The organism is Paracoccus sp. MC1854, assembly GCF_014164635.1.
In the GTDB taxonomy this organism is placed as follows: Bacteria; Pseudomonadota; Alphaproteobacteria; order Rhodobacterales; family Rhodobacteraceae; genus Paracoccus.
Window position 1 is genome coordinate 1 of sequence record NZ_JACJFU010000020.1, and the last position, 41,228, is coordinate 41,228.

A 41,228-nucleotide genomic window follows, 5' to 3' on the forward strand; every position below is an offset into this window, starting at 1 on the left:
AGCTCGCCGCTCTTCGCGTGCAGCGTGCTCACGTCCACCGCCGATGCCGGATCCACCGCGGCCGCCCCCCCGCGCCCCGGACACCCCGGAGGCGCCGTCCAGGCGCTGCCTGCGCTACTGCGTGGCCTGGGTCCGGATGCACGTCGAACTGCCCGGCCAGTCCGGCCAGCGTCTTCCTGCCCCTGATGGCGGCCAGCGCTGCCTGCGCCTTGAAAGCCGGGCGGTGGTTCCGGCCCGGTCGTCTGCTCATGGCCTCTGCCCGCCCCCGGCATCATGCCGAGGTCGCCCGGATGATCCACTCAACCCCCCTGTACAGATTGCCCGAGCCGGATCTCCTGACAGCATCAACCCGGCGTATTTCTTGCGCTAGGTAGAAAAGGTCGCCTGGCTGCTTCCCGTCTGTGCAATGCGCGGACTGCGGCAAACCTCGTCGACGGCCGTGCAGCCCTCCGCGTGCTTCAGCACAAAGGCGATCTGGGCCTCGCGAGCGTCCGCACGCAGGGCCGCAACGAACGCGGCGGCGTGCTATCCCTTGCCTGCCCCCAAGGTCAGCTTCGGGTCTGTCCACTTAACCTTCTTCCCTACTTTTTTGGGAAGGGGGAAGGGTCATGGATCAGCCGACAAAGGCTCTGTTGCCGCGGAAGCAGGATGCTGACACGAAGCTGGCGCAGCACCGTCTGAGTGTGCTGGAACTGGCGAAGCAGTGGGGAACGTCGCCGAGGGCTGTCGGCAGCAGGTCTTGATCGGACCAGCTCCTACGAATGGAAATGGCGGTTCCCGACGCAGGGCGTCGAGGGCCTGAAGGACCTGCCGCCGTTCCACAAGAACCACCCGCAGACCACACCACCGGAGACGATGGAGCGTATCCGGACGCTGGCACTGGCGCATCCGGCTCATGGCTGCAACCGGTTCGAGGTATGAGGAGGATCAGAAAACAGTCCGGTGGACTGTTTTCCCGATAATCGGCTGGCGCTGGTGGGCATCCGGGTCTCGGCAATCACTATCCAGAAGATCCTCAACAAGAATTGGCTGGGCAAAACCTCCGATCGCTGGCTGGCCTTGGAGCAGGCCAATGCCGAGAAGGCAGTCGGCCTGACCCCGGAGCAAGCCGCCTTTATCGAGAAGCTCAATCCTTGGTTCCGCGAGCGCCATGTCGAAAGTTCCGCGCGCCGGGCGAGTTGCTGTCAGCCGGGACATTTTTTCTCGGCAACATCAGAGGGATCGGCCGCATCTATCTGCACGCAGTCGTTGACGACCATGGCTCTTGCGCCTTCGGCTTCCTTCATGTCTCCAAGCAGCCTGAGGCCGCCGTGGCGGTGCTGCACGATGACATGCTGCCATTCTGTCGCAATCTGGATCTGCCGGTCGGGGAGGTGCTCACCGACAATCGCCGCGAGTTCTGCAGGACCGAGCGGCATCCTTACGAGTTCCATCTCGACATCAACAGCATCGAGCATCGCAGTACCAAGCTCCGGACACCCCGCACCAACTGCTTCGTCGAGCGATTCAACAGCCATCCTCGACGAGTTCTTCCGCGCAGCCATGCGCGACAACTTCTACGATAGGGTCGAAGCACTCCAGGCCGATCTCGATGCCTGGCTTGTCCACTGCAGCATCGGACGACCGTATCTTGGCTACCGCAACATGGGCCGCCGACCGATCGAGACCGTCATGTCATTCGCAAGCCAAGAAGGTTACGTGGACAGGCCGGACTTGAGCTTTCCGCCACACACAAGTGCGGGATGAATGGCGGCATGCCATAGGCCCTCGGTTCGGAAAAGAATCCCCCCGATCACGGTTGCCTCAGGCAGGGTCACCCCCGCCTTCGGCATCTTTTCATCCGCGCGTTCCTGTGGTGCACTGCTGCAGGAAAGCTGTCAGGGCCATTCGCCCGAACCCGCAACATCCAGGTGGGACCGGGCCGCCCGCGATCACTCCGCCGAGTTGAGCCGCATCCGGGCGCGGCGCTCGCGGCGTTGCGCTTTCCGGCCAAGGCGGATCGACTGCCCGACGAAGTCCAGGTGATCGCGGGCGGCTTTGTCGGCTAGGACTGCATCGCCCGCCTCGATCGCCGAGATGATCCCGAGGTGCTGGTCCAGCAGCTTGCGTCCGGTGCCGTCGATGCTGCGCAGCAGGTCGCGGTTGTAGAAGATACCCCGCCGGGTCAGGTCGAAGACCGAGGCCATCATGTGGATCAGCGTGGTGTTGTGGCTGGCGTCCACGACCGCGCCGTGCAGCCGGAAATCGGCTTCCCGCTCGGCCTCGCAATCCTGGGCGTCCCAGGCGGCCCGAAGCTCGTCCCGGATCGCGGACAGGCGTTCCTTGTCGGCCGCCGTTGCGCGCCGGGCGGCAAGACGGGCGGCGAAGGCCTCCTGCTCGCGACGATATTCCAGGTAGTCGTGGAACGCCTCGCCGTGGCGCGCATAAAGCGCCAGCATCGCGGGCGACATCGCCCGCCCGGTAAGCTCGGCGATATAGGTGCCGTCGCCGTGGCGCACCGTCACGAGGTTTCGGCTTTCGAGAACCTGCAGGGCCTCGCGCAGCTTCGGACGCGAGACATGGAAGGCCTCGGCCATCTCGCGCTCGGACGGCAGGCGGGCGCCGCCCTTCAGCACCCCGTCCACGATCATCGTCTCGATCTTTCCCACGACCACCTGGACCACCGATTCGTGGTCGATGGGTTCGAAAACATCCACTGCGATCATCGGTCTGCCCTCTCAGGCTGTTCCGAGGGTAATGCCTGGCAATAATATTAACCTCAGGAATGTCAGGTTCAAGCGGCAGAAAAATTTTAACAACCATCTGTTATGGAATGATTTTGGAATGATGATCTTTGTATCAAGGCTCCAGAGCAGCTTCAGCACACTCAAAAGCTCGCTCATTGATGCGGGAGAGCGGACAAAAACATTTGACCGGACCGAGAGGACAATAATATGGACCTCTCATGACAAGTTCACTGTTGCACGCCGGGAGGGGCGGTCAAAGGGAGCGGGGGGATGCCGATCATACCCAGCAGGATACCTGTGCCTTGCAAGCGCGGCTTCAGGGGGTTCGCTTGCAAAGAAGCCCTGAGGCTGGCCGCGCACGGCCCCCGACCGCACTGCCCGCTCCGTTGAGCAGGAGGGATCGCCGCCTCTGCGTTTCATGGTTGAGCAAAGGGCAGATCAAGAGGACAGACTATCACGAAATCGTTTGCGCGCGGAAAGGCTCCGCGTAGGCTCAGGTCATGTCTCGGCAAAAGGACGGCGCAGAATGACCACGACCGTCACTGCCCCGGCGGCCCCGCCACCTGGCGGGGGCCTTTGGGAAGCCGCCACCGCTGCGCCTCCGCACGGCAGGCCCTGTCCCCTCCTGCGCCATCCCCTGCATCCGCCTGACAATCCTTCAGCCACGGGAAACATGATGGAGGACCGGACTTCTGACCCCAAAGCCGCCCGGGTCGGCGCGATCGAAACCCCGTCCGGGGCCGGGGGCCGCAGGATCGGCAGGGGCGTGCTCCCCCTGGCCGCCTTGGGCCGCTCGACGTCGCCGGGCCGGTCGGAAGGGATCGCCAGGGTCATCTTCGACGAAGCCGATGACCGGGCGATCGGCGCCTCGATGGTGGGGCCGAGCGCGGGCGACCTGATCGCCGCGGCGGCGCGAGCGATCGGGACCGGCGCGCACGCGGTGGACCCCGGCTGCAGCATCCACCCTCGCCCGACGCCGAGCGAGACGGTCAACCTCGTCGCCGGAACCACCGGGGACGCGGCCGCCGACCTGAACCTGCCGAAGAGACGGTCGTGACCCGCCGCGCCCATCAGCCCCCTACCCTCAACCCCAAGCGAAGGAACGCTTCATGGTCTGGTCGCAAGTCTACGACCCACTCGGAAACATCTGGCTGTCCAGCCTGTTCGCCGCCCTGCCGGTGCTGGTCCTGCTCGGCGCCATCGGCATCTTCGAGGTCAAGGCGCATATCGCGGCCCTGCTGGGCCTCGTGACGGCGCTGCTGGTCGCCATCATCGGCTTCGGCATGCCGGCGGACCTCGCGGCGATGTCCGCCGTCTACGGCGCGGGCTTCGGCCTGATGCCGATCGGCTGGATCATCCTCAACGTCATCTTCCTTTACCAGCTCACCAACGAGAAGGGCGAGTTCGACGTCCTGCGGCGCTCGATCCGCAGCATCTCGGACGACCGGCGGATGCAGGTGCTGTTCATCGCCTTCTGCTTCGGCGCCTTCTTCGAGGGCGCGGCAGGCTTCGGCACGCCGGTGGCGGTGACCGCCGCCATGCTGATGGGCCTCGGCTTCTCGCCGCTCTCCGCCGCGGGCCTGTGCCTGATCGCCAACACTGCCCCCGTCGCCTTCGGCGCGCTCGGCACGCCCGTGATCGCGCTGTCGGCCGTGACCGGGCTGGACCTTTATGAACTGTCGGGGATGATCGGCCGCCAGCTTCCCTTCTTCTCGCTCATCGTGCCCTTCTGGCTGATCTGGGCCATGGTCGGCTTCCGCCGCATGGCCGAGGTCTGGCCCCCGATCCTGGTCGCCGGCGTCTCCTTCGCGGTGCCGCAGTATCTGGTCTCGAACTTCCACGGGCCCTGGCTGGTGGACATCGTCGCCGCCATCATCTCGATGCTCGCCCTCGCGGGGTTCCTGCGGGTCTGGCATCCCAAGAGGCCAATGACCGAGGCGCCGCGCGACTGGTCCTCGGCGCATGTGGAAGAGGCGGCCGAGCGCCCGGAAAGCGCGATCTCGCGCAACGCGGTGCTGCGGGCCTGGATGCCCTGGGCGATCCTGTCGGTCTTCGTCTTCATCTGGGGGATGCCGCAGGCCAAGGCCTTCATCGACTCGATCTGGAGCCTGCGGGTTCCCGTCGCCGGCCTGCATGAGCTGGTGATGAAGGTGCCCCCGGTATCGCCCGAGCCCCATCCCGAGGCGGCGATCTTCAACTTCAGCATCCTGTCGATGACCGGCACCGGCATCCTGCTTTCCGGCATCGTCTCGGGCTTCCTGCTGGGCTATTCGCCCGCGGGCCTGGTACGGATGTACGGGCGCACGATCTACATGATCCGCTTCTCGCTGCTGACCATCGCCTGCATGCTGGCGCTCGGCTATGTCACCCGCTACTCGGGCACGGATGCGACGATGGGCCTCGCCTTCGCCCATACCGGATGGTTCTATCCGCTGTTCGGGACGCTGCTGGGCTGGCTGGGGGTCGCCGTCACCGGCTCGGACACCGCCTCGAACGTGCTGTTCGGCGGGCTTCAGAAGGTCACCGCGCAGCAGCTCGGGCTGAACCCCGTGCTGATGGCCGCGGCCAACTCGTCGGGAGGCGTGATGGGCAAGATGATCGACGCCCAGTCGATCGTCGTCGCCTCGACCGCGACCAAGTGGTACGGACACGAAGGCTCGATCCTGCGCTACGTCTTCTTCCACTCGATTGCCCTTGCCGTCCTTGTCGGCCTGCTGGTCATGGCTCAGGCCTATATGTGGCCCTTCACCGCGATGGTGCCAGACATGGCCACGGTTGCCCCGGCTGCCGCCGGCCACTGACAGCCAAGGGTCCGGCGGTGCGCTGCCGGACCCCCCAGCCATTGGGGAGAGCGCCATGACCACGACGAAGCAGCGACCGCCGGCGCGGACAGGCCCGGCGGACAGGGGCACCGCCCCCATGCCGGCAAGGCCCGGGGGCCCGCGCGTCGGCCTGTTCGTGACCTGCCTTGTCGATGCCATCCGGCCGGGGATCGGCTTTGCGGCCATCCAGCTGCTGGAGGAAGCGGGCTGCCGGGTCGAGGTGCCGCAGGCCCAGACCTGCTGCGGCCAGCCGGCGCTGAACAGCGGCGACGACAGGAATGCGGCGGACCTGGCGCGGCGGACCATCGCCGCCTTCGAGGGTCATGACTACATCGTGCTGCCCTCGGGGTCCTGCGCCGGGACGATGGTGCACGCCTATCCCGAACTGCTGGCGGGCGACCCGGAATGGGCGGCCCGCGCCCGCGACTTTGCCGGGAAGACCCACGAGATCACCAGCTTCCTGGTCGATGTCATGCGCTACCGCCCCGAAGGCCGCCGCCTTGACGCGACGGCCACCTATCACGACAGCTGCGCGGGCCTGCGCGAGTTGGGCATCGCCGCGCAGCCGCGCGCGCTTCTCGCCTCGGTCGAGGGGCTTGAAATGCGGGGGCTTGAGGGCAACGACATCTGCTGCGGCTTCGGCGGCACCTTCTGCGTGAAATATTCCTCCATCTCGAACGCCATCGTCACCGAAAAAGCCGAGGCGATCGAGCGCACCGGGGCCGACCTGCTGCTTTCGGGCGACCTGGGCTGCCTGATGAACATGGCAGGCAAGCTGCACCGGCGCGGCGCGAAGACCCGCTGCTTCCACACCATCGAGGTTGTTGCGGGCCGCGCCGACGGTCCCGCCATTGGCGAGGAGGGTTGACCATGAACGCAGCGCAGGCAGGCTTCAAGGAACGCGTGAACGCCGAGTTGGAGAACGCCGCACTGAAGATCGCCATCGACCGCACCACCGGCAACGCCGTGCGCAAGCGCGCCGCCGCCGTCGCGGCTTTCCCCGAATTCGAGGCCGCCCGCGCCCGCGGCAAGGAGATCAAGGACCACGTCATCGCCCATCTCGACCATTACCTCGAGGTGTTCGAGCGCAACGCCACCGCCGCCGGGGCGAAGGTCCATTGGGCCGCCGACGACGCCGAGGCCCGCGCCATCGTCACCCGCATCTGCCTTGAGGCGGACGCGAAGCTCGTCACCCGCGCGAAATCCATGCTGGGCGAAGAGATCGGCCTGCCCCATGCGCTGGCCGACGCCGGGATCGAGCGGGTCGAGACGGACCTGGCCGAGCACATCATCCAGCTTGCGGGGGAACGGCCCTCGCATATCGTCTGGCCCGCGATGCACCGCACCCGCGAGCAGGTGGCCATCCTGTTCAAGGAAGCCCATCATCCGCCGCCCGCCGCCGACGACCCTGCGACCATGGTGCAAAGCGCGCGGCGCGAGTTGCGCGCCAAGTTCCTGGGCGCCGACATCGGGATCTCGGGGGCGAACTTCCTGGTCGCGGACACCGGCGCCACCTGCACCGTCACCAACGAGGGCAACGCCGAACTGACCACCACGCCGCCGCGTATCCATATCGTGACGGCGGGGATCGAGAAGCTGGTGCCGTCCACCGCCCACGCCTTCGCGCTGCTGCGGCTTCTGGTCCGGTCGGCCACGGGCGGCGAGATGACGCAATACACCACCTTCCACTGCGGACCCAAACGCCCCGGCGACGCCGACGGCCCCGAGGAGATGCACATCGTCCTGGTGGACAACGGCCGCACGCGGATGCTGGCGGACGAGTTCCGCCCCATGCTGCGCTGCATCCGCTGCGGCGCCTGCATGAACCATTGCGTGGTCTATCGCCAGATCGGCGGCCACGCCTATGGCGGGACCTATCCCGGACCCATGGGCGCGGTGCTGACGCCGGTGCTGGACGGGCTGGCGCAATCCCGCGACCTGCCCCATGCCTGCACCATGAACGGCCGCTGCGCCGAGGTCTGCCCGGTCGAGATCCCGCTGCCCACGCTGCTGCGGGCCTGGCGCACCCGAAGCTGGCGCGAGCGGCTGGAGCCCCGGACGGTCCGCGCGGCCCTCGGCCTCTGGGCGATGGCAGCGCGGCGGCCGGCGCTTTACCGCCTGGGCAGCCGCATCGGCGTGCGGGCGCTGCGGCTGTTCGGACGTCGCGGCTGGATCGCCAGCCTGCCGCTGGCCGGCGGCTGGACCGCCTATCGCGACCTGCCGCGCCCTTCGGGGCGGACCTTCATGGAACAGTACCGCGCCGAACAGGCCCGGAAGGAAGGCCGCAGATGACCGCCCGCGACCGCATCCTTGCCGCCATCCGCGCCGCCCGCCCGGCGCCCCTGCCCCCCGTCGAGGCCATCGCCGCCGAGGCCGCCGCCCTGCTGGAGGCGCCCGAGAGCGTCCGCCCCCGGCCTGCCGAACCGGTGCTGGCGGCCGAGTTCGTGCGGAAGGCCTCGGCCCTCGGCACGAGTTTCGACCATCTGCCCGACAGGGCGGCGATCCCGCTGGCGGTCCGCCGCTATCTGGACGGGCATGGCCTGCCGCCGGCGCTGGCGCTGCAGCCGGTCCCGGCGCTCGCCGCGCTCGACTGGACGGGCGTCGATGCCCATGACGCCGTCGCGCCGGATCAGGCGGCAGCCCTGGGGCTTGCCCTCTGGGGCATTGCCGAAACCGGGTCGCTGGTCATCCATTCCGGGGCGGAGGCGCCGGTCCTGCTGTCCTTCCTGCCCTTGCACCACATCGTCGTGCTCGAGGAACGCAGCCTGCTGCCCCATCTCGAAGACTATGCGACGCGCATGGCGGGGCAGCCGCAGCCCCGCAACGCCATCCTCATCACCGGCCCCAGCGGCACAACCGACATCGAGGGCAGCTATGTCCGGGGGGCGCACGGCCCCGGATTCCTGCATGTCCTCATGATCGGCGGCTGAGGCCGGCACCGCCTTTCATCTGCATCCCGGCCCCCTTGCGTCCGGGCTGCCCTGTCATCGCCGATCCGACCGGAGGTCACGATCATGACGCAGCGTTCCCCGACAGACTTCAGGCCAGACCCCCCTTCCCTCGAACCCGGCCCGGCCTTCCTCGACGCGCTGCGCGCGGTCGTGGGGCCGCGCCACGTCCTGACCCGGCCGCAGGATACCGAGCGCTTCCGCATGGGATACCGCTCTGGCGGCGGCGAGGCCGAGGCGGTGGTCCGCCCCGGCACGCTGCTGGAACTGTGGCAGGTGCTGCAGCTTTGCGTGAAGGCGGGACGGATCGTGATCGCGCAGGCGGCCAACACCGGACTGACCGAGGGCTCGACGCCCAAGGGCACCTATGACCGGCCCGTGGTCATCGTGAACACGCTGCGGCTGTCGCGGATCGACACGATCCTCGACGGCGCGCAGGTCGTCTGCCACGCGGGGGCGACGCTTTACGACCTTGAACGCAGGCTCGATCCCCTGGGGCGCGATCCCCATTCGGTGATCGGATCAAGCTGCATCGGCGCCTCGGTCGTGGGCGGGGTCTGCAACAACTCGGGTGGCGCGCTGGTGCGGCGCGGACCGGCCTACACGGAACTGGCGCTGTTCGCCCGGCTGGAGGCGGACGGCAAGCTGCGGCTGATCAACAACCTCGGGCTGCGGCTCGGCAACGATCCCGAGGCAATCCTGCGCCGCCTGGATGCGGGCGAGATCCGGCCCGGGGACGTGGACCCTCGGGCGGGCGCGGCATCCGATCACGGTTATGCCGAACGCATCCGCGACGTGGATGCAGAAACGCCCGGCCGCTTCAACGCCGATCCGGGGCGACTCTACGAGGCCTCGGGCTGCGCCGGGCGGCTGGCCGTCTTCGCGGTGCGGCTGGACAGCTTCCCGCGCCCTGCCGCGGCCGAGGTCCTTTATGTCGGCACCAACGACGCGGCGGCGCTTGCCACCCTGCGCCGGCGGCTGCTGACCGAACTCGACCCGCTGCCGATCGTGGGCGAGTATATCCACCGCGAGGCCTGGGACATGGCGGCCCGCTTCGGCCGGGACACGCGGCTCTTCATCGAGTGGTTCGGCACCGCCCGGATGCCGGTGATGTTCGCGCTGAAGGGCTGGGCGGATGCGCGCCTGCGGAAGATCCCCCTGACCTCGGACCTCAGCGACCGCTTGCTTCAGTTCGCGGGCCAGCTTGCGCCGGGCCGCCTGCCCCGCCGGATGCGCGACTTCCGCAACCGTTTCGAGCATCACCTGATCCTCAGGGTGGAAGCCCCGTCCGACCGGGCCGAGCGCATCCTGACCGAAACAGTGGGGACAGACGGCTGGTTCCGCTGCACGCCCGCCGAAGGGTCAAAGGCGATGCTGCACCGCTTTGCGGTGGCAGGCGCCGCTGTCCGCTACGAGGCGATGAACCGCCGCCGCACCGGGGGACTGGTGGCGCTGGACGTGGCGCTGCGCCGCAACGACCGCGACTGGATCAAGCCGGTGCCGCCGGAATGGGCGGACAAGGTCGCGGCGACCCTCTCTTATGGCCACTTTCTGTGCCACGTCTTCCATCTGGACTATGTGCTGAAGAAGGGCGCCGATCCGACCGCCTTCAAGAAGGCCATGCTGGCGATGCTGGACGCCGAGGGGGCCGAATATCCTGCCGAGCATAACGTGGGGCATCTTTACCACGCCAAGCCTCAGCTTGCCGCCTTCTACGAAGGCCTTGATCCGCTGGCGCGCTTCAACCCGGGGATCGGCGGCACGCGCCGCTCCTGAAGGCTGCCGCCGGTCCCGAAGGGCTCGCTCCGGTGCCCTCATACCTTCGGCGGGACGGCTGTTCCGTCCGGTCTGTTCCCGCGCCGGCCTGCGGCGAGGCGGCAGCGACGACCGGGCGCGGGCCTATCCGGCCGGCCGGGCGCATCGGGCCACCTGTCTGCGGCCCCGGCCTGTCCTGCCCCTCTACATCAACGCCTGCTGTCCCCGGGATGCCGGTCGCCGCTGCCATCCGGCCCGGATCGGCGGACCGGAGCGAGGCGCGGCCCGGCATGTCACGCCTTCATGGCCGTGTCCCGACACGCGGGCTTCATCATTGCCTTTCTTCCGGGTATCTGGCGGAGCAATGTTCTGAACCTGCCTGCAAGCTCAGGTCTCTGCCCATGGGCCTGCCGGCCCCCGCCCTGCATCGGCGGGCCTGGCAGGCTTGCATCAGCAAGGGATGCGGGGGTTCCGATCCGGCCTTGCGCGCTGCCGGATAGCGCGCCGATGCGGACTGAAGGAAATGCCGATGCAGACCCCTGCGCCCCTGACGGTTCTTGGTCTTGTCGCCCTTGCCACCACGGCGATCGTCTGCGGCGACACCGCCGGCAAGCTGCTGACCGAGGCGGGGGTGCAGCCGCTGTTCGTGGCCTGGTCGCGTTTCGCGCTCGCGGCCCTGCTGCTGGCTTGGGTGCTGGGTCTGCGGCCGTCCGGCTTGGGGCGCCTGCTGGACTGGCGGCTGATCCTGCGGGCGGGTCTGATCGTCGGCGCCATCGCCTCGATCCTGACCGCGCTTCGGACCGAGCCCATCGCGAACGTCTTCGGCGCCTTCTTCATCGGCCCGATCGTGGCCTATGTGCTGTCGGCCCTGCTGCTGGGCGAGCGCGTGTCCTGGGCGCGCACGGTGATGCTGGCGCTGGGATTTGCCGGCGTGCTGCTGGTCGTCCGGCCCGGCGGCGAGATGGGGACCGGCATGATCTTCGCGGTGATGGCGGGCACGCTCTACGGCTCGTATCTTGCCGCGACGCGCTGGATGACCGCCTTCTATCCGCCGCCCTTCCTGCTGGGATCGCAACTGGTGATCGGGGCGGTGCTGCTGCTGCCTGCGGGCCTTGCCGACATTCCGGCAAGCGCCGACCTGCGGATCTGGGTGCTGGTGATCGTCAGTTCGCTCGCCTCTGCCTTCGGCAACTATCTGCTGGTGGTCGTGAACCGGACGACGCCGGCGACGGTCTCGGCGCCCCTCATCTATTTCCAGCTGATCGTCGCCACCGTGATCGGGTTCCTCGTCTTCGGCGACTGGCCGGAACCCCTGGCGCTGCTCGGCCTCGCCGTGATCTTCGCCTCGGGTGTCGGCGGCCTGGCGCTGGCGCCCAGGCGCTAGGGGCAGAGGGACATCAGGCCGGGGACCTTTTCGTTGTGCCCGGCGCTTCCGTGCAGTCGGTGGCCAGATCAGTTGCAGGCGAGCCAGCTTCGGCCAGTCCCGGCGCGAGAGGCGGGGGCGTCCCTGAAGGGCATCGCGCCTCAGTCCGGTGCCTTGATCCCGAGCCCGGCCGCCTTCTGCGCGTCGATTTCGCAGACCGCGGCCTTGGACAGCGCGGTGCCCTCGGTCGGGGCGGCGCTATCGTCCAGGGCCTTCTGGGGGTTCTCGGCCGCGCTGGCATCGGGCGAGGCGGCGGCGACGACCGGGGCCAAATCGCCGGTGCCTGCCGCCTCTGCACCGCTGCCTGCCGGGGCGGCGGCGGTCGACTCCGACCCGGCGCCGGCTGTGCCGGCATCCCCGGCGCTGGTCGCGTCTGTGGGGCCCACGCCCGAGGCCTTCTGGGTATCCTCGGGCGATGCCACCGGCGCGAGGTCGGTGGCATCGGCCGCAACCGAGGTCTCCGCCATGGTGGCGATCTGGGTGTCGAGCTGCTTCCACTGGTCGAGCAGCGTCTCGGCGCTGACCCCGCAGGCCTGCGCCGCGAGATCGACAGGCACCTCGACCACGGCGCCCTCGACGCTGACCCCCACCTTCTGGGGCGCGTCCTGGGCCCGGGCGGTCCCGGTCAGCAGCGGCAGGGCAAGACAGGCGGCGATGGTCAGGCGATATGACATGGCTGGAACTCCTCCCGGATGGATCTGCGCGAGACTGCAGGCAGGGGCGCGACGGGGCGATCCCTGCCCGCGGGCGGCGGGGCTGCAGGCGAGGGCGTCCCCGCCCCCGGCCTTCGTCCCGGGTTCCGCCCCTTGCGGGCGCGCAGCGGGACGGACGGCTGTCACAGGTTGTTCCCGAAGGCCGCCCGCAGCGCGTTCAGCGCCAGCGCATCCGGGCCGCCCTCGCAGGAGGTGCGCATTGCGATCAGCCTGCGGTCGCCGCCCTCGTCCGTGACGGAAGCCTCGGTGCCGTCGGGGGCAACCTTGCCGCTTTCGTTCTCTCCGGCGACGACCTCGGGCGCGCCGGTGCCGCCACCGGGGGCCGCCGGTTCCGCCGGGGCCTCGGTCCTGTCGGCGCCCGTCCGGTCCTCGACGACCCCGGCCGCGCCTTCCGCGGATGCGGCGGGGTCAGGCAGGGGGGCGTCGGGCAAGGGCTCGCCCGAGGCATGGGCCTGCATCGCCGCCCTGACGGTGGCCTGTCCCTCGGCATCGAGCGCCAGGAACTCGCGGCAGGTCATGGATTCAAGCCGCGCCACGACCTCAGGCGCGGCATCCTGCCCGAAGGACGGAGCCGCCGCGATGCAGGCGGCGGCGATGGCCGGAAACGGGAACCTCATCCTTGATCCTCCCTGATGCGCGCTTGGCAGGCCGTTGAAAGGCGAAAGAGCGGTCGCCCGCTCTGCGCCCCGTGCGTCACAGATTGCCCGCGCCCATCTCGCGGGCGATGTGGTCGGCTTGGCGGATCGCAAGCGCCACGATGGTCAGCGTCGGGTTCTCGGCCGCCCCGGTGGTGAACTGCGAGCCGTCCGACACGAACAGGTTGGGAATGTCGTGGCTCTGTCCCCAGCGGTTCACCACCCCGTCGCGCGGATTGTCCGACATCCGGTTCGTGCCGATGTTGTGGGTGGACGGATAGGGCGGCGTCGGCAGCGACCGCACCGCGCCCGCCGCCTTGTGGATCGCGATCCCCCGCGCATAGGCGTGGTCGCGCATCGCCACGTCATTGGGGTGGTCGTCGTAATGGACCACCGGCGTCGGCAGGCCGAACTGGTCCAGAACGGCCGTGTCCACCGTGATGCGGTTGGTTTCCTGGGGCATGTCCTCGCCCACGATCCACATCCCGGCCATGTTCTCGTAGCCGTCGATCGCGCTGGTGAACTCGCGCCCCCAGGCGCCGGGGTCGAGGAAGGCCGCCATGAAGGGAATCCCGATCGACAGCGTTTCCAGCTCATAGCCCGCGACGAAGCCGCGCGAGGGGTCGTGCCGCGCCTCGTCCTGCATGATCCCGGCCATGGTGGTGCCGCGCCACATCCGCACCGGACGCTCGAAGATGCTGTAGACCGAGCCGGTGACATGGCGCATGTAGTTGCGCCCGACCTGCCCCGAGGAATTGCCCAGCCCGTCGGGGAACATCGCCGAGGCCGAGTTCAGCAGCAGCCGCGGGCTTTCGATGGTGTTGCCCGCCACGCAGACGATCCGCGCTGCCTGCCGCTGTTCCACCCCGTCCTTGTCGAAATAGACGACGCCGGTGACGCGGCCCGCGTCGTCATGCTCGATCCGCGCCGCGTGGCAGCGTTCGCGCACCTCGAGGTTGCCGGTTTCTTCGCCAAGCGGGATCTCGGTATAGGCGGTGGACCACTTGGCGCCCCATTTGCAGCCCTGAAAGCAGAAGCCGGTCTGCTGGCAGGCCTGCCTTCCGCCGTATTCGATCGAGTTGATCGCCATGCGGCCAGTATGGACTTCCTTGTAGCCGACGGCCTTGGCGCCCTTCTCCATCACCAGGAAGTTGTTGTTGCCGGGCAGGCCGGGCAGGCCGTTGGTGCGGGTCACGCCCATCTTGGCCTCGGCCAGCGTGTACCAGGGGTCCATCTCACCCGCGTCGATCGGCCAGTCGATCAGGTTCGCCCCCTCGACCCGGCCATAGTTCGTCAGCGCCTTCCATTCATGTTCCTGGAAGCGCAACGAGGCGCCGGCCCAGTGGGTCGTGGTGCCGCCGACCGCCTTGACGATCCAGGTCGGCAGGCCCGCGAAATCCCGCGTCAGCCGGAAGCTGCCGTCGGATCGCCGGGTATCCAGCCAGGCAAGCTGCGCGAAGCTCGCCCATTCGTCGTTGACGTAATCCTCGGGCAGGTAGCGGCCGCCGGCTTCCAGCGCCACGACGGAAATGCCCTTCTGCGCGAGTTCGTTGGCGAGCGTGCCGCCGCCCGCGCCGGTGCCGATGATGACGACCACGCTGTCGTCGCTGTTGCTGAACGGAGCAGCCATGTTCCGGTCCCTCCCTTACAGCCAGGCGATGTCGTTGAAGCCACGGTCGATGTAGCCGCCGTGGCTGAAGCTTTCCCCTTCATAGCCGAAGAGGGGCCATATCTCTTTCTGGTTGTAGAGGTCGGTGACCAGCCCCGCACGGACCGTGCGGAAGAACTCGCCCTTCTCGATGGCGTGCAGGACAGCCACCCGCTCGGCTTCCCACAGGGCGGCAAGGTAGCTGGCATGGCCCTGCCCCTGTGCCGCGGCGTCGAGGCCCGCGATCCCGGCCTCGACCATGGGCGCTTTCTCGGCCGTGTCATAGCCCTTGACGGCCACGGCATAGCGGTCGTCGGGGATGCGGTCGTGGGGGTAGATGTCGCGCGCCATCTGCACCAGCGTCGCCATGGTCTGCGGTGTCAAGGCCGTCACCTCCAGCGCCCAGGCGGCTCCGCGTTCCGTGACCCAGCTTGCGCCGATCAGAAGGCTGCCCCCTGCCGCAATGCTACGCGCCAGAAGCTCGCGCCGGGTCATCCCGGCACGGTCGATCCTGTTCATGTTTCTCCTCCCTTGGGTCCGGCCCCCTCCCCGGGGCCTTGCCTAGTGAAAGCGGCCTTGCCGCTGCAGCACCTCGATCTGATAGCCGTCCGGGTCGGCGATGAAGAAGAAGCGGGCGATGACCTCGCCCCCCGGTGCGAAATCCACCAGCTTGCGCGGGCCAAAGCCCAGTTCGGTCAGGCGCGCGTGTTCCGCCTCCAGGTCGTCGACCGACACGGCCAGGTGGCCGTAGCCGTCGCCCAGGTCATAGGGTTCCGTCCGGTCCTTGTTGATGGTCAGCTCAAGCTCGAAGTCGCTTTCGGCGTTGCGCAGGTACACCAGGGTGAAGGCAGGGAAATCCAGCCGCGTGTCCACCTTGAGCCCGAAGGCGCGGTCGTAGAAATCGACCGCGCGCGCCTCGTCCAGCACCCGGATCATGGAATGGATCGCTTTGGCCATCGTGCCCTTCCCCTTCTTCCTTTTCCTTCGACTACAGCCTTTCCGGTTGGGGCGGGCAGTAGCAGGTTACTACAGGTTCGCCTTTCGGCCTATTCGGCCGCCAAGGCAAAACCCGCGTCCCGCGCCTGCTGCATCTCGATCAGGCAGGCGCAGCGCAGCAGCGAGGCGAAGTTGCGGGCGCCGCCCTGGATCTCCTGCACCTCGTCATGAAGGCGAGAGATGAAGGCCGGCGTCGTCATCCCCTCGCGCGCTGCCATGCCGTCGAGGATGCGCCAGAAGCTGCGTTCCAGCCGGATGCTGGTCGAATGGCCGCTGAGCCTCAGGCGCCGGGTCACGGGCTCGTAGCTTTCGGGACGCTGGCCAGCATAGACTTGGCACATGGTATGCTCCCCCTGCTCCGGCTTCCGGCGCTCATTCCGCCAAGGCCGGAGTCTCGGGTTGAATTTGACGCGGTTGCGCCCATGGCGCAATGGCTGACATCGGCCAGCGCCGCGCAAGAGGGCAGACAATCGAACCCCACTCAAAGAGCCGCCTCGCCAGAGCCGCGTCCCGGGAATATCAGGTGCGTTCTGCAGCATGGGAGCCTTTCCGGGTAGACGGCTATCGGCGATGAAGCGGTCTTGAGCGGATTGTTCAGCGAATACTTGCGCCCCGGCAGACGCAAGCTGCTGAACCACCGGCTTGTCCTGTAGCAGGCTGCCGAAGCGGTCGGCTTTCGCCCCGGTTTGAGGGAGATGCTTCACCCTCTGCACGACAAGGGCGAGCGTGATGATGCGCGGCACGGATGAGGCGAGCGGGTCGCTGTTGAGCCATGTCGGTCTGGAGGAGCGCCTCCCGGCGCGGCACCCGCTGCGCATAGTCCGGCAGGTGGTGAATGACGCGCGGGCGGGCCTCGATGCCGGGTTCGAGACGCTCTACACCGATTGCGGCCGCCCGTCGATCGCGCCGGACCGGCTGATCAGGGCAGGCCTGATCCTGTTCCTGTTCCTGGTCCGCGCGGCAACTGATGGAGCAGACGCAGTATAGCCTGCTGGTTCGCTGGTTTGTGGGCCTTGGGATTGACGATCCTGCCTGGGTGCCGACCGTCTTCACCCAGAGCCACGACCGGCTGCTGACGACCAAGATGTCGCGGCACCGGTGATGGCGGCGATCCTCGCGCGCCGCGAGGTCGCGCCGCTGTTGTCGGACGCGCATTTCCCGGCCGACGGCACGCTGGTCAAGGCCCTGGACCCCGATGAAGAGCTTTCAGCCGAAGCCCGACGCCGCCCCGCTGACGACGAGGGACCGTGGGGCCCGCTCTCGCCAGGCACGACCGCGGCCGACCAGCCCGAACAGACCTATGCCGAGATCGTCCCGATGCCGCGCCCCATCCACCGACACCGCAATGCAATCCCGGTTTTCTCTCCCGCCACGAGGGCGACAGTCTTCCGCGGAAGGCTGTCGCCGGGGGAAGCTCGACCATCCGGTGCGAAAAGGCGCAGCGCCGGGTCATGATGTTTAGATCCAGCACCGGGCCCGCGTCCAAGCTCGCATGGACCGGCGCCTCGCCGGGAAAGGACAAGGGCGGGCCGTCCGCCGTCACCGCGACTTCGGTGCCGCCGAAGGACAGGCGCATCGGCCCGCCTGTCAGCACGGCAAGGGTGCGATCGCTGCCGGGAAAGGCTGAGAAGGTGCCGTCCGCCGCCGCCCCGGCCATCGACAGCCGTGTGTCGAAGCCGGACAGGTCCGCGCCGTCCGGCCAGACGGCCAGTTCGTGCGTGACGCCGCCGCCGTTCTTCCAGCGCACGGCCCTGCCCTCTCCCCGACGCACGAGCCTCACTTGAGGATGCCCGGCAGGTTCAGGCCATGCTCGCGCGCGCAGTCGATCGCGATGTCATAGCCTGCGTCGGCGTGGCGCATGACGCCCGTGGCCGGGTCGTTCCACAGCACGCGCCCGTTCCGGCGGTCGGCGTCTGCGGTGCCGTCGCAGCAGATGACCATGCCCGAATGCTGGCTGAAGCCCATGCCCACGCCACCGCCGTGGTGCAGCGACACCCAGGTCGCGCCGGATGCGGTGTTCAGCAGCGCGTTCAACAGCGGCCAGTCCGACACGGCGTCCGAGCCGTCCTTCATCGACTCGGTTTCCCGGTTGGGCGAGGCGACAGAACCCGAGTCCAGGTGGTCGCGGCCGATGCGATCACGCGCGGCCTGAAGCCCGAGGCGCTGCGTGCGAAGGTGCTGGCCGATCTCGCCGCCCGCAGCGATGCCGCCGGGATCGTCGCCACGGCTCCGGCCGCCACAGCCAGGGAGAGCCCGATCGTTGCGGCCGCGAAGAAGGCCGCCGCCGCCTTGCGCTGAATCCGGCGCTGACTTCTGGCGCCTCCCAAACCCCCATCATCCCGGAGACCGAACCATGCCCGTCCTGACGGAACCGCCCAGCATGGGCGATGTCCTCAAATACGAGGTCAACCCGAACTACACCCGCGAGACCGTGACGCTGCTGATGGGCATGCCCTATCCGGCAGGGGCCGTCCTCGGCCGCATCACCGCGAGCGGCAAGTACACCCTGTCGGCGGCGACCGGTGCAGACGGTGCCCAGACCGCCGTCGCCGTCCTCCTCTATCCGGTGAACGCCACGCTGGCGGATGCGGTCGGCGTCGTCGTCGCCCGCGGGCCCGCCATCGTCTCGCGCGCAGGCCTCGCCTACGAGGCCACGGTCAATGACACGGCCAAGATCACCGCCAAGATCGGCCAGCTCGCGAGCGCCGGCATCATCGCCCGCGACGGCGTCTGATCCCACATCCCTCCGGAGTCCCTCCATGACCCTCGTCCGCAATCCCTTCGACGCCGGCGGTTATTCGCTGGCCGAGATGACGCAGGCCATCAACATCCTGCCGAACCTCTATACCCGTCTCGCGCAGCTCGGCCTCTTCCGCTTCGAGGGGGTCAGCCAGCGCTCGGTCATCATCGAGCAGTATGAGGGCGTCCTGAACCTGCTGCCCTCGGTGCCGCTGGGCGGCCCGGCGACCGTCGGCACCCGCGAGGGTCGCTCGATGCGCAGCTTCGCCCTGCCGTGGATTCCGCATGACGACGTCATCCTGCCTGCCGACATCCAAGGCGCCCCCGCGCTGGGCGCGTTCGACGCCGCTGATCCGCTGGTCGAGGTGATGAACCGCAAGCTGCTGCTCATGCGCCGCAAGCACGCCCAGACCCGCGAATACATGGAGATGAACGCACTCCGCGGCATCGTGAAGGACGGCGCCGGCACCACCCTCTACAACTACTTCAGCGAGTTCGGGCTGACCCAGATCTCGGTCGACTTCGTCCTCGGCACCGCGGCTACCCCCGTGCAGGGCAAGGTGCGCGAGGTCCTGCGGGCGGTCGAGGACAACCTGCTGGGCGAGAGCATGAGTGATGTGCACGCCCTCGTCAGCCGCGAGTTCTTCGACAAGCTGATCGCCCATCCGAAGACCGAAGAGGCGTACAAGTTCTACGCCGCGACGGGCGCCCAGCCGCTCCGCCAGGACATGCGCCGCAACTTTCCCTTCGCCGGGATCGTCTTCGAGGAATATGCGGGCGCCGTGACCCTTTCCACGAAGGCGACCGAACGGCTGGTCCCGGCAAACGAAGGCATCGCCTTCCCGCTCGGCACGATGGACACCTTCACCACCTATGGCGGGCCCGCCAACCTGCTGGAAGCGGCCAACACCCTCGGTCTGCCGCTCTATGCGCGCCAGCATCTCGACGAGAAGGGCCGCTGGATCGACCTGATGACGGAAGCCTCGATCCTGCCGGTCAACAAGCGGCCACGGATCGCGAGCCGCCTGCATAGTTCGAACTGACGCGCGGCGGAAATCGTCATGTCCGTCTTTGCCGCCGCCATGGACCGCATCTTCACCCATGCCGCCATGGCGGCCCCGGCGCTCTGGATCTCGGCCTCCACCTCCGAGGAGCGCCCGATCCGCATCATCGCCCGCGCGCCGGATCGAATAACCGAGTTCGGCGCCGAGCGCTTCGTCAGCAACACGATGGTGGTGGATGTGCGCGTCGCCGACCTGCTTGCCCCGCGTCCGGGCGATCTGATCGTGATCGGCGCGGACAGCCATGTGATCCAGGGAGAGCCGCTGCGCGACCGCGAGCGCCTGATCTGGACGCTCGACCTGCGGCCCGCGTGACCCGCATGAAGCTGAAACTCGAGATCAGCCCCGACCTCGTCGCCCTCATGCAGGCCGAAATCGCCGCGGGTGAAAGGGCCGTCAGCACCGCCATGCGCGAGGCCGGCACAAACCTGAAATCCGCCTGGCGCAGCCAGATCACCGGTGCTGGCCTCAGCACGCGGCTCGGCAACTCGATCCGCCTCGCCACCTATCCCAGGGCCAGCGACAGCCTGAATGCCGCGGCACTGGTCTGGTCCAATGCCCCGGTGATCGTCGGCGCCCATGACGCGGGGCCGCTGATCCGGTCGCGCGATGGCTTCTGGCTGGCAATCCCGACCCCGGCTGCGGGGAAGTCAACGCGCGGCGGGCGGATCACCCCGGGTGAATGGGAACGCCGCAGCGGTATGCGCCTGCGCTTCGTCTATCGCCGCCGCGGCCCGAGCTTGCTGGTGGCCGAGGGGCGGCTGAACAGCAAGGGCCGGGCGGTGGCCTCACGCGCCAAGTCCGGACGGGGGCTGACAACCGTGCCGATCTTCCTGCTGGTGCCGCAGGTCAGACTGCGCAAGCGGCTGGACATGACACGGGAGGCAGAACGGGTGGTGGACGGTGTACCGGGGCGAATCGTGGCTGGATGGATGGAGACACAACGGCTCTGATGTCTGCCTTGCGGGACAATGCTACCATTCAGCCCCTTGCAAGCGCAGAGTATGTCAGCATCTGCTGAATCAGCAGAGGAGGAAGGCGTTCAGCAGGGCAACGGAAAGGCCGAACTCGTACCACAGCGCCAGTCCCGCAAGAGCCACGGCAAGGAAGACGCCCACGGCCAGCAACAGGTGGAAACGTATCGACAGCATCCGCGCATCCCTCATCAAGCGGCCTGCAGCCTTGAAACCGGGGCATCCCGGATCGGCCAGTGCAGAAGCGCAGCAAGGACGGCGATGGCGATCGAGATCTGCCAGGCGAGGTCATAGGACCCGGTCGCGTTGTAGGCGTATCCCGCGCCCCAGGCCCCGAAGAACGAGCCGAGCTGATGGAACAGGAAGACAATCCCGAACAGCGTGGACATGTAGCGGACGCCGAAGATCTGGCCGACCAGCCCGCTCGTCAGGGGTACGGTGCCGAGCCACAGAAACCCCAGCGTGCAGGCGAACAGCGTGACGGACAGGGGCGTGACCGGAAAGGCGAGAAACAGCGCCATGAGCACGGCACGGGCCAGGTAGATCCCGGCCAGAACGTGCTTCTTGCGCCAGCGGTCCGCCGACATGCCGAAGACGTAGGAGCCAAGGATGTTGAACAGCCCGATTAGCGCCAGCGCCCGTGCGCCGAGCGCCGGGTCGAGGCCCCGGTCCCCCAGGAAGGCCGGCAGGTGGGTTGCCACAAAGGCGACGTGAAAGCCGCAGACGAAAAACCCGGCATTCAGCAGCCAGAAGCCGGAATGGCCAGCGGCTTCGCGCAGCGCCTCGCCGTAGGTCTGCACGTGCGCGCTGCCGGTCTGCGGCACCGCCGGACGCCCCGCAATGCCGATGGCGAGAAGCACCATGGCGCCGGCCAGCGCGCCGAAGATCAGGAAGGTTTCCCGCCAGCCGAAGCCGGTGATCAGACCCTGCGCGACCGGCACCAGCAGGAACTGCCCGACCGAGCCGCCGGCCGTCACGATTCCGGCCGCCAATCCGCGCCGTTCGGGAGGCACGGCCCGCATTGCCGCGCCAATGGCGACGACGAAGGTTACGCCTGTCATGGCGAGGCCGACGATGAACCCGAGCGTGAGATTGAGCCCCGCCGCGCCTGAGATCATCGAGGCGAGGACAAGCCCAAGCGCATAGAGCGCCCCTCCGGCCGCCGCCACGCGTCCCGCCCCATACCTGTCCGCCAGCGCGCCGACAAAGGGCTGCGCCAGCCCGAGGATCAGGTTCTGCATGGCAATCGCCAGCCCGAAGGCTTCCCGGCCAACGCCGATATCCAGCTCGATGGGGCGAAGGAACAGGCCGAACGACTGCCGGATGCCCATGGCGATGGTGACGAGCGTTGCCGCACAGATCAGGACGACCCAGGGGCGTCCGCGCAGCGCGGCGGCATTCGGGTCAGGTGTCTGGTTCATGGGCTCTCCTGCCCGCGGGAATCGGTCCGCCGCAGCGCCGGCTTGAGTCGGTTAGATAACAGTTGTAATCTATGTTGGCGAGTCCACAAGTGATCCGAAAGGCGAGGGAAGACGATGAAACACAATGGCGAGGCCGAACGGCTCAGTCTCGATGACCTCCAGGTCGGTCAGGAGTTCCTGAGCGCCGAGCATCCGCTGGATGCCGAGCAGATCGTCGCCTATGCGCGGCAGTTCGATCCGCAACCCTTCCATCTCGATGAGGACGCGGCCAAGAACAGCTTCTTCCAGGGCCTCGCCGCCAGCGGCTGGCACACGATGTCGATCACGATGAAGCTTCTGGTGCAGAGCCTGCCCTTCGCTGACGGCGTTATCGGCGCCGGCGGGGACATTGCCTGGCCGCGGCCGACCCGCCCCGGCGACATCCTACGGGTGAAAAGCACGATCCGCGAGATCCGCCCCTCCCGTTCCCGCCCCGACCGAGGCATGGTGCAGGTGAGCAGCCTGACGCTCAACCAGCGGGACGAGGTGCTGCAGGAGCTGACGTCGAACCTGCTGGCGTTCCGGAGGGCCTGACGATGGGGCGATCCTCGGCCGAACAGGCGCAGCAGAACCGCGCACGGATTGTGGCAGAGGCCAGCCGCCTTTTCCGCGAGCGCGGGGTCGAAGCGGTGTCGGTCGCCGACATCATGGCTGCTGCGGGCATGACCGTCGGCGGCTTCTACAAGCATTTCGCGTCCAAGGAGGCGCTGGTGCGCGAAGCTTGCGCCCTCTCCTTCGAGCAGGTGGCGCGGGTCTGGCAGAAGCTGGTCGGCGAACGTCCCGACGCTGCGGTGATTGTGGAACACTACTTTCGCGAGCGGCCCGCGCACCAGACCTGCCCCATGCTGGCTTTTGCCCCGCATGTGTCCGGCACCGACCTCGTGAATCCGGCGCGAGAGGCTTACAGCAAGGGGGTGGAAGTTCTTCTGTCGGGCTTCTTGAGCCAGACCGGCACCAGCGAACATCCTGAGATACCGGAAGAGGCACAGATCCTGTTCGCTGCCATGATCGGCGCGCAGCTTCTGGCGCAGGCGTCGGACAATGCGGACTGGGCTACCGCTCTACGGCAGGCCGTGAGGCGCCGCGCGAGGAAACAAGCTCATGCGGATGAGAGAACGTCTGCTTAGGGCTCTTTGCTTCCCTCCGCACCATAGGACAGCAGATGCCCACCACCCGCGAAACCATCCTCGCTGCACTGCATGTGCAGCTGCAGCCCCTTGCCGCCCTCGTATTGCGCGATGAGGTGCTGCCCGAGCGGATCCCGGCGACGGGACTGATCATCCTGCGCGATGGCCACCCCGGCGAGCCGGAGGTGACTCTGTCGCCGCTGCGCTACCACTACCAGCACCGGGCCGAGCTCGAGGCCGTCGTCCAGGCGGGCACCGGCCGCGCCAGCGCCCTTGACGACCTGATCGCGTCCATTGGCACGGCGCTGGAGGCTGACCGAACGCTGGGCGGGCTCTGCGACTGGATCGAGCCCGACGCCCCGGCCTCGGTCGATCTGCCGGTCGAGGGCGCGGCGGCGCTGAAGGCAGCGGTGATCGCCGTCGTCCTGCACTACACCACAACCGGCCCGCTGGCCTGATACCCCACAGTGAGGAATTCCCCATGGCACGTGCGCAAGGCGCGCGGGCGCAGATGGCGCTTGCGTTCGAGACGGTTTACGGCACTCCGCCTGCCAGCGGCTACCGGCTGATGCCCTTCGCCCGGACGACGCTGGGCGCGGAACAGCCACTGCTGAACTCGGAACTGCTGGGCTACGGCCGCGATCCGCTGGCGCCGATCAAAGATGCGGTGACGGCCGATGGCGAGGTGGTCGTGCCGATCGACGTGGAAGCCTTGGGGTACTGGCTGAAGGCGGCGTTCGGGGCGCCGGCGACCACCGGGACCACCCCCAAGACCCACAGCTTCCAGTCGGGCAGCTGGACCCTGCCTTCGATGGCGATCGAGGTCGCCATGCCCGAGGTGCCGCGCTTCGCCATGTATGCGGGCTGCGTGCTGGACCAGCTGTCGTGGCAGATGAGCCGGTCGGGGCTGCTGACCGCGACGGCGCGGCTTATCGCCCAAGGGGAGGCCATCGCCATTGCCTCAGCGGCTGGCACGCCGACGGCGCTGGGCCTGCAGCGATTCGGGCATTTCAACGGAACCGTGAAGCGCAACGGCACCGCGCTCGGCAATGTCGTCTCGGCCGAGATCACCTATGCCAACGGCCTCGACCGGATCGAGACCATCCGCAACGACGGCAAGATTGAGGGCGCCGATCCGGGCATGGCTTCGCTGACCGGCCGGATCGAGGTGCGCTTCGCCGACGATGCCCTAGTCACGCAGGCCATCGACGGCACGCCCTGCGAGCTGGAATTTGCGTACAGCCTCGGGGCGAACGCGAGTTTCACCTTCACGGCCCATGCCGTCTACCTGCCGGTTCCGCGCGTGGAGATCGCCGGGCCGCAGGGCATCCAGGCGAGCTTCGACTGGCAGGCGGCGAAGGCCACCAGCCCCGCCCGCATGTGCACCGCTGTCCTCGTCAACAGCATCGCGAGTTACTGACCATGATCCGCCTGAACCTCTCGAACAGCCCCGAGTGGCTGACGCTCCTTCCCGGCCTGCGGCTGAAGGTGGCGCCGCTGACCACCGCGCTGATGGTCGCCGCGCGGGCCGATCCCGCGCTGGCCGCCCTGCCCGACACCGCCAGAACCGAGGAGATGGCGCTGGCCATGGCCAAGGCTGTGGCGCGGCTCGCCATCCTCGAGTGGGAGGGTGTCGGCGACGAACACGGCGAACCGCTGCCCCTCTCACCTGACGGTATCGACGCCCTGCTGGAGGTCTGGCCGGTCTTCGAGGCGTTCCAGAGCCAGTATGTCGCCCGCGGGTTGATGCTTGATGCCGAAAAAAACGTGTCCGCGCCCTCGCCGACTGGTCCTACGGCGGGGGCGACAGCTACTGCGGAGCCTGCGCAGGCCCCTGCCTCGAGTGCCCCAAAAGGCTGAATCAGCCCCGGACCGTCGAGGGCTGGCAGGTCTGGGATCTGGCACAACGGCTCGGCGGCCAGCTGCGAGTCGTTCCGGGCGCCGTCGTCGGCTGGGACATGGGGGCGGCGCTCGCCATGGCGCAAGCGCTGGGCGTCAACGTCCTGATCGTCGCCGAATTGCTGCCCGAGATCGAGGCTGTGATGGTGCGCAGGCTGAACGAGCGGTTGGCCGAAACCGACCACCGCGGCATCAGCTCTTGAGCTTCTCGATCAGGGTGACGCCCGGCAGGCCGTCGAAATGCCTGTCGCAGGTCAGGAGCATCGCCCCGCGCAGCCGCGCCGTAGCGAACATGACGGCGTCGGCGGTGGCGAGCTTGCGTTCGCGGCTGGCCTCTGCCGCCGCCAGCGCGATCTCGGTGTCGAGCGGCACGACCTGACAGACCTCTCCGGTCGGCGAGCCACTCGATCCACGCCGACGTGTCCACGAGGACCATCAGAACCGGTCCGACCGATCCCGATAGTCCGAGGCGGAGGCGCCGCGTGCGAGCCCCTTCAGTTTCTCCCGCTTCGGCACCGGCACCAGAAGCACGCCAGTGCCTTTGGGGAAGAAGGCGAAGGTGAGCCCGGCTTCCCAGTGCTGGGCCGTGCGGATCGCCTTGGGGATCGAGATCTGGAACTTCGAGGACAGGGTGGCGGTCTCGGCCATGGTCATACGCTCACTGGATCGATGTTGTTAACGCAAGACGCCCGCTGGGCGAAGGCAAGGAAGCCCGAACATGGCCGGGCCTGACCGGTTCAGCGCACCAGCGTGCGCTGGACGATCTGCGGGTCCTTGTCGATCAGCGCCAGAAGCACCCGCGCGGGTCCTTCTGGGCTGCGCCGCCGCTGCTCCCAGTTCAGGAGTGTGCCCTTCTTCACCCCGATGCTGCGGGCGAATTCGGATTGGGAGAGCCCCGTGCGCGAACGGATCGCCTGCACATCCGGCTCGGGCAGTTCGATCTCGTGCACCGTGCCGGGCCCTTCGCCGCGGGCATGCGCCAGCGCTTCCTTCAGGCCCTTCTCGATGCTCGTGAATGCGTCGCTCATTCCGACCTCCTGTAAGTTGCGGCCAGAGCCGCGCCCAGTTGCTTCACCGCTTCCGTCTCGGCCGGTGTCAGGTTCGCCTTCTCGTTCTTCGCAAAGACCGTGATCAGGAAGATCGGCGTGTCGTCCTCCGGGCTGAAGAAATGGATCACCCGGTAACCACCGCTCTTGCCGCCACCCTCGCGGGCAAACCGGAACTTCCTGACGCCACCGCCAATGGACACACCGGTCATCGGGTTTCGGGCCACGAAATCGATCAGCTCGAGCCGCTCGGCCTCGGACATGAGGCTGCGCGACCGCCGCTGGAATTCCGGTGTCTCGACGACGGTCACGATGGCCATGCCGCTCATATGTGCGTCAGTGGTGCATAAGTCAATGACGCACGAACCAAGGAACAATCGCCATGGCCGAAAAGCGTGTATCCGTCCGCCTCGTCGCGGAGGGCGGTCGGCGGGTGCGCGCCGAGCTGGAGGGTGTCGGTGACGCCGGGGCAAAAGGGTTCGGCCGCCTGTCGCGCGAGATGGGACTGGCGAACACCCGGCTGGCCGGTTTCGCACGTCGGACTGGATTGGCACTTTCGGCTGCTGCCGCTGCAGCCACCGCCTCGCTCGGACTGATCGTCCGCTCCACCGCGGAAAGTGCCGCCCAGATCCGGCAGTTCGCGCAGGTGGCCAACACCACGCCCGAGGCGCTGCAGCGCTGGTCGGCCGGCGCCCGCACCGTCGGGATCGAGCAGGAGAAGCTCGCCGACATCCTGAAGGACGTGAACGACCGGGTCGGCGATTTCCTGCAGACCGGCGGCGGGCCGATGGCCGATTTCTTCGAGAATGTGGCGCCGCGGGTCGGCGTCACCGCCGACCAGTTCGCCCGGCTGTCCGGGCCTGAGGCGCTGCAGCTTTATGTCGAGACGCTGGAACGCGCCGGGCTGAACCAGCAGGAGATGACCTTCTATCTGGAGGCGATGGCGTCGGATGCCACCCGTCTGCTGCCGCTTCTCAGGAACGGCGGGGCGGAGATGGCCCGGCTGGGTGACCAGGCCGCCGAGCTCGGTGCGGTGCTGGATGGCGATGCGCTGGAGGCGCTGCGGCGCACGCAGGTGGCGCTGGGCACGATGTCGCTGGTCTTCGACGGGTTGGGCAACCGCATCGCCGTCGCGGTGGCGCCGGCAGTCGAGGCGCTGGCCTCGGCCTTCGTGGCGCTGGCCTCCGATGGCGGGATCCTGCGGACGGCCATCGATGCGCTGATCGGCAATCTCGGCCGACTGGCCTCCTATGCCGTGTCCTTCGCCACCTTCATGGCCGGGCGCTGGGTGGCCGGGATGGCTGCGGCGGCACTCTCTGTCCGCGGCCTCGCCACAGCGTTGGTTGTCCTACGGGGCGCCCTGATCCGCACCGGGATCGGGGCGCTGATCGTCGGCGCGGGCGAGCTGGTCTATCAGTTCTCCCGCTTCGTCGAACGGGTGGGCGGCGTCGGCGAAGCCTTCCGCCTGCTCGGTGATCTGGCCAGGGAAGTCTGGTCGCGCATGGGCCTGTCGCTCGACGCCGCTCTGGCGAGAACGGCCGCAAGCTGGGAGGGTCTGAAGGCGGCGGGGCTTTCGGCCCTCGAGGGAACCATCGCTGGCGTGGTCGGATTCGGCGACCGCACCGCGGCGGTGTTCCACGGCGCCTATGACGCGGCCGTTGCGATCTGGGGCCGGCTTCCCGGTGCCATCGGCGACTTCGCCTTCCAGGCCGCGAACGGGCTGATCAGCGGGGTCGAAGCGATGCTGAACGGCGTCGTCAGCCGCATCAATCTCTTCATCACCGCGCTGAACGGCGCGCTGGCGCTTCTGCCCGACTGGGCCGTCGGTGACGGCGGCGTGCAGATCGGCACGCTGGATCCGCTGACGCTCGGCCGGATCGGGAACCCGTTCGAGGGTGCAGCAACGGCCGCAGGTACTGCGGCAGCAGATGCCTTCTCGGCCGCGCTGGCCAGAACGTATCTGGAGCCGCCCGACCTCGGCCTCGGCACCATGGCCGATGACGCCCGGGCCCGCGCGGACGCCTATCGCGAGGCTGCGGGCATGCTCTCCGACGCGGCAGGTCGCCCGCTCGCCAGCTGGCAGGCGCTGAAGGACGCGGTGACCCGGACAGGAACCGAGGCAGAAACGGCCCTCGGGGATGCAGCGTCGTCGGCGGGCGCGCTGACAGCCGGTCTGAATGACACCGCGGCAGCCGCGGATGGCGCCGGGGGTGCGGCGCGGGCCGCCGGGACTGCGGCGGCTGATAGTGCCGAGCCCGCCCTCACCGGTTGGCGCGCGGTCACCGCGGCGCTCGCCGACTATGCCGCGAAGGCGCGCGATATCGGGGGCGACATCGGTCAGGCACTCGTCGGGGCGTTCACCTCGGCCGAAACCGCCATGGGTGACTTCGTGAAGTCGGGCAAGCTCGATTTCCGCGATCTGGTCACCTCGATGATCGCCGATCTGGCAAAGCTGGCCGCACGCCGCTTCATCCTGGGGCCGATCGCCAACGCGCTCTCCGGCGCGCTGGGCGGCGTGTCCGCGAACATCCTGCACGCCGGCGGCCTCGTCGGCGAGCCGTCGCCCGGCCGGATGGTCCCGGCGCTGGCCTTCGCGGGCGCCCCGCGCATGCACAACGGCGGCTGGGCCGGACTGCGTCCCGACGAGGTGCCGGCGATCCTGCAGCGCGGCGAGCGGGTGCTCTCGCGGCGCGAAGCTGCAGGGTATGGCAAGTCCGCGGCCGTGCCCACTGTCAACGTCACCATCAACGCCCGCGATGCCGAGAGCTTTCGTCAGTCCCGGACGCAGGTCGCAGCGGACATCGCCCGGGCCGTGTCGCTCGGGCGCAGAGGAATGTGAGGAACAGCCATGGCGTTTCACGAGGTCCGGTTTCCGGACACCATCAGCCGCGGCGCGCGCGGCGGCCCGGAACGGCGCACCCAGATCGTTGAGCTGGCCTCCGGCGACGAGGAGCGCAACGCCAGCTGGGCCAACTCGCGCCGCCGCTATGACGTCGCCTACGGCATCCGCCGCGCCGACGATCTGGCGGCGGTCGTCGCCTTCTTCGAGGCCCGTAACGGTCGCCTGCACGGCTTCCGCTTCAAGGACTGGGCGGATTACAAATCCTGCCTTCCGTCACAGCCGCCGCAGCCGACCGACCAGGTCATCGGCACCGGCGACGGCGCGACGACGGCCTTCCATCTGGTCAAGCGCTATACCTCGGGCGGACAGTCCTGGTCGCGGGCGATCACCAAGCCGGTCGCCGGCACCGTGCGCATCGCACTCGGCGGTGTCGAACAAACCCCCGGCTGGTCGGCCGACACCACGACCGGCGTCGTCACCTTTGCCGCCGCACCCGGGGCTGGCGTCGCCATTACAGCAGGCTTCGAGTTCGACGTGCCGGTGCGCTTCGACACCGATGCGCTCGACGTCACCCTCGACCTCGAGCGGCTCGGCTCCATCACATCCATTCCGCTGCTGGAGATTCGGCGATGAAATCCCTCTCCCCTGCGCTGCAGGCCCATCTCGACGACGGCACGACGACCCTCGCCTGGTGCTGGCGGATCACCCGGGCAGACGGCATCACGCTGGGCTTCACCGATCATGATCGGGCGCTGGCCTTCGCCAGCACCAGCTTCGAGCCGGAAAGCGGATTTGCCGCCTCGGAATTCCGCTCCGGCTCCGATCTCGCCGTCGATGCGCAGGATGCCGCCGGAGTGCTGACCTCGGACCGGATCACCGAGACCGACATTCTCGACGGGTACTGGGACAATGCCGGCGTGGAGCTCTGGCGGGTGAACTGGTCCGACCCGAGCCAGCGGGTGCTGATGCGCCGCAGCGCAGTCGGCCAGATCCGGCGCGGCCGGATGGCCTTCGTGGCCGAGGTGCGGTCGCTGGCGCATGTGCTCGGCCAGACCGTCGGGCGGACGTTTCAGGCGGGGTGTGACTCGGCGCTGGGCGATGCCCGCTGCGGTGTCGATCTCGAAAATCCCGCCTTCAAGGGCACCGGCGCCGTCATCGATCTCCTGCGCGACCGGGCCTTCACCGCCTCGGGGCTCGGCGGCTTCATCCCCGGCTGGTTCACCTTCGGCACGCTAGAATGGACGCGCGGCGCCAACGCGGGACGGCGCACCGAGGTGCTGGGTCACGACGTCCGGGACGGCATCGCGCTGCTGACGCTGCTGGAAGCACCGGTGCGGCCCATTGCCGAGGGTGACGTCTTCACCATTCGCGCGGGTTGCGACAAGCGCATTGAGACCTGCGGCGCTAGGTTCGCCAACACCACCAGCTTCCGCGGCTTCCCGCATATTCCGGGTCAGGACGCCATCCTCCGCTATGCCAGCCAGGACGGCGGCCATGAAGGGGGCGTGTTGTGATCGCAGCTGATCCAGACGACGTCATCGCCGTCGCGCGGTCGTGGCTCGGTACGCCGTATCACGATCAGGCCAGTCTCCGCGGCGTCGGCTGCGACTGCCTCGGGCTGGCCCGCGGCATCTGGCGCGAGGTCGTCGGCCCGGAGCCGTTCCCCATTCCGCCCTACAGCCGCGACTGGGGCAAGGCCGGCCCGCGTGAAGTGCTGGCCGAGGGGGCGCGCCGGATGATGCCGGAGATCGCACCTTCCGAGGCCGGTCCGGGCGCCCTGCTTCTCTTCCGCATGGCGCCCCGTGCCATCGCCAAGCATGTCGGGATCGTCACCGGGCCCGACAGCTTCATCCATTCATACGAGCTGCTCGGCGTGATCGAGGAGCCGCTCACCCCGGTCTGGCGGCGGCGCATCGCCTTCGCCTTCCTGTTCCCGCGCTCCAACAGCATCTGAAAGATCCCACATGGCTACCTTGGTTCTCGCGGCCGCCGGCTCCGCGATCGGCGCCAGCATCGGCGGCACGATCCTCGGCGTCAGCGCGGCGACCATCGGCGGCTTCATTGGCTCGACCATCGGCTCCGCCGTCGACAGCTGGATCGTCTCGTCGCTGGCACCGGCGCAGCGCATCGAGGGCGCGCGGCTCGACAGCCTGCGCATCACCTCCTCGACCGAGGGCACGGTGATTTCCCGACTCTACGGCCGCATGCGGATTGGCGGCAACATCATCTGGGCCACCGATTTCCGCGAGGAAACCAGCACGACCCGTCAGGGCGGCGGCAAAGGCGCCGGGCCGAAGGTCAGGACCACCGAGTACCGCTACTACGCTTCATTCGCGGTGGCGCTATGCGAGGGTCCGATCACCGGCATCGGTCGGGTCTGGGCCGACGGCAAGGTCATGGATAGGACCGGCGTCACCTGGCGCTGGTATCCGGGCGACGAAGCGCAGAGCCCGGACCCGTTCATTGCGGCGAAGATGGGTGCAGGGAGCACCCCCGGCTATCGCGGCACCGCCTATGTGGTCCTCGAGGAACTCGATCTCGGCCCTTACGGCAACCGGCTGCCGCAGATCAGCTTCGAGGTGTTCCGGCCGCTCGCGGATCCCGACACCGCGGAGGGACTGGTGAAAGCGGTGACGCTGATCCCCGCCTCGGGCGAGTTCAGCTATGCGACCGCACCGGTGAAGAAATCGACGGCCCCGGGCGGCGCCACCTCGGCCGAGAACCTGAACGCGATGACAGACACCGCCGACATCGTCGTGGCGCTGGACAGGCTGCAGGCGATGGCACCGGCGGTGGAAAGCGTCAGCCTGGTGGTCGCGTGGTTCGGGGATGATCTGCGGGCCGGAAGCTGCAAGGTGCGGCCCGGGGTCGAGGTTGCTGCGAAGACCACGACGCCATCGGCCTGGTCGGTGAACGGCGTTACGCGTGCCGATGCCTTCCTCGTCAGCCGTGATGCCGAGGACCGGCCCGTCTATGGCGGCACCCCGGCCGACTTCGCGGTGGTGCAGGCGATCCGGGAGATGAAGGCCCGCGGGCTGCGGGTGACCTTCTATCCGTTCCTGCTGATGGACGTGCCGCCGGGCAACACGCTGCCGAACCCGTATTCCGACAATGCTGCGGCGACTGGTCAGCCGACTTTCCCGTGGCGCGGCCGCATCACCTGTTCGCCGGCCGCCGGTCACGAAGGATCGGTCGACAAGACCGGAACAGCCGCCGCGCAGGTTTCCGCGCTGTTCGGCAGCGCGACGCCTGCCAGCTTCAGCGTCTCGGGCGAGAGTGTCAGCTGGCTAGGTGCGCCCGGCAACTGGGGCCTTCGCCGGATGATCCTGCATTACGCGCATCTCTGCAAAGTCGCCGGAGGCGTCGACGCCTTCCTGATCGGGTCGGAGATGCCCGGCCTGACCACGATCCGCAGCAGCGCCAGCACTAATCCCGCCGTGCAAGCCTACCGCGACCTGGCCGCGGATGTCCGGACGATTCTCGGGCCGACCACGAAGCTCGGCTATGCCGCCGACTGGTCGGAGTATTTCGGGCACCATCTGCAGGACGGCAGCGGCGACGTGTTCTTCCACCTCGATCCGCTCTGGGCCGACCCGAACATCGATTTCATCGGCATCGACAACTACATGCCGCTATCGGACTGGCGGGATGGCCTCACACATGCCGAAGCGGCCGAGGGCTGGCCCGCGATCTACGACCGCGCCTATCTGCAGGCGAACATCGCCGGCGGCGAAGGCTTCGACTGGTTCTATGCTTCCGCGGCCGACCACACCGCACAGGTCCGTACGCCGATCACGGACGGTGCCGCCGGCAAACCGTGGGTGTTCCGCTTCAAGGATCTGCGCGCCTGGTGGTCGAACCCGCATTTCAACAGGCTGGGCGGTATTGAGAGCGGGATGCCCACCGCATGGGTGCCGCAGTCGAAGCCGATCTGGTTCACCGAGCTCGGCTGCCCGGCCATCGACCGCGGCACCAATCAGCCGAACGTCTTCTTCGACCCGAAGTCGTCGGAGAGCTTCACCCCGCATTTCTCGCGCGGCTGGCGGGACGATGCGATCCAGCGGGCGTATTTGGAGGCGACGTATCTCTGGTGGGGTAAGCAGGCGAACAACCCGGTCTCGTCGCTCTACGGCGGCCCGATGGTGCACGTGCCCGAATGCGCCGCCTGGACCTGGGACGCCCGGCCCTATCCGTTCTTTCCCGGCCTGACGGATGTCTGGACCGATGGACCGAACTGGCGGCTCGGCCAATGGCTGACCGGGCGGCTCGGCACCGTGTCGCTGGCCGCGCTCGTGCGGCACCTCTGCCTGCGCGCCGGTATGCCGGAAGAGCAGATTGACGTCTCCGGGCTCTGGGGCGCCGTCGAGGGCTATGTCATCGGTGCGCTCGAAAGCCCGCGCGCGTCCATCACCACTCTGGCCCGTCAGTTCGGCTTCGATGCTGTGGAAAGCGAGGGTCGCATCCGCTTCGTGATGCGCGGTTCGATCGCCAGCGCCACCATCACGCCGGACAGCATGGTCGCCTCTGCGTCCGCACAGGGCGAGGTGATGGAGCTGACCCGTGGCCAGGAGACCGAACTGCCGCAGGCCCTGAAATGGCAGGTTGCGCGGGCCGACGAGGATTATGACGCGGCGCAGGTCGAAGCGCGGCGCATCACGGTCGACACGACCCGGATCGCCGCGGAAGCTTTTCCGATGGCGGTGCCACCGGAGGAAGCAGAGCGCCGCTGCCGCCGCGCGCTGATGGAGGCGTGGGTGGGCCGGGAAACCGCCGTCTTCCGCCTGCCGCCCTCGCGGCTGGCGCTGGACCCCGCCGACGTGATCCTCCTCGATCATGATGGCCGCTTGGCCGAGATGCGGCTGGTCTCGGTCGCCGACTCGGACGTGCGTGGCATCGAGGCCGTGCGGCAGGACCGTTTGGTCTACGATCTGCCCTCGGGCGAGCCGCGCCCCGCGTCGCTCTCGACGCCCGTCGTTTTCGGTCCCCCCGAGATCGTCATCCTGGACCTGCCGCAGCTGCGCGAAGATCATCCGGCCCACCGTCCCCTGATCGCCGCTCATGCAAAGCCGTGGCCCGGTGAACTGGCGGTCTATCGCAGCGCCGCCGCGGATGGCTTTGAGCTGCTGACAACCCTTGGCACCCGCGCCAGCATGGGTGTGCTGGCCGCGGATTTCCACGCCGGGCCGGTGTCGCGCTTTGATCTCGGCAACACGCTCGTGATCGATCTGTTCTCGGGCACACTGGAGAGCGTCACCGACATCGCCCTGTTCGGTGGCGCCAATGCCTTGGCGGTGGAGACCGCGGCCGGTCAATGGGAGATCGTTCAGGCCGGATCGGCGGAGCTGATCGCTCCCGGCCGCTATCGTCTGACCAAGCTGCTGCGCGGCCAGCGCGGCACGGAGGGCGCCATCGTCAGTGTGGCCCCGACCGGCGCGCGGGTCGTGGTTCTCGATCGGGCCCTGACATCCCTGCCCCTCGGCGAAGCGGACCTCGGTCTGCCGTGGAACTGGCGGATCGGCCCTGCTTCGCGGCCGGTCAGCGACGACAGCTTCGTCGCGACCACCTTCACGCCCGAAGGCGCCGGGCTACGACCCTTCTCCGTCGTCCATGTCGAACAGCCGTGGCGCACGGCCCGAAGCCCCGGCGATCTGATCATCCGCTGGATGCGCCGCTCGCGCTCGCTCGCCGGCGACAGCTGGGGCCCGGGCGACGTGCCGCTCGCCGAGGACATCGAGGCCTATGAGGTGGAAATCTTCGACGGCGCGACCGTGAAACGCCGGCTGACCACGGCGACGACCAGCGTCCTCTACACCGCCGCCCAGCAGATCGCCGACCGGGGTGCGCTGCTCGGTCCCGGCGACAGCCTCGACATCCGCATCTGCCAGATCTCCGCTCGGATCGGGCGTGGGGCCGCACGCTTTGTCACCCTCAGCTTCTGAAGGCCCCCATGTCCGACCTCACCACCCATCTCCAGCTGCCCTACATTCTGGCATCGCAGGCCCAGAAGCATGTCACCCATAACGAGGCGCTGCGGCTGCTCGACGCCATGGTCCAGCTGTCGGTGCTCGACCGGGATCTGACGGCGCCGCCCGCCAGCCCCGTCGACGGCGACCGCCATATCGTTGCCTCCGGCGCGACCGGCCTCTGGGCCGGCTGGGATCTGAACGTCGCCTTCCGCGTCGACGGCGCTTGGATGCGGCTGGTGCCGCGCCCCGGCTGGCTGGCCTGGATCGCGGAGGAGCAGGTCTTCGTGGTCTGGAACGGCAGCGTCTGGGAGCCGGTCGGCGTGCCGCAGGATCTCAAGGCGCGGGTTCTCGGCCTCGGCGGCGCCACCGCCGACAGCTACAACCGCCTGTCCGTCAACACGCCCGCGGTGCTGCTCAACAATGACGGCGCCGGGATCGAGGCGACGGTGAACAAGGCCGCGCCGGCACATGATGCGGCCTTCGCCTTCAAGACCGGCTTCTCGGCCCGGGCACTGTTCGGGCTGCTGGGCAGTGACGATTTCAGCGTGAAGGTCAGCCCGGATGGCAGCAGCTTCATCGAGGCGATCAAGATCGACCGCAGTAGTGGCCACGTGGAGTTGCCGCAGCCCACCATCCTGCCGGGCCTGAGCGCGGCGCCGTCACCGCCGCCAGCGGGGAAGGCGGCCGTTTATGCCCGCAGCCGCGCCGGGGCGCCGTGGATCGACGTCATGCGACCCTCGGGTCGGGATTTCCCGCTGCAGCCGCATTTCGGGGTAAACCGCATCGCCAACTGGTCGCCCTCGACCGGCATCACAATCAACACCGAGGGCCTGCCGATCACCTCAGTCGGCACCGTCTCGACGCCCGGCCTGGCCGCCACAAACCTCGCGACATCCATGCGCCGCTGGCGACTTACTTCTGCCGCCACCGTCGATGCCGCCGCTGACCAGCGATCGGCAGGTTGGGCCTGCTGGCGTGGCAATGGAGCGGGCTTGGGCGGCTGGACTTTCGCCACCCGGTTTTCACTGACGGCGTTGCAGGCAACCGGCATGGGGTTTTTCGGCCTCTACGGATCCACAGCGGCGGTTGCGACGACGCTGACGCTGGCCGCTGTTGTCAACTGCATCGGCATCGGCTTCCAGCGTGGTACCCATGCGAACTGGCAGGTTGTCCGCAACGATGGCACCGGTGCGCCGCCCTTGACCGACATGGGCGCATCCTTCGCCATTGCCACCGGCGGCGTGCTGACCGTCTTCATCGCTGCCCCGCCCAACGGATCCTCGGTCTGGGTTCGGGTGGTCGACGAGGTCTCAGGCGCGGTCTTCGAGCAGGAGATCACCGTCGATCTGCCCGCCAGCACCCAGTTCCTGTCGCCTCGCCTCTATCTCAACACCGGCGCCACCGCCGGCGCCGTCGCCTACGACTGCTCCGGCCTCTACGTCGAAACCGACTATTGAGAGCCTCCGACATGACCGACGAACCCACCCTTCTCGAGGGCGCTGCGCAGTCATTTCGCGACCACGGTCTGACCGCCGCCGTCACAGCGCTGATCGGCGGCAGCTTGGCCATCGCCGCCTCCGTCACGCGCAAAGCGTTCACCAATGAGGCGATGCTGGAGCGCCTCGACCGCGAACTCAGTCTCGAGCGCGAGCGGATCGACAAGCTGCGCGCCGAGGATCGCAAGGCCGACGCTGACAGGCTGGAACGGATCGAGACCGACATCCGCGCCATGCGCGACCTGATGTTCGGAGCCTTCCAGCGTGGCCGCACCGACTGACCGACTTCCCACACCGTCAAACCTGCCATCCACCCCCGCCGAGAAGCGGGGTTTTGCATTTCTGGAGAATGACATGCCGACCACGACTTATGCCCGTTTCCGCGACGTGCCCGAAACCGCCTGGCGCTGGCCCAGCTTCTCGCCCGCCGAGATCGCCTGCCGCGGCACCGGCGCGATCAGGATCAATTCCGAGGCGATGGACAGGCTGCAGTCCTTGCGCAATCGCCTCGGCAAGCCGCTGATCGTGCGCTCGGGTTATCGTAGTCCCAGCCACAACCGCGCAGTCGGCGGGGCCCCGGCCTCAAAGCACATGCAGGGCACGGCCTTCGACATCGCGATGGCAAACCACGATCCGGTGGCTTTCGAAGCAGCGGCGCGCGCCGTTGGCTTCCTCGGCTTCGGCACCTATCCCCGCTCGGGCTTCATGCACATCGACCTCGGCCCTGCCCGCAGCTGGGGCGAGCCGTTCCCGGCGCGCCCCGTGCCCTTCGCGCCAGAGGTGCCGCCCACCCGCGAAATTCTGGCCGACAGCCGCACTCTGAAAGGTGGCGGGGCGGCCGGGCTGGCCACCGCCGGTGCCGCCGGTGTTGAGGTCGCGCAAGAGGTCCTGGTCGAAACCCAATCCGCCATCGTCCCGCTGGTGCCTTACCTCGACACCCTGCGGTGGGTTTTCATCGCCGTGGCGCTGATCGGCATCGCCGTCACCATCCACGCGCGGCTCGATGACTGGAAACGGGGCCAGCGGTGATCGGCTGGCTCCTCACCCATGGCCGGGTGCTCAAGGCGCCGGGCCTCATCCTTACCGCCGCAGCGATCCTGCTGTTGTTGCTGAACCTCCGCCGTGCGGGCGAACGCGCTGGGCGCGTCGCCGAACGCCTCGACGCCAGAGAGAGAAACGATGCCGTCCACCGCCAAATGCTCGCTGCTGCCGTCCGGCGCCCTGCTGATCGCGATGCTTTGGCTGACCGGCTGCGGGATGGCCGGTTCTGAGAGGATCGCGCCCTGCCCGCCCGTCGTCGACTACACCGCCGCCGATCAGGCACGCGCGGCCGACGGGGTCGAGGCCCTTCCGGACGGGAGCGTGATCATCCGCATGTTCAGCGACTACGCCGTCCTGCGCGACCAGGCGCGGGTGTGCAGGTAGAAACCGGGCCCGGCAGCAGCACTGCGGGAAGCGCCAGACGCCTCGACCGCGGCGCAGCGCCCGGCCCGGTTCATGGATTCACGCTGTCAACGAGCGGCAGGGATTCGCTGCAGGGGGATGATGACACGGCGGGGCGGCGTCTGTCGCGTCTGGCGATAGGCACAATTGTGCACTTCGATTGAACGCCGCCACCGTCCATCTGGCGGGCGACCCTTGCGCCGCAGCGCGCTGCGGGAAGACCGGTTTCCCGATTTCGGCACCAGCACGGCAACTTGGGCCTAGAAGAGTTCCCCCGATTTTGCGAGGTGTCATCTGTACGATCATGAGGGAGAGGCTGCATGGTTATTCAAAGAATTCAGAGCGAAGACTGCTCGGTCGCCAGCCTCTTTCAGTCCTTCTACGCCGTCCCTGACTATCAGCGCGAGTATGTCTGGGATACGGACCAGGTCGAACAGCTTCTGAAAGACGTTCGCGAAGAGATGGGCGATGGTGCCGCTCAGGATGCACCGGAATACTTCATCGGTAGCATCGTTGTCTGCCCGGGCCGAGACGGCGTGCTCGACCTAATCGACGGCCAGCAGCGCATGACGACCCTCTACATCACACTTTGCGCGCTCCGCGACCGGCTGGCAGAACTTGGTGCGCCACCTTCGTCCGTGTTGAACGCCCAGATTGCCGATGCGGCGGTAGACGTTTCGGGCGAAGAACGTCGGCGATACCGGCTGGACCTGCAGTACGAAGACAGTGGCGACGCGCTGACACGCCTTGCCGATGGAAACGCCATCGACCAGGCTTGGACCCAGTCGATGCGAAATATGCAGAACGCCCATCATGTTGTTACCCGGTTCCTCATCTCGGAATTCGGCCAGGACGTCGCAGCGGTTCGCAAGTTCTACGGCTATCTCACCAACAAGGTGAAATTGATCCGCATCCAAACCGAGGACGTGGCGAAAGCGTTGAAGATATTCGAGACGATCAACGACCGCGGTGTCGGCCTGAACTCGATGGACCTGCTGAAGAACCTCCTGTTCATGAAGACGCCCAAGGGCGAGTTCGACCGGCTCAAGGACACTTGGAAAGAGTTGCAGGACACGATCTTCCGCATGGGCGAAAAACCCCTGCGCTTTCTGCGCTACTTCATCTTTAGCCGCTACGACGTCGAACTTCTGCGCGAAGACGAGATCTATGGCTGGTTCTCGAAGAACGACGGACTGGTCGGTTACGGTCGCGATCCCATCGGCTTCGCCAAGGAGCTCGTCGCGGCGGCTCGGGCCTACGAGTGCTTCCGTGAAGGCAAGAACGAGAAGGGTGATCGCAACCGGTTCCTCGACAACATTCGGCTACTCGGGGGCCAGGCAGCGCGGCAGCATCTGATCCTGCTGCTGGCGGGGCGCCATCTTGGTCCAGCACTGTTCGACCGGCTGGCGGCCGAGGTCGAGAACCTCTTCTTCTGTTACGTCATCACGCGTGAGCCGACGCGTGACTTCGAGCGCAACTTTGCGAAATGGGCGACGGAGCTTCGGGCCATCAAGAGCGAGGAAGAACTGGACGCCTTTATCGTGGCTCGGTTCGACAAGGCGAAAGCGGACCTTTCGAACCGATTCGATGACGCGGTGGGGCGTCTCGCGCTCCGCAGCCTGCAGCTCTACCGCTTCCAGTACGTCCTCGCCAAGCTGACCCAGCAGGTTGACTTGTTGGCCTATGGCGAAACCGAGGGCACGAGGTGGCTCACCAATTATGTCAGCGGCGGGTATGAGGTCGAACATATCTTCCCGCAGATCCCGAGTGCCGAAGCTGCCGCAGAGTTCGGACCGATCAGCGACCCGGAGGTTGTACAGAGATTGGGCAACCTCGTCCTCGTCGAGAAATCTATCAACACCTCTCTCGGCAATCGGCCCTACAGCAAGAAGCGGCCAGTGTATCAGCAGTCCAAGCTGCTGTTGACGCGGGCGTTGAGCGAACGGCCAAAGGTGGGCGCAAATACCCGCATCGACAAGGCTGCCGCTTCCATCGTGCCTTACGCCTCTTGGAACGAGGCATCCCTGCATGAACGGCAGCGTTCCCTTGTGACGCTTTCCAGAGCCGTCTGGGGCCTTTCGGAGCAGGCCGGCCCAACCGCCTGACTTGGATCCGTAGACTGGCACATGGCTGAATCTCGGCTCCTGCGGAGAATAGGCCCTCTTTACTCCGCATTTTCTGCGGCGTTCTTCCTTGCGCTTGCGGAGAATGCCCCGCATAATCGACGCGCATAGTGCGGAGATTGTAGTGTACATCTGGGAGCAGCCGGACTGGCCAAAGCTGACCTGGCAGGACGCGACCATCGCAGCCCCGCTGGCGGCGGTGCGCCATGACCAAGGCCGTCTGATCGGCCGCATGGAGGCGCTGGGCTTCAAGCTGCGCGAAGAGGCCGTGCTGCAGACCCTGACTCAGGATGTCGTCAAGACGAGCGAGATCGAGGGGGAGCAGCTGGATGCCTCGCAGGTCCGTTCCTCGCTTGCCCGGCGCCTCGGGATTGACATCGGCGCCCTGCCCCCGACAGACCGCAACGTCGAAGGGATCGTCGAGGTGATGCTGGACGCGACCCGGAACTATGAAGCCCTCCTGACCACCGAGCGCCTGTTTGCCTGGCACGCCGCCCTGTTCCCAACGGGGCGCAGCGGCATGACGCGCATCAGGGTCGGGAACTGGCGCGACGACAGCATGGGCCCGATGCAGGTGGTGTCAGGGCCGTATGGCCGGGAACGCGTGCATTTCGCGGCACCACCGGCCACTGAGGTCGCGGCCGAGATGGACACCTTTCTCGCCTGGTTCAACGCGCCCCTGACAACCGATCCAGTGATCAAGGCTGCGCTGGCGCATTTGTGGTTCGTGACCATCCACCCGTTCGAGGATGGGAATGGCCGCCTCGCCCGCGCCATCGCCGATCTGGCCCTCGCTCGGTCGGAGCGCAGCCCACAGCGGTTCTACAGCATGTCGGCGCAGATCAGGCTGGAACGGAACGCCTATTACGATCAGCTGGAACGGACCCAGAAGGGCGGCACGGACGTCACTCCATGGATCCTGTGGTTCCTCGATTGCCTCGGCCGCGCAATCCATGGAGCGGATGGCGTCTTGGCGGCCGTGATCGCCAAGGCGCAGTTCTGGGAACGGGCCGGGGCGCTGGCGCTGAACGAACGCCAGATCAAGGTACTCAACCGTCTGCTCGACGGCTTCGAGGGCAAGATGACATCGTCGAAGTGGGCCACGATTGCCAAGTGTTCGCAGGACACGGCGAACCGGGACATCGCTGCACTGATCGACCTCGGTCTGCTGCGGAAGGGGGAAGGTGGAGGCCGCAGCACGCATTACGAGATGGTGCTGTGAGGGCCCCTGGCCACGATCAAGGCTCCCCGCTGTCGGGGGCCTCGTCGAACGTTGATGTGGCGTTGATGTGGATTGCGGACATGCGAAAGCCCCGCTTTGAGGCGGGGCGTAAGCTGCTGACATATTGTATAAATTTGGTTGCGGGGACAGGATTTGAACCTGTG

General features: G+C 67.7%; 42 protein-coding genes and 5 pseudogenes. 31 read left to right on the forward strand and 16 right to left on the reverse strand.

Features of this window, described 5'->3' with window-relative positions; genetic code table 11:
- A pseudogene (locus H5395_RS19510) lies at window positions 1-250 on the reverse strand (IS3 family transposase); the annotation flags it as partial.
- Between the two features lie 358 nt (window positions 251-608).
- Between H5395_RS19510 and H5395_RS13325 the strand changes: the two are divergent.
- Window positions 609-1,746: pseudogene (locus tag H5395_RS13325) on the forward strand (leucine zipper domain-containing protein).
- A 185-nt stretch (window positions 1,747-1,931) separates the two neighbouring features.
- On the opposite strand, the gene H5395_RS13330 reads toward H5395_RS13325, so the two are convergent.
- Window positions 1,932-2,705 carry a FadR/GntR family transcriptional regulator gene (locus H5395_RS13330; protein WP_182793071.1) on the reverse strand — a complete coding sequence of 258 codons (774 nt, stop codon included), beginning with the start codon at window positions 2,703-2,705 and terminating at the stop codon, window positions 1,932-1,934.
- A 547-nt stretch (window positions 2,706-3,252) separates the two neighbouring features.
- Between H5395_RS13330 and H5395_RS13335 the strand changes: the two genes are divergently transcribed.
- The 7 genes from H5395_RS13335 (at window position 3,253) to H5395_RS13365 (ending at window position 11,635) form a co-directional block, all read left to right on the forward strand.
- Complete coding sequence (locus H5395_RS13335; protein WP_255440663.1) at window positions 3,253-3,783, forward strand: hypothetical protein; 531 nt, start codon at window positions 3,253-3,255, stop codon at window positions 3,781-3,783.
- Between the two features lie 52 nt (window positions 3,784-3,835).
- The gene (locus tag H5395_RS13340; protein WP_182793073.1) at window positions 3,836-5,527 is read left to right on the forward strand and encodes an L-lactate permease; all 1,692 of its coding nucleotides are present in this window, start codon (window positions 3,836-3,838) and stop codon (window positions 5,525-5,527) included.
- A 55-nt stretch (window positions 5,528-5,582) separates the two neighbouring features.
- Window positions 5,583-6,416 carry a (Fe-S)-binding protein gene (locus tag H5395_RS13345; protein ID WP_370576456.1) on the forward strand — a complete coding sequence of 278 codons (834 nt, stop codon included), beginning with the start codon at window positions 5,583-5,585 and terminating at the stop codon, window positions 6,414-6,416.
- A gap of 2 nt (window positions 6,417-6,418) precedes the next feature.
- A complete protein-coding gene (locus H5395_RS13350) occupies window positions 6,419-7,840 on the forward strand; it encodes a lactate utilization protein B (protein WP_182793074.1) in 1,422 nt (473 codons plus the stop codon).
- Window positions 7,837-8,478 carry a lactate utilization protein gene (locus H5395_RS13355; RefSeq protein ID WP_182793075.1) on the forward strand — a complete coding sequence of 214 codons (642 nt, stop codon included), beginning with the start codon at window positions 7,837-7,839 and terminating at the stop codon, window positions 8,476-8,478. Before H5395_RS13350 ends, H5395_RS13355 begins: the two co-directional genes overlap by 4 nt.
- Before the next feature lie 84 nt (window positions 8,479-8,562).
- Complete coding sequence (gene dld, locus H5395_RS13360; RefSeq protein ID WP_182793076.1) at window positions 8,563-10,272, forward strand: D-lactate dehydrogenase; 1,710 nt, start codon at window positions 8,563-8,565, stop codon at window positions 10,270-10,272.
- Between the two features lie 508 nt (window positions 10,273-10,780).
- Window positions 10,781-11,635: a DMT family transporter gene (locus H5395_RS13365; protein WP_182793077.1), complete on the forward strand. Its 855-nt coding sequence runs from the start codon at window positions 10,781-10,783 to the stop codon at window positions 11,633-11,635.
- Between the two features lie 140 nt (window positions 11,636-11,775).
- Here H5395_RS13365 and H5395_RS13370 read toward each other — a convergent pair whose 3' ends face one another.
- The 6 genes from H5395_RS13370 to H5395_RS13395 all read right to left on the reverse strand — a co-directional run bounded on the left by H5395_RS13370 (window position 11,776) and on the right by H5395_RS13395 (window position 16,007).
- The gene (locus tag H5395_RS13370) at window positions 11,776-12,348 is read right to left on the reverse strand and encodes a hypothetical protein (protein ID WP_182793078.1); all 573 of its coding nucleotides are present in this window, start codon (window positions 12,346-12,348) and stop codon (window positions 11,776-11,778) included.
- Between the two features lie 161 nt (window positions 12,349-12,509).
- On the reverse strand, window positions 12,510-13,004 hold the full coding sequence (locus tag H5395_RS13375) for an HdeA/HdeB family chaperone (RefSeq protein ID WP_182793079.1): 495 nt from the start codon (window positions 13,002-13,004) through the stop codon (window positions 12,510-12,512).
- 76 nt (window positions 13,005-13,080) lie between these two features.
- Complete coding sequence (locus tag H5395_RS13380; RefSeq protein ID WP_182793080.1) at window positions 13,081-14,652, reverse strand: GMC family oxidoreductase; 1,572 nt, start codon at window positions 14,650-14,652, stop codon at window positions 13,081-13,083.
- Between the two features lie 15 nt (window positions 14,653-14,667).
- Window positions 14,668-15,189 carry a Twin-arginine translocation pathway signal gene (locus H5395_RS13385; RefSeq protein ID WP_182793081.1) on the reverse strand — a complete coding sequence of 174 codons (522 nt, stop codon included), beginning with the start codon at window positions 15,187-15,189 and terminating at the stop codon, window positions 14,668-14,670.
- Between the two features lie 42 nt (window positions 15,190-15,231).
- Entirely contained in the window at window positions 15,232-15,627 is a 396-nt protein-coding gene (locus H5395_RS13390) for a VOC family protein (protein ID WP_182793082.1), read from the reverse strand.
- 89 nt (window positions 15,628-15,716) lie between these two features.
- Complete coding sequence (locus tag H5395_RS13395) at window positions 15,717-16,007, reverse strand: ribbon-helix-helix domain-containing protein (protein WP_182793083.1); 291 nt, start codon at window positions 16,005-16,007, stop codon at window positions 15,717-15,719.
- A gap of 391 nt (window positions 16,008-16,398) precedes the next feature.
- On the opposite strand from H5395_RS13395, the pseudogene H5395_RS13400 reads away from it, so the two are divergent.
- Window positions 16,399-17,085, forward strand: a pseudogene (locus H5395_RS13400) (transposase); the annotation flags it as partial.
- Here H5395_RS13400 and H5395_RS19515 read toward each other — a convergent pair.
- Window positions 17,048-17,446: pseudogene (locus H5395_RS19515) on the reverse strand (HutD family protein); the annotation flags it as partial. The pseudogenes H5395_RS13400 and H5395_RS19515 overlap by 38 nt on opposite strands.
- Window positions 17,443-17,799 (reverse strand): annotated as a pseudogene (locus tag H5395_RS13410) (urocanate hydratase); the annotation flags it as partial. The pseudogenes H5395_RS13410 and H5395_RS19515, both read right to left, overlap by 4 nt.
- On the opposite strand from H5395_RS13410, the gene H5395_RS13415 reads away from it, so the two are divergent.
- From H5395_RS13415 to H5395_RS13435, 5 genes are read left to right on the forward strand one after another with little or no spacing between them, the layout of a single operon-like run.
- Entirely contained in the window at window positions 17,785-17,964 is a 180-nt protein-coding gene (locus H5395_RS13415) for a hypothetical protein (protein WP_255440665.1), read from the forward strand. The pseudogene H5395_RS13410 and the gene H5395_RS13415 overlap by 15 nt on opposite strands.
- 55 nt (window positions 17,965-18,019) lie before the next feature.
- A complete protein-coding gene (locus tag H5395_RS13420; protein WP_182793084.1) occupies window positions 18,020-18,400 on the forward strand; it encodes a head decoration protein in 381 nt (126 codons plus the stop codon).
- 25 nt (window positions 18,401-18,425) lie between these two features.
- A complete protein-coding gene (locus H5395_RS13425) occupies window positions 18,426-19,448 on the forward strand; it encodes a major capsid protein (RefSeq protein WP_182793085.1) in 1,023 nt (340 codons plus the stop codon).
- A gap of 18 nt (window positions 19,449-19,466) precedes the next feature.
- Window positions 19,467-19,781: a hypothetical protein gene (locus H5395_RS13430; RefSeq protein WP_182793086.1), complete on the forward strand. Its 315-nt coding sequence runs from the start codon at window positions 19,467-19,469 to the stop codon at window positions 19,779-19,781.
- A 5-nt stretch (window positions 19,782-19,786) separates the two neighbouring features.
- A complete protein-coding gene (locus H5395_RS13435; RefSeq protein WP_182793087.1) occupies window positions 19,787-20,419 on the forward strand; it encodes a DUF6441 family protein in 633 nt (210 codons plus the stop codon).
- Window positions 20,420-20,488: 69 nt separating this feature from the next.
- Here H5395_RS13435 and H5395_RS18985 read toward each other — a convergent pair whose 3' ends face one another.
- A complete protein-coding gene (locus H5395_RS18985) occupies window positions 20,489-20,617 on the reverse strand; it encodes a hypothetical protein (protein ID WP_255434971.1) in 129 nt (42 codons plus the stop codon).
- A gap of 14 nt (window positions 20,618-20,631) precedes the next feature.
- Window positions 20,632-21,861: an MFS transporter gene (locus H5395_RS13440; RefSeq protein ID WP_182793088.1), complete on the reverse strand. Its 1,230-nt coding sequence runs from the start codon at window positions 21,859-21,861 to the stop codon at window positions 20,632-20,634.
- 114 nt (window positions 21,862-21,975) lie between these two features.
- Between H5395_RS13440 and H5395_RS13445 the strand changes: the two genes are divergently transcribed.
- From H5395_RS13445 to H5395_RS18990, 6 genes are all read left to right on the forward strand, one after another.
- The gene (locus H5395_RS13445; protein WP_182793089.1) at window positions 21,976-22,434 is read left to right on the forward strand and encodes a MaoC family dehydratase; all 459 of its coding nucleotides are present in this window, start codon (window positions 21,976-21,978) and stop codon (window positions 22,432-22,434) included.
- A 2-nt stretch (window positions 22,435-22,436) separates the two neighbouring features.
- Window positions 22,437-23,027, forward strand: a complete 591-nt coding sequence (locus H5395_RS13450; RefSeq protein WP_182793090.1) for a TetR/AcrR family transcriptional regulator — start codon at window positions 22,437-22,439, stop codon at window positions 23,025-23,027.
- A 35-nt stretch (window positions 23,028-23,062) separates the two neighbouring features.
- A complete protein-coding gene (locus H5395_RS13455; protein ID WP_182793091.1) occupies window positions 23,063-23,485 on the forward strand; it encodes an acyl-CoA transferase in 423 nt (140 codons plus the stop codon).
- A 23-nt stretch (window positions 23,486-23,508) separates the two neighbouring features.
- A complete protein-coding gene (locus tag H5395_RS13460; RefSeq protein WP_182793092.1) occupies window positions 23,509-24,447 on the forward strand; it encodes a phage tail tube protein in 939 nt (312 codons plus the stop codon).
- 2 nt (window positions 24,448-24,449) lie between these two features.
- On the forward strand, window positions 24,450-24,887 hold the full coding sequence (locus H5395_RS13465; protein ID WP_182793093.1) for a hypothetical protein: 438 nt from the start codon (window positions 24,450-24,452) through the stop codon (window positions 24,885-24,887).
- A gap of 116 nt (window positions 24,888-25,003) precedes the next feature.
- Window positions 25,004-25,129 carry a hypothetical protein gene (locus tag H5395_RS18990; RefSeq protein WP_255440667.1) on the forward strand — a complete coding sequence of 42 codons (126 nt, stop codon included), beginning with the start codon at window positions 25,004-25,006 and terminating at the stop codon, window positions 25,127-25,129.
- Here the strand turns inward: H5395_RS18990 and H5395_RS18995 are convergent.
- The 4 genes from H5395_RS18995 to H5395_RS13490 form a co-directional block, all read right to left on the reverse strand.
- Window positions 25,119-25,298: a PIN domain-containing protein gene (locus tag H5395_RS18995; RefSeq protein WP_370576457.1), complete on the reverse strand. Its 180-nt coding sequence runs from the start codon at window positions 25,296-25,298 to the stop codon at window positions 25,119-25,121. The two genes, H5395_RS18990 and H5395_RS18995, sit on opposite strands and share 11 nt — an antisense overlap.
- Window positions 25,299-25,361: 63 nt before the next feature.
- Window positions 25,362-25,574, reverse strand: coding sequence for an AbrB/MazE/SpoVT family DNA-binding domain-containing protein (locus H5395_RS13480; RefSeq protein WP_182793094.1), 213 nt, complete (start codon window positions 25,572-25,574; stop codon window positions 25,362-25,364).
- A gap of 89 nt (window positions 25,575-25,663) precedes the next feature.
- Window positions 25,664-25,954, reverse strand: coding sequence for a DNA-binding transcriptional regulator (locus H5395_RS13485; RefSeq protein WP_182793095.1), 291 nt, complete (start codon window positions 25,952-25,954; stop codon window positions 25,664-25,666).
- Window positions 25,951-26,292 (reverse strand): type II toxin-antitoxin system RelE/ParE family toxin, encoded by a 342-nt coding sequence (locus H5395_RS13490; RefSeq protein ID WP_255440668.1) that lies wholly within the window; start codon window positions 26,290-26,292, stop codon window positions 25,951-25,953. Before H5395_RS13490 ends, H5395_RS13485 begins: the two co-directional genes overlap by 4 nt.
- A gap of 62 nt (window positions 26,293-26,354) precedes the next feature.
- On the opposite strand from H5395_RS13490, the gene H5395_RS13495 reads away from it, so the two are divergent.
- The 11 genes from H5395_RS13495 to H5395_RS13545 all read left to right on the forward strand — a co-directional run bounded on the left by H5395_RS13495 (window position 26,355) and on the right by H5395_RS13545 (window position 41,064).
- Window positions 26,355-28,811 (forward strand): phage tail tape measure C-terminal domain-containing protein, encoded by a 2,457-nt coding sequence (locus H5395_RS13495; protein ID WP_182793097.1) that lies wholly within the window; start codon window positions 26,355-26,357, stop codon window positions 28,809-28,811.
- 9 nt (window positions 28,812-28,820) lie between these two features.
- The gene (locus H5395_RS13500) at window positions 28,821-29,447 is read left to right on the forward strand and encodes a DUF2460 domain-containing protein (protein ID WP_182793098.1); all 627 of its coding nucleotides are present in this window, start codon (window positions 28,821-28,823) and stop codon (window positions 29,445-29,447) included.
- On the forward strand, window positions 29,444-30,328 hold the full coding sequence (locus tag H5395_RS13505) for a DUF2163 domain-containing protein (protein WP_182793099.1): 885 nt from the start codon (window positions 29,444-29,446) through the stop codon (window positions 30,326-30,328). Before H5395_RS13500 ends, H5395_RS13505 begins: the two co-directional genes overlap by 4 nt.
- Window positions 30,325-30,768, forward strand: a complete 444-nt coding sequence (locus H5395_RS13510) for an NlpC/P60 family protein (protein WP_182793100.1) — start codon at window positions 30,325-30,327, stop codon at window positions 30,766-30,768. Before H5395_RS13505 ends, H5395_RS13510 begins: the two co-directional genes overlap by 4 nt.
- 10 nt (window positions 30,769-30,778) lie before the next feature.
- Complete coding sequence (locus tag H5395_RS13515) at window positions 30,779-34,753, forward strand: glycoside hydrolase TIM-barrel-like domain-containing protein (RefSeq protein ID WP_182793101.1); 3,975 nt, start codon at window positions 30,779-30,781, stop codon at window positions 34,751-34,753.
- 8 nt (window positions 34,754-34,761) lie between these two features.
- Window positions 34,762-36,237 carry a DUF2793 domain-containing protein gene (locus H5395_RS13520; protein WP_182793102.1) on the forward strand — a complete coding sequence of 492 codons (1,476 nt, stop codon included), beginning with the start codon at window positions 34,762-34,764 and terminating at the stop codon, window positions 36,235-36,237.
- A gap of 11 nt (window positions 36,238-36,248) precedes the next feature.
- Complete coding sequence (locus tag H5395_RS13525; RefSeq protein ID WP_182793103.1) at window positions 36,249-36,557, forward strand: hypothetical protein; 309 nt, start codon at window positions 36,249-36,251, stop codon at window positions 36,555-36,557.
- 73 nt (window positions 36,558-36,630) lie between these two features.
- Window positions 36,631-37,305 (forward strand): D-Ala-D-Ala carboxypeptidase family metallohydrolase, encoded by a 675-nt coding sequence (locus tag H5395_RS13530; protein ID WP_182793104.1) that lies wholly within the window; start codon window positions 36,631-36,633, stop codon window positions 37,303-37,305.
- A 150-nt stretch (window positions 37,306-37,455) separates the two neighbouring features.
- Complete coding sequence (locus H5395_RS13535) at window positions 37,456-37,701, forward strand: hypothetical protein (protein WP_182793105.1); 246 nt, start codon at window positions 37,456-37,458, stop codon at window positions 37,699-37,701.
- A 338-nt stretch (window positions 37,702-38,039) separates the two neighbouring features.
- A complete protein-coding gene (locus H5395_RS13540) occupies window positions 38,040-39,824 on the forward strand; it encodes a DUF262 domain-containing protein (protein WP_182793106.1) in 1,785 nt (594 codons plus the stop codon).
- Window positions 39,825-39,966: 142 nt separating this feature from the next.
- Window positions 39,967-41,064: a Fic family protein gene (locus H5395_RS13545; RefSeq protein WP_182793107.1), complete on the forward strand. Its 1,098-nt coding sequence runs from the start codon at window positions 39,967-39,969 to the stop codon at window positions 41,062-41,064.
- The last annotated feature ends 164 nt before the right edge of the window (window positions 41,065-41,228 follow it).

Coding starts and splice junctions, on each gene's coding strand:
- H5395_RS13375 (WP_182793079.1), bottom strand. CDS start 13,004: ATGAGGTTCCCGTTTCCGGCCATCGCCGCCGCCTGCATCGCGGCGGCT.
- dld (WP_182793076.1), top strand. CDS start 8,563: ATGACGCAGCGTTCCCCGACAGACTTCAGGCCAGACCCCCCTTCCCTC.
- H5395_RS13435 (WP_182793087.1), top strand. CDS start 19,787: ATGAAGCTGAAACTCGAGATCAGCCCCGACCTCGTCGCCCTCATGCAG.
- H5395_RS13430 (WP_182793086.1), top strand. CDS start 19,467: ATGTCCGTCTTTGCCGCCGCCATGGACCGCATCTTCACCCATGCCGCC.
- H5395_RS13490 (WP_255440668.1), bottom strand. CDS start 26,292: ATGGCCATCGTGACCGTCGTCGAGACACCGGAATTCCAGCGGCGGTCG.
- H5395_RS13495 (WP_182793097.1), top strand. CDS start 26,355: ATGGCCGAAAAGCGTGTATCCGTCCGCCTCGTCGCGGAGGGCGGTCGG.
- H5395_RS13480 (WP_182793094.1), bottom strand. CDS start 25,574: ATGGCCGAGACCGCCACCCTGTCCTCGAAGTTCCAGATCTCGATCCCC.
- H5395_RS13365 (WP_182793077.1), top strand. CDS start 10,781: ATGCAGACCCCTGCGCCCCTGACGGTTCTTGGTCTTGTCGCCCTTGCC.
- H5395_RS13380 (WP_182793080.1), bottom strand. CDS start 14,652: ATGGCTGCTCCGTTCAGCAACAGCGACGACAGCGTGGTCGTCATCATC.
- H5395_RS13520 (WP_182793102.1), top strand. CDS start 34,762: ATGTCCGACCTCACCACCCATCTCCAGCTGCCCTACATTCTGGCATCG.
- H5395_RS13485 (WP_182793095.1), bottom strand. CDS start 25,954: ATGAGCGACGCATTCACGAGCATCGAGAAGGGCCTGAAGGAAGCGCTG.
- H5395_RS13540 (WP_182793106.1), top strand. CDS start 38,040: ATGGTTATTCAAAGAATTCAGAGCGAAGACTGCTCGGTCGCCAGCCTC.
- H5395_RS13370 (WP_182793078.1), bottom strand. CDS start 12,348: ATGTCATATCGCCTGACCATCGCCGCCTGTCTTGCCCTGCCGCTGCTG.
- H5395_RS13350 (WP_182793074.1), top strand. CDS start 6,419: ATGAACGCAGCGCAGGCAGGCTTCAAGGAACGCGTGAACGCCGAGTTG.
- H5395_RS13530 (WP_182793104.1), top strand. CDS start 36,631: ATGCCGACCACGACTTATGCCCGTTTCCGCGACGTGCCCGAAACCGCC.
- H5395_RS13340 (WP_182793073.1), top strand. CDS start 3,836: ATGGTCTGGTCGCAAGTCTACGACCCACTCGGAAACATCTGGCTGTCC.
- H5395_RS13455 (WP_182793091.1), top strand. CDS start 23,063: ATGCCCACCACCCGCGAAACCATCCTCGCTGCACTGCATGTGCAGCTG.
- H5395_RS13335 (WP_255440663.1), top strand. CDS start 3,253: ATGACCACGACCGTCACTGCCCCGGCGGCCCCGCCACCTGGCGGGGGC.
- H5395_RS13445 (WP_182793089.1), top strand. CDS start 21,976: ATGAAACACAATGGCGAGGCCGAACGGCTCAGTCTCGATGACCTCCAG.
- H5395_RS18985 (WP_255434971.1), bottom strand. CDS start 20,617: ATGCTGTCGATACGTTTCCACCTGTTGCTGGCCGTGGGCGTCTTCCTT.
- H5395_RS13425 (WP_182793085.1), top strand. CDS start 18,426: ATGACCCTCGTCCGCAATCCCTTCGACGCCGGCGGTTATTCGCTGGCC.
- H5395_RS13420 (WP_182793084.1), top strand. CDS start 18,020: ATGCCCGTCCTGACGGAACCGCCCAGCATGGGCGATGTCCTCAAATAC.
- H5395_RS13535 (WP_182793105.1), top strand. CDS start 37,456: ATGCCGTCCACCGCCAAATGCTCGCTGCTGCCGTCCGGCGCCCTGCTG.
- H5395_RS13450 (WP_182793090.1), top strand. CDS start 22,437: ATGGGGCGATCCTCGGCCGAACAGGCGCAGCAGAACCGCGCACGGATT.
- H5395_RS13515 (WP_182793101.1), top strand. CDS start 30,779: ATGGCTACCTTGGTTCTCGCGGCCGCCGGCTCCGCGATCGGCGCCAGC.
- H5395_RS18990 (WP_255440667.1), top strand. CDS start 25,004: ATGGCGCAAGCGCTGGGCGTCAACGTCCTGATCGTCGCCGAATTGCTG.
- H5395_RS13385 (WP_182793081.1), bottom strand. CDS start 15,189: ATGAACAGGATCGACCGTGCCGGGATGACCCGGCGCGAGCTTCTGGCG.
- H5395_RS13355 (WP_182793075.1), top strand. CDS start 7,837: ATGACCGCCCGCGACCGCATCCTTGCCGCCATCCGCGCCGCCCGCCCG.
- H5395_RS13345 (WP_370576456.1), top strand. CDS start 5,583: ATGACCACGACGAAGCAGCGACCGCCGGCGCGGACAGGCCCGGCGGAC.
- H5395_RS13465 (WP_182793093.1), top strand. CDS start 24,450: ATGATCCGCCTGAACCTCTCGAACAGCCCCGAGTGGCTGACGCTCCTT.
- H5395_RS13525 (WP_182793103.1), top strand. CDS start 36,249: ATGACCGACGAACCCACCCTTCTCGAGGGCGCTGCGCAGTCATTTCGC.
- H5395_RS13330 (WP_182793071.1), bottom strand. CDS start 2,705: ATGATCGCAGTGGATGTTTTCGAACCCATCGACCACGAATCGGTGGTC.
- H5395_RS13395 (WP_182793083.1), bottom strand. CDS start 16,007: ATGTGCCAAGTCTATGCTGGCCAGCGTCCCGAAAGCTACGAGCCCGTG.
- H5395_RS13460 (WP_182793092.1), top strand. CDS start 23,509: ATGGCACGTGCGCAAGGCGCGCGGGCGCAGATGGCGCTTGCGTTCGAG.
- H5395_RS13390 (WP_182793082.1), bottom strand. CDS start 15,627: ATGGCCAAAGCGATCCATTCCATGATCCGGGTGCTGGACGAGGCGCGC.
- H5395_RS13505 (WP_182793099.1), top strand. CDS start 29,444: ATGAAATCCCTCTCCCCTGCGCTGCAGGCCCATCTCGACGACGGCACG.
- H5395_RS13440 (WP_182793088.1), bottom strand. CDS start 21,861: ATGAACCAGACACCTGACCCGAATGCCGCCGCGCTGCGCGGACGCCCC.
- H5395_RS13500 (WP_182793098.1), top strand. CDS start 28,821: ATGGCGTTTCACGAGGTCCGGTTTCCGGACACCATCAGCCGCGGCGCG.